The sequence below is a fragment of the Croceicoccus hydrothermalis genome (assembly GCF_022378335.1).
GTDB classification, from domain to species: Bacteria; Pseudomonadota; Alphaproteobacteria; order Sphingomonadales; family Sphingomonadaceae; genus Croceicoccus; species Croceicoccus hydrothermalis.
This window is the reverse complement of record NZ_JAIQCI010000004.1, coordinates 221811-276517: the sequence shown is the minus strand read 5'-3', so window position 1 is coordinate 276517 and position 54707 is coordinate 221811. Positions and strand designations below refer to the sequence as shown.

59 protein-coding genes and 1 pseudogene (2 of these 60 cut by a window edge) are annotated in these 54707 nt (G+C 65.4%); 28 read left to right on the top strand and 32 right to left on the bottom strand.

Going from position 1 to position 54707, the window contains the following annotated elements; all coding sequences use genetic code 11:
* On the top strand, window positions 1-834 hold the 3' portion of the coding sequence (locus K4G67_RS05455) for a TetR/AcrR family transcriptional regulator (protein ID WP_239805362.1). 396 nt of this gene lie to the left of the window's left edge; the window shows 834 of its 1230 coding nt (coding positions 397-1230); its start codon lies beyond the left edge, outside the window; it ends in the stop codon at window positions 832-834.
* Here K4G67_RS05455 and K4G67_RS05450 read toward each other — a convergent pair.
* The 4 genes and pseudogenes from K4G67_RS05450 to K4G67_RS05435 all read right to left on the bottom strand — a co-directional run bounded on the left by K4G67_RS05450 (window position 716) and on the right by K4G67_RS05435 (window position 6107).
* Window positions 716-2281: pseudogene (locus tag K4G67_RS05450) on the bottom strand (MFS transporter). The gene K4G67_RS05455 and the pseudogene K4G67_RS05450 overlap by 119 nt on opposite strands.
* A 270-nt stretch (window positions 2282-2551) precedes the next feature.
* On the bottom strand, window positions 2552-3727 hold the full coding sequence (locus K4G67_RS05445; protein WP_239805361.1) for an acyl-CoA dehydrogenase: 1176 nt from the start codon (window positions 3725-3727) through the stop codon (window positions 2552-2554).
* A complete protein-coding gene (locus tag K4G67_RS05440) occupies window positions 3724-5031 on the bottom strand; it encodes a spinster family MFS transporter (RefSeq protein ID WP_239805360.1) in 1308 nt (435 codons plus the stop codon). Before K4G67_RS05440 ends, K4G67_RS05445 begins: the two co-directional genes overlap by 4 nt.
* A gap of 134 nt (window positions 5032-5165) precedes the next feature.
* Window positions 5166-6107 (bottom strand): energy transducer TonB, encoded by a 942-nt coding sequence (locus tag K4G67_RS05435; protein ID WP_239805359.1) that lies wholly within the window; start codon window positions 6105-6107, stop codon window positions 5166-5168.
* A gap of 157 nt (window positions 6108-6264) precedes the next feature.
* Here K4G67_RS05435 and K4G67_RS05430 point away from each other — a divergent pair, with 157 nt between their 5' ends.
* The 6 genes from K4G67_RS05430 (at window position 6265) to K4G67_RS05405 (ending at window position 11182) form a co-directional block, all read left to right on the top strand.
* Window positions 6265-7158, top strand: coding sequence for an STAS domain-containing protein (locus tag K4G67_RS05430; RefSeq protein ID WP_239805358.1), 894 nt, complete (start codon window positions 6265-6267; stop codon window positions 7156-7158).
* Complete coding sequence (locus tag K4G67_RS05425) at window positions 7155-7529, top strand: STAS domain-containing protein (RefSeq protein WP_239805357.1); 375 nt, start codon at window positions 7155-7157, stop codon at window positions 7527-7529. The genes K4G67_RS05430 and K4G67_RS05425 overlap by 4 nt, the downstream gene beginning before the upstream one ends.
* On the top strand, window positions 7526-7942 hold the full coding sequence (locus K4G67_RS05420) for an ATP-binding protein (RefSeq protein WP_239805356.1): 417 nt from the start codon (window positions 7526-7528) through the stop codon (window positions 7940-7942). The genes K4G67_RS05425 and K4G67_RS05420 overlap by 4 nt, the downstream gene beginning before the upstream one ends.
* The gene (locus K4G67_RS05415; protein ID WP_239805355.1) at window positions 7939-8946 is read left to right on the top strand and encodes an ATP-binding protein; all 1008 of its coding nucleotides are present in this window, start codon (window positions 7939-7941) and stop codon (window positions 8944-8946) included. Before K4G67_RS05420 ends, K4G67_RS05415 begins: the two co-directional genes overlap by 4 nt.
* Window positions 8943-10127, top strand: coding sequence for a sensor histidine kinase (locus tag K4G67_RS05410; RefSeq protein WP_239805354.1), 1185 nt, complete (start codon window positions 8943-8945; stop codon window positions 10125-10127). Before K4G67_RS05415 ends, K4G67_RS05410 begins: the two co-directional genes overlap by 4 nt.
* An 80-nt stretch (window positions 10128-10207) precedes the next feature.
* Window positions 10208-11182 carry an NAD(P)H-dependent flavin oxidoreductase gene (locus tag K4G67_RS05405; protein ID WP_239805353.1) on the top strand — a complete coding sequence of 325 codons (975 nt, stop codon included), beginning with the start codon at window positions 10208-10210 and terminating at the stop codon, window positions 11180-11182.
* On the opposite strand, the gene K4G67_RS05400 is transcribed toward K4G67_RS05405, so the two are convergent.
* A complete protein-coding gene (locus K4G67_RS05400; RefSeq protein ID WP_239805352.1) occupies window positions 11161-11853 on the bottom strand; it encodes a M15 family metallopeptidase in 693 nt (230 codons plus the stop codon). The two genes, K4G67_RS05405 and K4G67_RS05400, sit on opposite strands and share 22 nt — an antisense overlap.
* Window positions 11854-11991: 138 nt before the next feature.
* On the opposite strand from K4G67_RS05400, the gene asd reads away from it, so the two are divergent.
* Window positions 11992-12855, top strand: coding sequence for an archaetidylserine decarboxylase (gene asd / locus K4G67_RS05395; protein WP_239805351.1), 864 nt, complete (start codon window positions 11992-11994; stop codon window positions 12853-12855).
* A gap of 133 nt (window positions 12856-12988) precedes the next feature.
* Here asd and K4G67_RS05390 read toward each other — a convergent pair whose 3' ends face one another.
* From K4G67_RS05390 to K4G67_RS05380, 3 genes are all read right to left on the bottom strand, one after another.
* Window positions 12989-13828 carry an undecaprenyl-diphosphate phosphatase gene (locus K4G67_RS05390; RefSeq protein WP_239805350.1) on the bottom strand — a complete coding sequence of 280 codons (840 nt, stop codon included), beginning with the start codon at window positions 13826-13828 and terminating at the stop codon, window positions 12989-12991.
* Between the two features lie 124 nt (window positions 13829-13952).
* Window positions 13953-15437 carry an ABC transporter permease gene (locus K4G67_RS05385; protein ID WP_239805349.1) on the bottom strand — a complete coding sequence of 495 codons (1485 nt, stop codon included), beginning with the start codon at window positions 15435-15437 and terminating at the stop codon, window positions 13953-13955.
* A complete protein-coding gene (locus tag K4G67_RS05380; protein WP_239805348.1) occupies window positions 15434-16372 on the bottom strand; it encodes an ABC transporter ATP-binding protein in 939 nt (312 codons plus the stop codon). Before K4G67_RS05380 ends, K4G67_RS05385 begins: the two co-directional genes overlap by 4 nt.
* A 164-nt stretch (window positions 16373-16536) precedes the next feature.
* On the opposite strand from K4G67_RS05380, the gene K4G67_RS05375 reads away from it, so the two are divergent.
* Entirely contained in the window at window positions 16537-16704 is a 168-nt protein-coding gene (locus tag K4G67_RS05375; protein WP_239805347.1) for a hypothetical protein, read from the top strand.
* Between the two features lie 55 nt (window positions 16705-16759).
* Here the strand turns inward: K4G67_RS05375 and K4G67_RS05370 are convergent, their stop codons facing one another.
* Together K4G67_RS05370 and K4G67_RS05365 are read right to left on the bottom strand one after the other, a co-directional pair.
* The gene (locus K4G67_RS05370; protein WP_239805346.1) at window positions 16760-17839 is read right to left on the bottom strand and encodes an AI-2E family transporter; all 1080 of its coding nucleotides are present in this window, start codon (window positions 17837-17839) and stop codon (window positions 16760-16762) included.
* 134 nt (window positions 17840-17973) lie between these two features.
* Window positions 17974-19767 (bottom strand): glycoside hydrolase family 15 protein, encoded by a 1794-nt coding sequence (locus tag K4G67_RS05365; RefSeq protein WP_239805345.1) that lies wholly within the window; start codon window positions 19765-19767, stop codon window positions 17974-17976.
* Between the two features lie 303 nt (window positions 19768-20070).
* Between K4G67_RS05365 and rplM the strand changes: the two genes are divergently transcribed.
* Window positions 20071-20550 carry a 50S ribosomal protein L13 gene (rplM, locus tag K4G67_RS05360; protein WP_239805344.1) on the top strand — a complete coding sequence of 160 codons (480 nt, stop codon included), beginning with the start codon at window positions 20071-20073 and terminating at the stop codon, window positions 20548-20550.
* Complete coding sequence (gene rpsI, locus K4G67_RS05355) at window positions 20550-21074, top strand: 30S ribosomal protein S9 (protein WP_239805343.1); 525 nt, start codon at window positions 20550-20552, stop codon at window positions 21072-21074. The genes rplM and rpsI overlap by 1 nt, the downstream gene beginning before the upstream one ends.
* A 93-nt stretch (window positions 21075-21167) precedes the next feature.
* Here rpsI and K4G67_RS05350 read toward each other — a convergent pair whose 3' ends face one another.
* The 3 genes from K4G67_RS05350 to K4G67_RS05340 all read right to left on the bottom strand — a co-directional run bounded on the left by K4G67_RS05350 (window position 21168) and on the right by K4G67_RS05340 (window position 23224).
* Window positions 21168-22013: a metallophosphoesterase family protein gene (locus K4G67_RS05350; protein ID WP_239805342.1), complete on the bottom strand. Its 846-nt coding sequence runs from the start codon at window positions 22011-22013 to the stop codon at window positions 21168-21170.
* Window positions 22014-22035: 22 nt separating this feature from the next.
* Window positions 22036-22884: a diacylglycerol/lipid kinase family protein gene (locus K4G67_RS05345; RefSeq protein WP_239805341.1), complete on the bottom strand. Its 849-nt coding sequence runs from the start codon at window positions 22882-22884 to the stop codon at window positions 22036-22038.
* A gap of 73 nt (window positions 22885-22957) precedes the next feature.
* Window positions 22958-23224 carry a hypothetical protein gene (locus K4G67_RS05340; RefSeq protein WP_239805340.1) on the bottom strand — a complete coding sequence of 89 codons (267 nt, stop codon included), beginning with the start codon at window positions 23222-23224 and terminating at the stop codon, window positions 22958-22960.
* A gap of 270 nt (window positions 23225-23494) precedes the next feature.
* Here K4G67_RS05340 and K4G67_RS05335 point away from each other — a divergent pair, with 270 nt between their 5' ends.
* Window positions 23495-23839: a UrcA family protein gene (locus tag K4G67_RS05335; protein WP_239805339.1), complete on the top strand. Its 345-nt coding sequence runs from the start codon at window positions 23495-23497 to the stop codon at window positions 23837-23839.
* Between the two features lie 124 nt (window positions 23840-23963).
* On the opposite strand, the gene K4G67_RS05330 is transcribed toward K4G67_RS05335, so the two are convergent.
* From K4G67_RS05330 to K4G67_RS05320, 3 genes are all read right to left on the bottom strand, one after another.
* A complete protein-coding gene (locus K4G67_RS05330) occupies window positions 23964-24788 on the bottom strand; it encodes a LytR/AlgR family response regulator transcription factor (RefSeq protein ID WP_239805338.1) in 825 nt (274 codons plus the stop codon).
* Window positions 24785-26116, bottom strand: a complete 1332-nt coding sequence (locus K4G67_RS05325; protein WP_239805337.1) for a sensor histidine kinase — start codon at window positions 26114-26116, stop codon at window positions 24785-24787. The genes K4G67_RS05330 and K4G67_RS05325 overlap by 4 nt, the downstream gene beginning before the upstream one ends.
* Window positions 26117-26221: 105 nt before the next feature.
* A complete protein-coding gene (locus K4G67_RS05320; protein ID WP_420829993.1) occupies window positions 26222-27739 on the bottom strand; it encodes a fumarate hydratase in 1518 nt (505 codons plus the stop codon).
* Window positions 27740-27990: 251 nt separating this feature from the next.
* On the opposite strand from K4G67_RS05320, the gene K4G67_RS05315 reads away from it, so the two are divergent.
* Genes K4G67_RS05315 through K4G67_RS05300 form a run of 4 tightly spaced genes read left to right on the top strand, consistent with a single transcriptional unit; the run spans window position 27991 to window position 31128 of the window.
* Complete coding sequence (locus tag K4G67_RS05315) at window positions 27991-28656, top strand: protein-L-isoaspartate O-methyltransferase family protein (protein WP_239805335.1); 666 nt, start codon at window positions 27991-27993, stop codon at window positions 28654-28656.
* Between the two features lie 2 nt (window positions 28657-28658).
* A complete protein-coding gene (locus tag K4G67_RS05310; protein WP_239805334.1) occupies window positions 28659-30152 on the top strand; it encodes a TolC family outer membrane protein in 1494 nt (497 codons plus the stop codon).
* 47 nt (window positions 30153-30199) lie between these two features.
* Window positions 30200-30703: a DUF2497 domain-containing protein gene (locus K4G67_RS05305; protein ID WP_239805333.1), complete on the top strand. Its 504-nt coding sequence runs from the start codon at window positions 30200-30202 to the stop codon at window positions 30701-30703.
* Window positions 30703-31128 (top strand): (2Fe-2S) ferredoxin domain-containing protein, encoded by a 426-nt coding sequence (locus K4G67_RS05300; protein ID WP_239805332.1) that lies wholly within the window; start codon window positions 30703-30705, stop codon window positions 31126-31128. The genes K4G67_RS05305 and K4G67_RS05300 overlap by 1 nt, the downstream gene beginning before the upstream one ends.
* An 18-nt stretch (window positions 31129-31146) precedes the next feature.
* On the opposite strand, the gene K4G67_RS05295 is transcribed toward K4G67_RS05300, so the two are convergent.
* Window positions 31147-31446, bottom strand: a complete 300-nt coding sequence (locus K4G67_RS05295) for a hypothetical protein (protein ID WP_239805331.1) — start codon at window positions 31444-31446, stop codon at window positions 31147-31149.
* 78 nt (window positions 31447-31524) lie between these two features.
* Here K4G67_RS05295 and K4G67_RS05290 point away from each other — a divergent pair, with 78 nt between their 5' ends.
* The 3 genes from K4G67_RS05290 (at window position 31525) to xth (ending at window position 33137) form a co-directional block, all read left to right on the top strand.
* Complete coding sequence (locus K4G67_RS05290; RefSeq protein ID WP_239805330.1) at window positions 31525-31956, top strand: CBS domain-containing protein; 432 nt, start codon at window positions 31525-31527, stop codon at window positions 31954-31956.
* A 61-nt stretch (window positions 31957-32017) separates the two neighbouring features.
* The gene (gene erpA, locus K4G67_RS05285) at window positions 32018-32350 is read left to right on the top strand and encodes an iron-sulfur cluster insertion protein ErpA (protein ID WP_239805329.1); all 333 of its coding nucleotides are present in this window, start codon (window positions 32018-32020) and stop codon (window positions 32348-32350) included.
* A 10-nt stretch (window positions 32351-32360) separates the two neighbouring features.
* Window positions 32361-33137, top strand: a complete 777-nt coding sequence (gene xth, locus K4G67_RS05280) for an exodeoxyribonuclease III (RefSeq protein WP_239805328.1) — start codon at window positions 32361-32363, stop codon at window positions 33135-33137.
* Window positions 33138-33219: 82 nt separating this feature from the next.
* Here the strand turns inward: xth and K4G67_RS05275 are convergent, their stop codons facing one another.
* The 7 genes from K4G67_RS05275 to K4G67_RS05245 all read right to left on the bottom strand — a co-directional run bounded on the left by K4G67_RS05275 (window position 33220) and on the right by K4G67_RS05245 (window position 37610).
* A complete protein-coding gene (locus K4G67_RS05275) occupies window positions 33220-33921 on the bottom strand; it encodes a cell wall hydrolase (RefSeq protein WP_239805327.1) in 702 nt (233 codons plus the stop codon).
* Between the two features lie 204 nt (window positions 33922-34125).
* Complete coding sequence (locus tag K4G67_RS05270) at window positions 34126-34467, bottom strand: DUF1491 family protein (protein WP_239805326.1); 342 nt, start codon at window positions 34465-34467, stop codon at window positions 34126-34128.
* A gap of 4 nt (window positions 34468-34471) precedes the next feature.
* The gene (locus K4G67_RS05265; RefSeq protein WP_239805325.1) at window positions 34472-34987 is read right to left on the bottom strand and encodes a PaaI family thioesterase; all 516 of its coding nucleotides are present in this window, start codon (window positions 34985-34987) and stop codon (window positions 34472-34474) included.
* Between the two features lies 1 nt (window position 34988).
* Window positions 34989-35450, bottom strand: a complete 462-nt coding sequence (locus K4G67_RS05260) for a PTS sugar transporter subunit IIA (RefSeq protein ID WP_239805324.1) — start codon at window positions 35448-35450, stop codon at window positions 34989-34991.
* Between the two features lie 196 nt (window positions 35451-35646).
* Window positions 35647-36162, bottom strand: a complete 516-nt coding sequence (gene hpf / locus K4G67_RS05255) for a ribosome hibernation-promoting factor, HPF/YfiA family (RefSeq protein WP_420829992.1) — start codon at window positions 36160-36162, stop codon at window positions 35647-35649.
* Between the two features lie 144 nt (window positions 36163-36306).
* Window positions 36307-36999: a DNA polymerase III subunit epsilon gene (dnaQ, locus tag K4G67_RS05250; protein ID WP_239805322.1), complete on the bottom strand. Its 693-nt coding sequence runs from the start codon at window positions 36997-36999 to the stop codon at window positions 36307-36309.
* A 59-nt stretch (window positions 37000-37058) separates the two neighbouring features.
* On the bottom strand, window positions 37059-37610 hold the full coding sequence (locus tag K4G67_RS05245) for an EF-hand domain-containing protein (RefSeq protein WP_239805321.1): 552 nt from the start codon (window positions 37608-37610) through the stop codon (window positions 37059-37061).
* Window positions 37611-37783: 173 nt separating this feature from the next.
* On the opposite strand from K4G67_RS05245, the gene K4G67_RS05240 reads away from it, so the two are divergent.
* Both K4G67_RS05240 and K4G67_RS05235 read left to right on the top strand, forming a co-directional pair.
* On the top strand, window positions 37784-38839 hold the full coding sequence (locus K4G67_RS05240) for a ligase-associated DNA damage response exonuclease (RefSeq protein ID WP_239805320.1): 1056 nt from the start codon (window positions 37784-37786) through the stop codon (window positions 38837-38839).
* Window positions 38840-38857: 18 nt separating this feature from the next.
* The gene (locus K4G67_RS05235; RefSeq protein ID WP_239805319.1) at window positions 38858-40459 is read left to right on the top strand and encodes a cisplatin damage response ATP-dependent DNA ligase; all 1602 of its coding nucleotides are present in this window, start codon (window positions 38858-38860) and stop codon (window positions 40457-40459) included.
* A gap of 16 nt (window positions 40460-40475) precedes the next feature.
* Here the strand turns inward: K4G67_RS05235 and wecB are convergent, their stop codons facing one another.
* The 7 genes from wecB to K4G67_RS05200 all read right to left on the bottom strand — a co-directional run bounded on the left by wecB (window position 40476) and on the right by K4G67_RS05200 (window position 47946).
* A complete protein-coding gene (gene wecB / locus K4G67_RS05230; protein ID WP_239805318.1) occupies window positions 40476-41579 on the bottom strand; it encodes a non-hydrolyzing UDP-N-acetylglucosamine 2-epimerase in 1104 nt (367 codons plus the stop codon).
* On the bottom strand, window positions 41572-41853 hold the full coding sequence (locus tag K4G67_RS05225) for a DUF167 domain-containing protein (RefSeq protein ID WP_239805317.1): 282 nt from the start codon (window positions 41851-41853) through the stop codon (window positions 41572-41574). The genes wecB and K4G67_RS05225 overlap by 8 nt, the downstream gene beginning before the upstream one ends.
* Window positions 41846-42475 carry a gamma carbonic anhydrase family protein gene (locus K4G67_RS05220; RefSeq protein ID WP_239805316.1) on the bottom strand — a complete coding sequence of 210 codons (630 nt, stop codon included), beginning with the start codon at window positions 42473-42475 and terminating at the stop codon, window positions 41846-41848. The genes K4G67_RS05225 and K4G67_RS05220 overlap by 8 nt, the downstream gene beginning before the upstream one ends.
* A 28-nt stretch (window positions 42476-42503) precedes the next feature.
* On the bottom strand, window positions 42504-44714 hold the full coding sequence (locus K4G67_RS05215; protein WP_239805315.1) for a fused MFS/spermidine synthase: 2211 nt from the start codon (window positions 44712-44714) through the stop codon (window positions 42504-42506).
* Window positions 44711-45304, bottom strand: a complete 594-nt coding sequence (locus K4G67_RS05210) for a GNAT family N-acetyltransferase (protein ID WP_239805314.1) — start codon at window positions 45302-45304, stop codon at window positions 44711-44713. The genes K4G67_RS05215 and K4G67_RS05210 overlap by 4 nt, the downstream gene beginning before the upstream one ends.
* The gene (gene hemB, locus K4G67_RS05205) at window positions 45297-46340 is read right to left on the bottom strand and encodes a porphobilinogen synthase (RefSeq protein ID WP_275588747.1); all 1044 of its coding nucleotides are present in this window, start codon (window positions 46338-46340) and stop codon (window positions 45297-45299) included. The genes K4G67_RS05210 and hemB overlap by 8 nt, the downstream gene beginning before the upstream one ends.
* Window positions 46341-46413: 73 nt before the next feature.
* Window positions 46414-47946 carry a M23 family metallopeptidase gene (locus K4G67_RS05200; protein ID WP_239805313.1) on the bottom strand — a complete coding sequence of 511 codons (1533 nt, stop codon included), beginning with the start codon at window positions 47944-47946 and terminating at the stop codon, window positions 46414-46416.
* A 228-nt stretch (window positions 47947-48174) separates the two neighbouring features.
* Here K4G67_RS05200 and K4G67_RS05195 point away from each other — a divergent pair, with 228 nt between their 5' ends.
* The 6 genes from K4G67_RS05195 (at window position 48175) to K4G67_RS05170 (ending at window position 53661) form a co-directional block, all read left to right on the top strand.
* Window positions 48175-50760, top strand: coding sequence for a helicase-related protein (locus tag K4G67_RS05195; RefSeq protein ID WP_239805312.1), 2586 nt, complete (start codon window positions 48175-48177; stop codon window positions 50758-50760).
* Window positions 50741-51082: an RNA-binding S4 domain-containing protein gene (locus K4G67_RS05190; RefSeq protein ID WP_338026393.1), complete on the top strand. Its 342-nt coding sequence runs from the start codon at window positions 50741-50743 to the stop codon at window positions 51080-51082. The genes K4G67_RS05195 and K4G67_RS05190 overlap by 20 nt, the downstream gene beginning before the upstream one ends.
* Before the next feature lie 74 nt (window positions 51083-51156).
* On the top strand, window positions 51157-51495 hold the full coding sequence (fdxA, locus tag K4G67_RS05185; protein WP_239805311.1) for a ferredoxin FdxA: 339 nt from the start codon (window positions 51157-51159) through the stop codon (window positions 51493-51495).
* Between the two features lie 297 nt (window positions 51496-51792).
* On the top strand, window positions 51793-52323 hold the full coding sequence (locus K4G67_RS05180) for a CarD family transcriptional regulator (RefSeq protein ID WP_202086966.1): 531 nt from the start codon (window positions 51793-51795) through the stop codon (window positions 52321-52323).
* 220 nt (window positions 52324-52543) lie between these two features.
* Window positions 52544-53260 carry a GIN domain-containing protein gene (locus tag K4G67_RS05175; protein WP_239805310.1) on the top strand — a complete coding sequence of 239 codons (717 nt, stop codon included), beginning with the start codon at window positions 52544-52546 and terminating at the stop codon, window positions 53258-53260.
* Between the two features lie 83 nt (window positions 53261-53343).
* Window positions 53344-53661, top strand: coding sequence for a hypothetical protein (locus K4G67_RS05170; protein WP_239805309.1), 318 nt, complete (start codon window positions 53344-53346; stop codon window positions 53659-53661).
* Window positions 53662-53682: 21 nt separating this feature from the next.
* On the opposite strand, the gene K4G67_RS05165 is transcribed toward K4G67_RS05170, so the two are convergent.
* Window positions 53683-54636, bottom strand: a complete 954-nt coding sequence (locus K4G67_RS05165) for an L-threonylcarbamoyladenylate synthase (protein WP_239805308.1) — start codon at window positions 54634-54636, stop codon at window positions 53683-53685.
* Between the two features lie 50 nt (window positions 54637-54686).
* Here K4G67_RS05165 and K4G67_RS05160 point away from each other — a divergent pair, with 50 nt between their 5' ends.
* Window positions 54687-54707 carry the start of an ATP-binding protein gene (locus K4G67_RS05160; RefSeq protein WP_420829991.1) on the top strand. Its footprint extends 834 nt past the window's final position, so 21 of the gene's 855 nt are visible here — the first part of the coding sequence; its start codon is at window positions 54687-54689; the stop codon falls past the right edge of the window.

The window sequence follows — 54707 nt, the reverse complement described above, 5'->3', positions numbered from 1 at the left end:
GTGCGCAACACGGTGCGCGATTTCTTCGGACCGGTCGACGATCGCGAGATGAAGCTGTTGAATACGGCACGCGCGCACACCTTGCTGGAGGCTGTGTTCTGGTGGCCGGTTTGGTCGACGCGCTATTCCACCCGCGATTTCGATCGGGTGGAGGAACGCTGGTTCGATATTCTGGAGCATGGGCTTGCCGGTAGAGGCAGCGAATGGGCGCCCCGCCCGCTCGGCACACAATGGCGCTCCGCCGCGAACGAGGATCCGCAAACGCTCGACGAGTTTCTGCGCGCGGCAACCACGCTCATCAATCAGCGCGGCTATCGCGGGGCGTCGGTCAACCGCATCGCGCAATCGCTGAACGTGACGAAGGGCAGTTTCTACCACCATCACAACGCGAAGGACGATCTGGTGTCGAGCTGCTTTGCCCGCAGCTACGACCGCATGTCGGCGGTGCAGATGGCGGGTATCCGCAGCGACGGCGATTACTGGGTCCGGCTGTGCAACACGCTGGCCGAACTGATCGACCTGCAATTCTTCGACGACATGCCGCTTTTGCGCACCACCGCCTTGTCCAGCCTGCCGGAGGCCGAGCGGGAGGATGTCGTGCTGCGTTCCAACCGGCTCGCGCGGCGGTTTGCGGGCATGTTGATCGACGGGATTACGGATGGTTCGGTGCGGGCGATCGACCCGCTCATCGCGAGCCAGCTTATCATGTCCACGCTCAATTCCGCGTATGAGGCGCGGGTATGGGCCGCGCGTTTCGACGAACCGGCAGAGGCGGTGAAATATTACGCGTGGAGCCTGTATGCAGGCATGTTCGCCGATCCGCCGTCGGGTTGAGCCGCGCGGCGGCAGCCGTCGCGCGCAGCCGGGCGACGTTCCGCAAATGGCGTTCCTCCGTAATGGGATAGAACAGCAGGAACAGGCAGCCCACGACCCACAGGCTGAGCGAGGTCGGGATGTAATGGATGAGCAGGCTCTGCTCCATCGCGCGGGTGACGTCGCCGAGCATGACCTTCTCCGGAAAGCCCGACGCGTTGAGCACCAGCCCGGCGACGAAAATGCCCAGCCCGGTCGAACATTGCTGCATGAAGCTGGACGCGGAAAAGAAGACGCCGGCGGCATGTTTTCCGGTGCGCACGGCATGATCCTCCACCACGTCGGCAAGCATGGAGCTCGTATTGATGAGTGAGATCGCGATCATCGCGCCATAGACTGCGCCGATGGCGAACAGCGTGGGCAAAAGAAGCGGATCCCCCGGTGGCAAGAACAGCCCCAGATAGGTCAGCGCCAGCGGTGAAATTCCGCGGCTTATCCCGGCAATCGCCATGATCATCGACGTGTTGCGCTTGCCCCACCAGCGCGAGAACCGGGGCGCGAGCGGCGCCGCCAATGTCGCCGATACGAGCGATTCCAGCGTCAGCAACGCAATCTGCGGAGCGGTCAGGTCGAAGACATAGGTGCTGAAATACAAGGTGGACGCGCTATACAGCCCGATCGCGGTATATTTGCACACGCCGAACCCGAAAATGGCGAGAAAGGCGCAATGTCCGAACGCGGATGCCATTTCCCGCACGTGATCCTTCGCTGTGGCCTTGTGCTGCGGCGTGTCGGCCTGCCGCATGTGGCGCACCTGCCCCTTCGTGCCGAACCCACAGATCAGTATCGCGGCGAAGATCAGCACCCCGCCGCTGATCGCGAAACGAACATAGCCTGCGGGATTGAGCTGCCCCGTCGGAAATTGCGGCGTCGCGACGAAGAACACGGCGAGGCTGAAGCCCGCGAAACCGAACGTACCGACATATCCGAATCAGTAGCGGAGTGAGAACAATCGCGTGCGTTCCGCATATTCGTCGGTCAATTCGGGGTTCATCGCGGTGGCCGGTATCTCGAACGCGCTGATCGAAATGCGGGTCAATGCGGCGAGGGCGAAGATCCACACGCCCATCTGCATGTCGGTCAGGCCATCGGGCGGAAACCATGCCACGACGAAGAAAAACGCCGTCGGCAAGGCGGAGCCGAAGATGAACGGATGGCGCCGACCGATCCGCGACTGCGTCACGTCGGACCAGCGCCCGATGAACGGATCCGCCACCGCATCGAGCAACAGGGTGAGCGCGATCGCGGTCGATACGACGAGGGCGGGCACGCCGACGACCTGATTGTAGAACAGGAGGAGATAGGTGGAGAAGGCCGCGTTCTTCACCCCGGTCGCCACGGCGCCGAAGCCGTAGCACAGGCGGCGGCCGGGCGGGATCGTACGGGTTTCGATTCCGGCGCCGCTCATACCACGCGCCCGCCCCATACCGTATATTCAGCAACGCAATATGGACATGGACCGCACCCGATCCCCCGCACAACCACACCATGGCCGCCCGATCGCCCATCACCGCGGCGATCATCGCGAAAAGCGGAATGATCCGCACGCTCCAAAACGTGGTGAATATGCATCGGCTTCTCCGCCAGCCTGTATGTTCAGGCGTTTGGAGGAACATACCCGATATAGCAATGAGGACAAGCCCCTCCGCCGTGCGAAGGACGCCGCCCCACAAACGGTTCAGAACGCGGACAACCCCGTGATCGCATGGCCGAGGATCAGCGCGTGCACGTCGTGCGCCCCTTCATAGGTGTTCACCGTCTCCAGGTTCATCATGTGACGGATGACCTGATACTCCTCCGAAATGCCGTTGCCGCCGTGCATGTCGCGGGCCATGCGCGCGATATCGAGCGCCTTGCCGACATTGTTGCGCTTCACCATCGACACCATTTCGGGGGCGAAACGATGTTCGTCCATCAACCTGCCGACGCGCAGGCTGGCCTGCAACCCGAAGGCGATGTCGCTCATCATCTCGGCGAGCTTCTTCTGGTAGAGCTGCGTCGCGGCGAGCGGCCTGCCGAACTGCTTGCGATCGAGGCCATATTGCCGCGCGGCATGAAAACAGAATTCCGCCGCGCCCATCGCGCCCCAGCTGATCCCGTATCGCGCGCGGTTGAGACAGCCCAGCGGCCCCTTCATCCCCTGCACCTCGGGCAGCAGCGCATCGGCGCCGACCCGCACGCCCTCCATCACGATCTGTCCGGTGGTGGATGCGCGCAGGCTCATCTTTCCACAGATCTTCGGCGCGGAAAGCCCCTTCATCCCCTTTTCAAGGATGAAGCCGCGGACCTTGCCGTCATGCGCCTCCGACTTTGCCCACACCACGAACACGTCGGCGAACGGGGCGTTGGAAATCCACGTTTTCGTCCCGTCGAGGATAAAGCCGTCGCCATCGCGCCGCGCGAACGTCCGCATCGAGGACGGGTCCGATCCGGCATCGGGCTCGGTCAGGCCGAAACAGCCGATCGCCTGCCCCGAGGCGAGCGCGGGCAGATATTTGCGGCGCTGCTCCTCCGAACCATAGGCGTGGATCGGGTAGATCACGAGGCTGGATTGCACCGACGCCATGGAACGATAGCCCGAATCGACCCGCTCGATCTCCCGCGCGACGAGACCGTAGGCGACATAGCTTGCGCCCACCCCGCCATATTCCTCCGGCAGCGTTACGCCGAGCAGGCCCGCCTCGCCCATCAGGGGAAACAGTTCGGGGGCATCGCGCTCCTCGCGATAGGCGGCGATCACGCGCGGCTGCAATTCACCTTGCGCGAACCCGCGGGCGGCATCGGCGATCATGCGCTCGTCCTCGCGCAATTGGCCGGCAAGGTCGAACGGGTCGTCCCAGTTGAAACCGATCATGCTGTCTTCTCCATGTCGGGCTCGACCTCGGCCACCCAGTCGCCGGGCAGCCGCCGCGCCGCCAGCACCATCAATAACGCCGCGATGACATAGAGCAATTGCGAGCCGAGCATCGACCAGCGCAGCGCCTCCGTCCCGAAATGTGGGGTCAACAGGTCGGACACCGCGCCCAGGGCATAGATTCCGCCGCCCAGGCCCAGCAAATTGTTGATGAGCAGGAACAGCGCCGATGCCGTCGAACGCTGCGCCGGGATGACGAGATGCTGCACCGCGGTCAGCACGGGACCGAGCCAGATATAGGCCAGCGCCTGCGGAATGAGGAACAGGAAGAACGCGAGTGTGACATTGTCGGTCAGCACCGCGGCCGAAAACAGCGGCACCGCGACAATATAGGCGAGCGCGGGCAGGCGCGCATACCATGCCTTGTTCGCCTGCCCCAGCCGATCGGCAAGGAACCCGCCCGCCAGCACGCCGGAAATCCCCCCGATCAGCATCAGCGCGCCGAGGAAATAGGAGGTTTCGAGCAGGGACAGCCCGAAACTGCGCTGCAGCAGGCTGGGTTTCCAGAACAATATGCCATAGCCCAGCATCGACCCGCTCGCCGCGCCGAATGCCAGGAACCAGAACGACGGTTTCTTCGCCAATATGCGCGCGACATGGCCGATGGAGGCATTGTCCGATGCCGTCTGCCTGGCCGCCGCGTCCACCGGGTTGGCGCGCGGGAAATCCTTCACCACATATTTGAACAGCGGCGCCAGCACGACGCCCGCCATGCCCACGACGAAAAACGCGAGCCGCCAATCCACCGTCGCGGCGATATATCCGCCGACCAGAACGCCCGCCGCCGAGCCGAGCGGGATCCCCATGGAATAGATGGCAAGCGCGAAGGCACGTTTGTTCGACGGGAAATAATCGCCGATGATCGCATAGGACGGCGCGACGCCGCCCGCCTCCCCCACCCCGACGCCGAGCCGGGCGAGAAAAATATGCCAGAACCCCTGCGCCAATCCGCACAGGGCGGTGAACCCGCTCCATATCACGAGGCTTATGGTGATGACCCAGCTGCGGCTGGTCCGATCGGCGACGGACGCCAGCGGCACCGCCAGCGTGGAATACAGAAGCGCGAAGGCGAACCCGCCGAGCAATCCCATCTGTCCATCCGACAGGCCGAGATCGGCCTGAATCGGGGGAGCAAGGATGGCGAGGATCTGCCGGTCGAGGAAATTGAAGATATAGACGAGGAGCAGCATGGACAGCACCAGCCCGCGTGGCCGCGGAGTTTCACGCGCAGCGGTCATCGACATACCCAATCTCCAAATCCCTATCGCTCTGTTTGCGCCGGTTGTGTCCCTTTCCCGCGTAAATGGCAAGAGTCATCGGGTCGAAGCATCGTGCGTGGTACGATACCCCGCTTGTAAAACGCTCGGTCTGGCGCGTTTCAGCGCCGCGTTCGCAAGCGGAAATTCACGAGCCGTGTGAAGAAGCTGGGGACCGGACGCCCCTCGGCATCGATCGCAGGCTCGAAATCGGCTTCTTGCGTGATGCGTTCGCATACCGCCTCACTGAAGCTGTCATCCGGCCCGGTCGCGAACTGAACATGACAGGCGGACGGCTTGCCCTGCTCGTCGACGATCAGGCGAAAGGCGACTTGCCCCTCAAGCGCATGCAGGACCGCCTGCTCCGGATAATCGCGCGGGGTGAGCCAGCCGGAAACCGGGCTGCGCGGCACGGGCCCGTGGCGAAGCGTACGCTGCGTTTCGAGGTCGAGGCCCCAATGCGTGACCAGGTCCGCCATGCAGGCATTCATCGCCTTTGCCGCACCCCCCATCGGCCCGGTTCCAAAGATCAGATTGCGCCCCTCGGCGGGATCGAATTCGATGCGATCCAGTGCGGCGAATGTTTCGACCGAAAGTTCCGGCATGCGATAGGGCGCGGTCTCGTCCTCCCCGGTGTCGGACCGCTCCGCCAGTGCCAGCCGCATGGCCGACAGCATGGTGACGAAACGCCCGTCGTCGAGTTCGGCCGACTTGAATTCCGGGGTGAAGAACGTGCCTTTCCGACCGAACCGCACGCGAAGTCGGGGCACCTGATTGCCGTTCGACGCGGCCCGGTCGATCGGATAGGCGGGATAGCCCATCCCGCCCATCCCGGCATGTTCGCCGATGAGCGTCATCCGCACATATTCGGATGGCCCGAACTGTTCGAGCATCAGAGCGGTTTCATCCTCGCCCTCCCCGAATATCCGGACAAGCTGGCAACTGTCCTCGCCATAATTCATCGTCCACGGTTCGGTGGGGCGAAGCACGAGAGGGTCGCGCGCGGCGGCCGGTTGCGCCGTTACGGCCATGGCCACGGCGGTGATGGCGAGTGATCTTTTCATGACGGGTGCCCTTCCCTTCCTTCGGCCGCCTATCACGGCGCATCTGTTTCGTGCCAGAGGGTATTAGTCCGCAAACGATGACATTGACGCTTGCCATGCTCCTGGTTTTTCACGATCAAAGAGGCAGATATTCCCCAAGGACATTCGAAAGCGCTTCATGCCCGAAACCAATCTGAAAACCGTGCTGGACATATTGAAGGACGATGAGACGGGCGTCCTGACCGACTGGATCGAACAGGCCGACGAGGACGGCGCCAAGCGCAGCGACCTGTTCTCCGAACGGGAGGAACGCGACCAGGCCGCGAGCCTGCTGCGTGCGTTCCGCACGGGCGTGCGCGACGGTTACCGTGACGGCGATTTCGATCTGGAGGACGATTACTGGGCCGATCTGCGCGGTATTCTGTCGGAAATCACGTATGAACGCGTCGAACGCGGCGTCCTGCCGAGCGAAATGGCCGCTCTCGTGCTCAGCCTCAAGGCGACGCTGTTCGAGCGGCTCAAGGAACGGCTGAAAGAGGAGCCGGACCGGCTGGTCAATGAAATCCTGCTCGTGACGACGGCCATCGATGCCTTTGCCATCTACACGACCGAGGTGTTCATCCGCGAGCGCGAGCAGGTCATCGAACGCCAGCGCGACGAGATGCTCGAACTGTCCACGCCGGTCGTCGAATTGTGGGACAAGGTGCTGACCCTCCCGCTCATCGGCACGCTCGACAGCCTGCGCGCGCAGGAGGTGATGGAAAACCTGCTCGAGGCGATCGTGGCCAAGCAGGCGGAGGTGGTCATCGTCGACATCACCGGCGTCAAGACCGTGGATACGCAGGTCGCGCAGCATCTCCTGCGCACCGCGGCGGCCGTCCGGCTCATGGGCGCGCAATGCATCGTGAGCGGGATCAGCCCCAAGATCGCGCAGACCATGGTGCAGCTCGGCGTCGACGTGGGCGAGGTGAAGACGCGTTCGTCGATCCGCAACGCGCTTACCGATGCGCTGACGGCGGTGGGCGTCGCCATTCGCCCTGTCGAGCGGCTCGACCGCGTCACGGCCAAATGAACGCCGCCTCCATCTATTCGGTCGAGGGGATATTGCTGGTCTCGATCCGGGCCGACATCGCCGACAGCGACATCATCGACCTGCAGGATGTCCTGTCGCAGCGCATCGCCGATACAGGCGCGCGCGGTGTGGTGATCGACATTGCCGAACTCGACATCGTGGATACGTTCGTGGGCCGCGTGCTGGCGCAGGTGACGTCCATATCGAAATTGCTCGATGCGGAAACCTATGTCGTGGGCATGCGCCCCGCGGTCGCCATGACGCTGGTGGAACTCGGCATGTATCTCCGCGGCAATCGCACCGCCCTCACGCTGAGCCACGCGCTGGCCCGCATGCGGGAGGACGGGCTGACGGACGATAGCGCCGGATGATACTCAGGGGCGGTCGCAGGATCGCGCTGCTGGATCTCGACACCGATCGCGACGTCGCCATCGCCCGCCGACGGGTGGGCGATGCCATGGCAAAGCGCGGATGCCGCGAATTGATGCAGACGCGCTTCGTCACGGCGGTGAGCGAGATCGCCCGCAATGCGATCGTGCACGGCGGGGGCGGGCGGCTCGCGATTTACGAATTTCCGGGCAATCGCAAGATCGGCATCGAATGCATCGACGAGGGGCCGGGCATTGCCGATGTAAAGCAGGCGATGACCGACGGTTTTTCGACGCGCGACAGCCTCGGTCGCGGATTGGGTGGAGCCAAAAGGCTGTCTCATGAGTTCGAGATCGAAACCCATGGCGAAACAGGCACGATTGTCCGCATGACCGGATTACAGAACACACGATGAGCGAATGGCTCAAGATCGCGGAACCCAGCACGGTCGCGGAGGCGCGCCGCCGGGCGCGCCGCCATGCGAGCGCGGCGGGGCTCGGCTCGATCGCAACCGAACATGTCGCCATCGTCGCCACCGAAATCGCGCAGAACATCCTGCGCCACGGCGGCGGTGGGCGGATGCTGACCTGCATTACCGGCGCGGCGGGGCATGTGCGGCTGCACGTGATCGGCATCGACGACGGGCCGGGCATCGAAAAGCTTGGCCGGATGATGAAGGACGGGGTATCCACCCGCGATTCCGCCGGAACCGGACTTGGCGCCATAGCGCGATTGTCCGACCGTTTCGACATCATGACCAGCAGGGGCAAGGGTACCGCCATCATGAGCGAGTTCGTGCCCAAGACCGCCGCGATGAGCGATCTGTGCGACGAAGCCGGCATGCGCACCCCCTTTCCCGGCGAACGGGAATGCGGCGACCAGATCGCGATGAAGCAGGCCGGCTCGATCAGCATCTACATGCTGTGCGACGGATTGGGCCATGGGGCGAAGGCCGCCATCGCCGCGGATACCGCGCGCCGCGTGTTTCTCGACACGCCGGGGGAGGATCCGGCCGCGCTGCTCGCCGCGATGGGTCGAGGGCTCGTCGGCACGCGCGGGGCCGTGGCCGCGATCGTCACGCTGAACCGGGCGCAGGGCACGCTGTATTATGCAGGCATCGGCAATATCTCGACGATGATCGTGCAAGGCGGCGCGATCAAGCGGCTCCCGGTGCGCGACGGCCTGCTCGGCGGGCGGGCGGCATCCCCGCATACCGAGCAATGCGCGATGGCGGCCGATGCGACCGTGCTGATGCATTCGGACGGGGTGAGCACGCTGCGCGGGTTGGAGCGGCGCGGGCCGCTGTTCTATCGCAGCGCGCCGATCATCGCCGCGACCCTGCTCGACGAAAACACGCGCGGCCGCGACGATGCCAGCATCATCGCGGCCCGCATGACCCCGGCGAGGGTCGGCGAATGATCGACATCATCACCGTCCGCATCGCCGCGGAGGCCGATATCGCCCGCGTCCGGCAGGTCGCCGACAAGGTCGCGCAATCCTTCGACCTCGAAAGCTTTGCACGGACCCGCATGGTGACCGCCGTGCTCGAAATCTCGCGCAATGCGCTGCAATACGGGGGCGGCGGGCAGGTGCGTTTTTCCGCGACGCCCAAGCCGGGCGGTTCCGAAATCGGCGTGCGCGTCACCGATCAGGGCACCGGCATCGACAACCCCGCCGCGTTCGAGCGCGAACGGCGCCCCTATCTCGACACGAAGGCCGCGACCCGCGGGCTGGGACTGGGGTTGAGCGGGGTGAAGCGGCTCGCCGACAATTTCGACATCGCCTCCTCGCCGCAGGGGACACGCGTGGCGATGACATTTTTCGTGCCCGTCCCCGCAAACGAAATCGCCCGGCGCGCCGCGGCGGCGGCAGAGGCCGTGCTCGGTCTCGGCAGCGCGGACCCCATCGCGGAACTGTCGCGTCAGAACCGCGAGCTCGCCGCCGCGATGGCGGAGCGCGAGCTGCTCATCGACGAGGTGCACCACCGTACCGGCAATAATCTCGCCCTCATCGTCAGCTTCATCCAGATGAGCAAGCGCAAGGCCGCCTCCCCCGAAACGCAGCAGGCCATGGCGGAACTGGAGGCGCGGGTGCATTCGGTCGCGCGCGTACATCAGGAATTGCAGCGTGCGCAGCAGAGCGACCGCATCGAATTGCTCCCCCTGCTCGAAAACGTGGCGAAACATGCGAGCGACGCTTTTTCCAGTGTGAATCTTTCCGTCGCCATCGACGTCGCAGGCGAACCGGTGGAGGTGGTGAGCAGCACGGCCATCGATTTCGGCCTGATCGTCGGCGAATTGATCACCAACGCGTTCAAACACGCGTTCGAGGGACGCAAGAAAGGCCGCATCGCCATCCGCTTCGATCGCACGGAGGGGTCCGATCCGGGCTGGATCCTGACCGTGCGGGACGATGGGGTCGGCACGCCGGAGGATGCACGCCCCGACCGCCCGCACTCGCTGGGCTGGCGCATGATCCGGGCGATGGCCGCGCGCCACGCCGCCAATATCGAAACCGATGGCAGCGACGGGTTCTGCTGTTCCATCACCTTTCCCCAATCGGTCGTGCGCGCGCCGCAAACCGCCGATCCGGACGAATGATGCCGTTTTTTGCCGCCCGCGGGGCTGGCATGGGGGCACCCTCTCCTATAGACCGGTCGGCAAACAGTTGGAGAGATGATTTGGCCCGACCTGCGCTATTCGATCCCTTGCGCCTTCCGCTCATCTGCGCGCCGCTTTTCATCATCTCCAACCCGCGGACCGTGATCGCGCAATGTACGGCGGGCGTGGTGGGCTCCTTCCCCGCGCTCAATGCCCGGCCGGCCGGCATGCTCGACGAATGGCTGCATGAAATTACCGAGTCGCTGGCCGCGTGGGACCGCGACAATCCGGAACGCCCCGCCGCGCCCTTTGCCGTCAATCAAATCGTCCACCGCTCCAACGACAGGCTGGAGACGGACATGGCGGTCTGTGAAAAATACAAGGTGCCGATGCTCATCACCTCGCTCGGTGCGCGCGAAGAGGTGAACGAGGCCGTCCATGGCTGGGGCGGGATCGTCATGCATGATGTCATCGACGACCGTTTTGCGCACAAGGCCGTGGAAAAGGGCGCTGACGGCCTTATCGCGGTGGCGGCGGGTGCCGGCGGGCACGCGGGCGCGCTTTCCCCCTTTGCGCTGATGCAGGAAATTCGCGACTGGTTCGATGGGCCGCTGGCGCTCTCGGGCGCGATTTCGACGGGCCGCTCCATCCTCGCAGCCCAAGCGATGGGCGCCGATTTCGCCTATTCCGGGTCGATGTTCATCGCGACGGGGGAGGCGAACGCGGATGATCGATACAAGCAGATGGTCGTTGACAGCGCTGCCTCCGACATCGTGTATTCCAATCTTTTCACCGGGGTGCACGGCAATTACCTGCGCGGCTCGATCGAAAATGCCGGCATGAACCCCGACGATCTTCCGACAAGCGATGCATCCAAGATGGATTTCGGCGAATCGAAGGCAAAGGCGTGGAAGGACGTGTGGGGATGCGGACAGGGCATCGGCACGGTCAAGGCGGTCGAACCGGTCGCGGCCAAGATCGCGCGACTGGCGCGTGAATATCACGCCGCGAAGGCAGAGCTGAACCGCAACGCCTATCCCGAGGACGCCGCCTGATCCCGCGGCAGATAGCGCCACGCGGGCGGCAATCGGCTATCCGATACCGGCGCATATCGTTCGTAATGCGAGCGCGGCAGGCGGTAATCCCACCATTCGGAGGGAAGCCCGGTGAGCGGCAGACCGGTTTCGCCCGCCGCCGCCCGCACCGCAGCATCGAGAGCGCGCCGATTGTCGCGGATCACCGCGCGCCGGTCCGGATCGACATCGGCAAAATCATAGGCACGATCCGATTGCCGCTGGCCTCTTTCGGTGAAATCGTCGAACGGCGTGCCGAGATCCAGATCGCCTGCATCGCCGAACGGTTGAATGTCGATCGCCATGCCGCGCGGATGCGCGCCGGTGCCCGGCACGGCGAGCAGATGGCCCGGCAGATCGGGGCGTAGCGCCGCCATCGCCCGCTGCGCCTCGACCGGGCGGAAACAATCGAGCACGCGAATGCGATGGCCCGTGGCATCGTAATAGATCCGCCCGGCGACATCGAACGCGGCGAGGAAATCCGCCTCTCCCAACATGGTTACGTCCGGCCGATAAAGCGCGCCAAAACCGTTCACCGGGCACGCAGGATCGGCATAGGCGGGAACGATTGCGAAAACCCGTGGGTTCAATATTCGGGCGCAGGGCACGAGCACGAGACCATCGGACATCTCGAACCGGTCCGTCATCCTCATGCCGCGCGCCTTCGTGATCGGGGGAAGAGGTTCGATCTACACGCCCCGCGCGCCTCGACGCAAGGGTGCGATGGGCTTACATCAACGGGACAACAGGGCCGCAGCATCCCCGCCGCGCCCGCCGCACGGGGAACGCGAATGGCCGACCGACTGAAAATCTGGGCGCAGCATCTGATGCCGAAACGGCGCATGACGCAGCTCGCCGGGCGGGTCGCGGGGGCGCGGGGCGGCGCCTGGACGCAGCGGCTCATCCGCTGGTTCGTGAAGCGATACGATGTCGACATGACAGAGGCGCAGGATCCCGATCTCGCCACCTATGACAGTTTCAACGCGTTCTTCACCCGCCCCTTACGCGCAGGGGTGCGCCCGATCGCCGATGCCGCCTTCGTCAGCCCGGTTGATGGCGCGGTGAGCCAGTTCGGCGCGATCGACGACCATCGCATGGTACAGGCGAAGGGGCACAGCTTCACCACCACGGAGCTGCTCGCCGGCGACACCGATCTCGCCGCGCGCTTCCGCCATGGCAGCTTCGCCAACGTGTATCTCTCGCCGCGCGATTATCACCGCATTCACATGCCCTGTGACGGCCGGCTGATCCGCATGATCTACGTCCCCGGCGCCTTGTTCAGTGTGAACCCCGCGACCGCGCGCGGGGTGCGCGGCCTTTTCGCACGCAACGAACGTATCGTCTGCGTCTTCGAATCGGCGGAGCACGGGCCGTTCGTCATGGTGCTCGTCGGGGCGACCATCGTGGGAAGCATGGCGACGGTGTGGCATGGCGTGGTCAACCCCCGCCGCACCGGGCGCATGGCGGAGTGGGCCTACGGCAAGCATGACATCGTCCTCGCCAAGGGGGAGGAAATGGGGCGGTTCCTGCTGGGATCGACGGTGATCATGCTGTTCGGGCCGGACACCATCGCCTTTACCGAGGATTGGGCCCCGGAACATCCTGTCCGTCTTGGCGAAAGGATGGGCGATGCCCGGTCCGCCGGTCATGGGTGAGGATATTGCCCCGCTTTGATGAAACAGGCCCCGCCCCGGTCAAACGGAGCGAGGCCTTTTTCGTGAAGCCGCCGGGCCACCTTATCCCGTGGCCGGAATGACGAAGGCGTTTTCGCCGGTTGCAGACCCGCAATTATTGCGCGGGCACGATCCCTGTCCACAGCAGCGCGAGCAGGCCGAGCCCCGCCGCCACGCGATAGACCACGAAGAGGTTGAAGCTTCGCGTGGAGATATAGCGCAGGAACATCACGATCACCGCATAGCCCACGACAAAGGCCACCAGCGTCGCGAGCGCGGTTTCCCCGACGCCCAGCCGCCCGAATTCGCCCCAGCTGTCGAACAGCTTGTAAAAGCCCGACGCCAGCACGGCGGGAATGGCGAGCAGGAAGGAGTAACGCGCCGCCGCCTCCCGCGTGTAGCCCATGGCGCGGCCCGCGCTGATGGTGCCGCCGGACCGCGACACGCCGGGGATGAGCGCCATCGCCTGCGCAAACCCGTAAAGGATGCCGTCGCGCCAGCTCAGCCGGTCGAGCTTCTTGACCCGCGGGCCGAACCGGTCGGCAAGGCCCAGCACGATACCGAACCCGATCAGCATCGACGCCGTGATGTAGAGATTGCGCAGCGACGTCTCAATCGCGTCCTGAAACAGCAGGCCGAGAATCGCGATGGGCAGCGTGCCGATGATCACCAGCCATCCCATGCGCGCCGCGTTCTCATCACGCGCCTCGTCCCCGCCGATCCCGGTCAGCGAATGCAGCCACGACATGGCGATATGCCAGATATCCTTCCAGAAATAGATGATGACCGCCGCCTCGGTCCCGATCTGGCTGATCGCGGTGAAGGCGGCGCCCGGATCCTCGCCCGAGGGGAGCAGCGCGCCCGCGATGCGCAGATGCGCGCTCGACGATATGGGCAGGAACTCGGTCAGCCCCTGGATCAGGCCAAGGATGGCGGCCTCTAACCAGCTGTTCATGATCGTCGGTTGCTTTCTGTGTCGAGGGCGAAAATGGGGGCGCGTCGGCTGCGTAGCGTCCTAGGCCGCGCCCCGCGGGGTGTCGAGGCAGCTTTTGCGCCGCCCCGCTGCACCGCCCCGCGGTTCATGCCTTGCGCTTCATCCGCGCGATCAGCTCGGCAAAACCGGCCTTCTGCCCTTGGGAGAGCAGGCTCGCGCGGAACAACCGGCCCAGCAGCACGAATTCGGCCACGAGAAACAGGGCCAGCACGATGCCCGTGCCCACGATCTGCCAGGTCTCTATTCCGGTGCCCAGCCGCGCCAGCACGGTGAACGGCGCCCAGAGCGGAACCCATGTGAACAGCTGCACGACAAACCCGTCATTCCCGCTGATCACGGCCTGAAGCGTGAAGAACACGGGCAGCATGATGCCCAGCATCACCGGCATGAGATAGCCCTGCGCCTCGCTCATCGAATTGGCGAGCGAGCCGATGGCGAGGAACAGCATCGACACGAGGATATATCCGGCGACAAAGAAATACACGATGGCGAGCACGATCCCCGGCGAGGCCAGCGGTTCGAGCGCCGGTCCGACGAATTGCGACACCACCCCCTGCGCCGCGAAGATGGCGATGGCCGCGCACACCACCCAGAACGCAATCATCGCCAACCCGACCGCGACCGTGCCGGCGAGCTTCCCATACATCAGATCTTCCGGCCGGATGCAGGCGAGCAGCGATTCGATCAGCTTGTTGGTGCGCTCCTCGATCGAGCTTTGCAGCATCCAGCTCCCCGAAAGCAGCAGCGCCATCAACAAGACGTAGGACAGGGCCAGCGGCACGATGGAGCGTACCAGCATCGTTTCGGTCGCCCCGCCGCCCGGCGCGGGAGTGACGATGGCGATGGCGGGCGCTGTATCCTGCACCGCGTCGGCGGCATCGGCGTTCATGCCGGCGTCCGTCATCGCGCGCGACCGCAAATCGCGGGTCAGCACGTCCTGCACCATGGTGACGAAGCTGCCGCGCGGTCGGTCGTCCGATATGATGCGCACCACCGGCTCGCGCGGCCAGCCGCTGCCGATCTCGGCGATGAGTTCGGGGCCGGTGTCGTCGTCCGTATCCTCCAGATAGGCCTGCGCCCGGTCGGCGAAATCCGCCTCCTGCACCTGCGCCAGCACGGGCGGCAATGGCACGATTGCGTAATCGGCGGCGGGCGGTTCGTATTCCGGTGTGGCGGGGGGCTTGGCCGCCCGCAACCGTGCCATGGCCGCGTCCATGCCGCCCGCCGTCTCGAAACGGGTCACGTCATCCTTCGTGAACCAGCGTTCGCCCATCGCCCAGGGCGCCTGCGGATCGGCGGATTGCAGATCGTAGCGGGCGACATGGCGGGACAGATCGGCAAGTGCGGCGCGGCCCTCTTCGAGCGTGACGCGTTCGCGGATCGCCTGTCCACCTTCGCCACCGGCGCGGTCGACGATGGCGATGCGGGTGGGCTCGTCATCCTGCAAATATTGCGCGACGATCGGGCCCAGCGCCAATGCCGCCGGAAGCAGCAGCAGCGTGAGCCAGAAGCTGCGCATGGCAACGATCTGCCGAAACTCGCGCCCCGCGACGAGCAGGATATCCTTCATTTCTCGATCTCCGCATCGCCCACGAGCTGCACGAACACCTCGTGCAGGCTGGCCTGCCGTTCCTGAAACCGGCGCAGGGGCACGCCTTGTGCGGTGCAGGTCTCCAGCACGTCGCCCGCATCCATGCCGGGTTCCAGCTCCAGCATGTAGCGGCGCCATGGTCCGTCCCCGCCGGGCCCGTCCACGCTCGCCTCGTCCTGCGCCACCGCCGCGCGAACGCCGGGAAGCGCCGCGATGCGGTCGTGGGCAACCGCCTCGATCCGGGCGGGCAGCATCGCGCGCGCCTCGGTAAGCGTGCCCTCGAAACGCTTCTCCCCTTTTTTCAGCAGGAGCAGCGTATCGCACAGCCGTTCGGCATGCTGCATCACATGGGTGGAGAACAGGACCGCCGCGCCACCGGCCGCGGCATTGAGGATCTCGCGTTCCAGCAGCCCCTGATTCACCGGATCCAGCCCCGAAAACGGTTCGTCGAGCAGCAGGAGCCGTGGCCGGTTCACCAGCGCGGTGGCAAGCTGCACCTTTTGCGCCATGCCCTTCGACATCGCCGAAAGCTTCGTCTTCGCCCGGTCGGCAAGGTCGAACCGGTCGAGCAGTTCCATTCCGTGGGTCCGCGCATCGTGCCGGTCCATCCCCTTCAGCCGCCCGAAGTAGACGATGGCGTCGATCGCGGTCATGTTGTCGTAAAGGCCGCGCTCTTCGGGAAGGAAGCCGATCGCGGCGCTGTCGCGCTTGTCCGGCGCGCATCCGGCGATCTCGATCTGCCCTTCGGTCGGGCGGATGATGTCGAGCACCATGCGCAGCGTCGTCGTCTTGCCCGCGCCATTGCCGCCCAGAAAGCCGAAGATGCGCCCCGGTTGTAACGCGAAGCTGAGATCGTTGACCGCACGGACGTCGCCGAACCGCTTGGTCAGATGCGTGACTTTGAGAATATCCATGTTTCCCCCGACATGTGCCCTTCGCGATAGCAGCGTGTGCCGCCCCGGTTCAATGCGCATCTTTTCCTCCGATGGTGGGACGTGATGCCCGCCCTGCCGCATGCGCCGGACCCATGCGGGCGCCCGCCGGTTGAACGGGTAACGACACGAATGGAGAGAGAACGATGAGCAAGGACGGCAACGAACCGAAGAACACCGTGGACAAGAGTCCCGCGCATCAGACCGGCGAGCAGAACGGCTCGGTCCAGCGCAGCGGCGATTTTCCCAAGGGTACCGACACCTCGCGCGGCGCCGAGGGCGACAACCGCCGGGGGAGCAACGGGGCGCGTTGAACGCTTGAGTTAACCGCAGTCCCGACGATGTAAGTCCGTGAAAGGCGGGTGCCGCTCAATCGAGCGCCATCCGCCTTTCGCGCATGATCGCCCAGCCGGACAGGAACAACCCGGCCAGAAGCGGACCAATGACGATCCCCGACAGGCCCATCGTCGCGATCCCGCCCAGCGTGCTGACGAGAACGAGCCAGTCGGGAATGCCCGTATCGCGGCCCACCAGGATCGGACGCAGCACATTGTCGGCAAGCCCGATGACCAGCACGCCCGATGCGATCACCACGAGCCCCTGCCAGATCGCACCGGTCGCCAGCAGCCAGATCGCCACCGGCACCCACACGATCGCCGGACCCAGCGCCGGCAGCAGCGAGAACAGCGCCATCAACAATCCGAACAGCAGCGCCGACGGCACCCCCACGATCCAGAAGGTAACGGCGCCCAGCGCCCCCTGAACCAGGCCGACGACGACGGACCCCTTGATCGTGGCGCGCACGATGGTGGTGAAACTGTCCATCAGGCGGCGCGCGATGGTGATGTCCATCGGCAGGGAATCACGGATGATCGGCACCATGTGCCGCCCGTCGCGCAGCAGGAAATAGGTGACGTAGAACCCGACCGCGAAAGTCAGCGCAAAGGAGAACGCGCTGCCCCCGATGCTGACGGCCTGGCTGGCGATGACACCGGCGCTTTGCCGCAGGAAATCGAGTACCTGATCCTGTATCGCCGCGAAATCGCCGTAGCCCGACTGGTCAATCATGGTCTGGACGCGGATGGGCAGGCTGTCGTGCAGGATGACGTAATAGTCCGAAATATCGACCGGATTTTCCAGCAGCGAGAAGTAAATCGCCGTCGCCTGCTCCACCACGATGGTGCCGATGGCGATGGCGGGCACCACGATCGCAAAGGTGATGACGAGCAGCGTCAGGATCGCGGCGCGGTTCTCCTTGCCCCCCAGATTGACGAGAATGCGGCGATAGAGCGGCTGAAACATGATGGCGGCCAGCATCGCCCACAGCACCGCCGACACGAACGGCCACGATACCCACACCATGGCAATGGTAACGAGCGCGAGAAAGACGATGAACCCGCCCCGTTCCACCCCGCGCCGATACGGACGTTTGGCATTGTCGTTGTTCATGTCGTGCAGCCTTCTTGCCGGCAGAATGTCCACCGGGACGCAATTCGCGGTCTTTCACCGGACCGCACCGCGCGTCAATGGCCTGCGTTGTGGAGGCCGCGGACGGGGCTGCCGCCAGCCTGCCAGACCAAGGCCTATCGCCCGTCCGTATGCCGGTCGAGCCCGCGGGCGGAATCGATCCGCGCCGCCAGCCCGAGCAGCGCGAGATGCGAGAGCGCCTGCGGAAAATTGCCGAGCTGGCGGTCGCCGCCGGTCTCCAGCTGTTCGGCAAGGAGGCCGAGATCGTTGGACCGCGCGCACAGCCGGTCGAGCATCGCACGCGCGTCATCCTCGCGCCCCTGAAGATAGAGCACGTCGCCGAGCCAGCAGCAGACCGCGACGAACGCACCCTCGCCGCAGGTCAGGCCGTCATCGGTATCGTCGGGATCGTAACGGCGCACGAGCCCGTTTTCGCAAAGCTCCGCCTCGATCCTGGCAACGGTCGCGATCATCTTGTCATCGCAGGCGTCGATGAACCCGACCGTCGGCAGGCGCAGCACCGCCGCGTCCAGTTCTGGCCGGTCGAACGCGCCGACAAAGCTGCCGCGCTCCGCGTTCCAGCCTTTCTCCATCACCAGCGCCTTCACCCTGTCGGCAAGGTCGCAATAATGCGCGGACAGTTCGGGATCGTCCTCGCGGAACCAGCATGCGGCACGGTCGAACGCGACCCAGCACATGACCTTGGAATAGGTGTGATGACGCAGTGGTCCCCGGCTTTCCCAGATGCCGGCGTCGGGCTCCTCCCACAAATCCTCGACCCGTGCGGTGAGCAGGCGCATGAGCTGGTCGCTCGTCTCGCCATCGGCGATGCCTTCCTGCTTCGCCTGATATAGCGCGTCGATCACCTCGCCATAGATGTCGAGCTGCAACTGCTCCACCGCGCCATTGCCGAAACGCACGGGCGTCGATTCCTCGAACCCGGGAAGCCAGGGCGCCTCCCATTCCAGCGTGCGGTGATCGCCGGTGACGGTATAGAACGGCTGCACGTCGATCGGGTCGCCGCCGACCGCACGGCGCAACCATTCGATCCACGCGCGTGCCTCCTTTCCGAACCCCATGCGGGTGAGCGCGAGCAGCGAAAGCGTCGCATCGCGCAGCCAGCAGAAGCGATAGTCCCAGTTCCGCTCCCCGCCGAGCCGTTCGGGAAGCGACGCGGTCGGCGCGGCGACGATACCGCCGGTGCGCCTGTGGATCATCGCCTTCAACGTGATGAGCGAGCGCACGACGATGTCGCGATGCCCGCCTTCGTAATCGAGATCGCCGATCCATTCGGCCCAGAACGCCTCGGTGTCGCGCAGGGCCTGGTCCGGGTCGACGCGGCAGGGCGCCTCCGCATGGCTTGGATACCAGCTCAGCACGAAGCGGCTTTTATCGCCCTTCTTCAACCGCCGATTGGTGCAGAAACGCCGGTCGGCAAATTCGATCGGATCGTCGAAGTCGAGTGCGACGCCGTCCGGCCCGCTGATCGCCAATGCGCGCGCGCCATCCTCCTGCCGCACGAGCGGATGGACCCGCCCGTAATCGAAACGCAGGGCCAGTTCGCTCTTCAGCTCGACCTCGCCATCGATGCATTCGACGATGCGGACGACATCGGGGGTGTCACCCCGCTCCGACATGAAATCGACGATGCGGATCGTGCCGGTGTCGCAGGTGAGATCGGTTTCAAGGATCAGGCTTTCGCCGCGATAGCGCCGGTCGGTGGCGGTGATCGGACCGTCGGGCATCATGCGCCAGCACCCGTTTTCATGATTCCCCAGAAGCGCGGTCAGGCACGCCTCCCCGTCGAAACGGGGGAAGCACAGCCATTCGATGGCCCCGTCGCGCCCGACCAGCGCCGCCGTCTCACCATCGCCGATCATCGCGTAATCGGCGATCCTGCGCTGGCTCATCGCGGTTTCCCGTCCGCCCGCCGCCGAGGATCGGGATGGCGGCGGGACACGGCGGATGGGCGCAAAGCAAGGATCATGCGAAGATAAAACCCCGGCACGCGCTTCGTTCCTCGGCGCCGGGGGCGAGGGCCGGTAGAGACGACCCGCGACAGGGCTGGCGATCACGGCGGTATTATTTTACCTCTCCGCAAACCCCCGCGTTCGCTTGACTTGCGACGGGGAAACCGCGAAAGCGCCCCCACTTCGCGCTCGGACTCGTTCCGGCGCGATTCTCGTATTATTCCAAACGAAGGAACTGAAGCCATGAAGGCGCTCAGCACCCAGACCCGGTCGATCAAGCCGGCCGAGGTCGAAAAGAAATGGCACATCATCGATGCGGACGGCCTCGTCGCCGGTCGCGTGGCGGTGATCATCGCCAATATCCTGCGCGGCAAGCACAAGCCGAGCTTTACCCCGCATGTCGATTGCGGCGACCACGTCATCGTGCTGAACGCGGGCAAGGTCCGCTTCACCGGCAAGAAGATGAACGACAAGGTCTACTACAAGCACACCGGCTATGCCGGCGGCATCAAGGAAACCACCCCGGCCAAGATCCTGGAAGGGCGTTTCCCCGAGCGCGTGCTCGAAAAGGCCGTGGAACGCATGATCCCGCGCGGCCCGCTCGGCCGTCAGCAGATGAAGGCGCTGCATCTCTACAACGGCACCGAACATCCCCACGATGGTCAGCAGCCCGAGGTGATCGACGTCGCCGCCCGCAATCGCAAGAACAAGGTTAGTGCGTAATGGCTGACAATGAAGTGAAAGACCTGTCCGATCTCAAGGATCTGACCCAAGGCACCGAGATCGCGGAAAACGAAACCGCCGCGCCGACCGCACCCGCCGCCCCGACCGCGCCGCTGCGCGAGCAGGAAATCGACGCGCAGGGCCGCGCCTACGCCACCGGCCGCCGCAAGGATGCGACCGCGCGCGTCTGGCTCAAGCCCGGCAGCGGCAAGATCACGGTCAACGGCCGCGATCAGGAAGTGTATTTCGCACGTCCCACCTTGCGTCTCGTCCTCAATCAGCCGTTCGGCGTGACCGAGCGTGAAGGTCAGTACGACGTCGTCGCCACGGTGAAGGGCGGCGGTCTTTCGGGTCAGGCCGGCGCGGTCAAGCACGGCATCGCGCAGGCCCTGTCGAAGTTCGAGCCCGCGCTGCGCAGCGCGGTCAAGGCCGAGGGTTTCCTCACCCGCGACAGCCGCGTCGTAGAACGCAAGAAGTACGGCCGCGCGAAGGCACGCCGCAGCTTCCAGTTCTCGAAGCGCTGATCGCTCGCGAGCCATCGCAAAAGAAAAGGGCCTGCCATTGCGGCGGGCCCTTTTTTCATGCGCGAACGACGCGCGTGGCGGATCGGCCGGGCATCAATGCACGGGCGGATCGACCTCGGGCACCGCATTGGCCGGGGCGACGGGTTCGCCCGGATCGCGCGGGGGCTTTGCATTTTCGGGAACGTCGCGGATCTGCATGTCGGGCGTGGCGATCCGCTCCAGATTGCGGACATTGACGGTGAGTTCGCCCCCTTCGTAGCGCAATTCGTTGAAGCTGGGCGGTGTCGAGCGCAGCCGCTGCGACAGCGTGCCCGCGCCGATCATGCGCACCGGCCCGGCGTCCGTATCCTGCACCAGATCGAACGCATCGTGCACATGGCCCGACAATACGGCGAGCACCCCGCGCTTCGCCAGTTCGCGCAGCGCATTGTCACCCCCATGGGTCAGCGCGGTGCCGCGCGTCCCCACCTCCACCAGCGGGTGGTGACAGGTGACAAGCGCGCGGGTACCCGCAGGCAGGCGGTCCAGCGCGGCGAGCGTTTCCTTCAATGCCGAATCGGTCACCCACCCCTTCGACCAGTTGAACCGCCATTGCGCCCGCGCAGCGGTCTTGAGCGGCACGATCGCCAGCCCCGCCAGATCGAGCTCCTTTTCCAGCAGGTTCTCGATCGCCCGAAACCGCCTGTAAGGGGTAAGGAACCGTTCGATCGGGTTGAAATAGGGCATGTCGTGGTTGCCGACCTCGACCGTGACGGGCACGTTGAGCGCGCTGATCCATTTGCACGCCGCGTCGAATTCGCGGTGTCGCGCCCGCATCGTCAGATCGCCGGTGATGGCGACCGCATCGGGGCGCTGGCTCTCGATCTCGTCGGCGACCCATCGCAGCGCGGCCACGTCCTCCAGCCCGAAATGAATATCGCTCAGATGAAATAGAAGCATGGTGTTCCCTGTCGGTGGCGTGTCACGCGCGCTCGCCCAATATGTCGAGTTCGAGCTGCCGATGCCAGAGCGTGACCGGGCTGTCCGCTTCGCAACGTTCGCCGTCCATCATCATCGCGATCGGCTCGCCGCCCTCGGTTTCGCAATCCAGCCTGTCGACGCAGGCGAGCGTTTCATGCGGTCCCTCGCGGAAATTGCGCGCGATGACGGCGGCCCCCTGCGCCAGGAAATCGGCCAGCGTTTCGGGACCGTACCCCTCCACCGCGAAATCGTCGGAGCGCGGGACCAGCCGCACACCCGAATAGCCCGCCGCCTTGCCCAGCGCCGGGCGTACCAGCCGGACCATCGGCCCGTTCACGCTCTGCCCCGCGGCGTCGAGCGTGTCCTCCACGAACTTGCCAATAGCGTGGCCGCGCATGTCCTCGCGCACATCGGCCCATTTCGCACCGGGGCCGAGCAGCATTTCCGAAAGCGCCAGCCCCGCGTCGCAGCACACGCAACCGATGCGGCGGCGGGACAGGTTGCCGGCGGTGAATTGCGCGACGATCCGTTCCAGATCCACGTTGCTATACAGCCTGTGGCACAGAAGATTGGCCGTTCCGCCCGGCAGGGGAAACAATTGCCCGTCCCACCCCTCGACATTGATGACCGCGCCGTTGATCGTGCCGTCGCCGCCATGCACCGCCAGCGTGCCGACGCCCGCTTCTTCGAGCGTGGCGCGATCGGGCATGCCGTCTGTCTGACAATCGAGAATCCGGTCCGGCCCCCGGCCGGAGAGGGAGAGCCGCTCGCGCAGCATTTCGATACGGTCCTGCTGATGGCTGCCACTGGTTCCGTTGACCAGAAGCCACAAAGGCATGTGCGAACTCATGCCTTCACAGCGCGGCATGGGCGGGCCGGTTCCCCCCTCGCCCGAATATATTGCGCGAGCGTGGCCGGATTGTTCACACCCGGCGCGTCACGATCAGCCAGACCGCCACCGCATTCACCGCGGTATAACCGGCATAGACCCATCCCGCCCAGGTCGCGCCCGTCCCCACCATCAGCATCGCGGCGAGCAGGACCGCAAACTCGCTGCCGAGCGCGATCCGCCCGCCCAGCTTGTGAACGAACCATGGCATCCGGCCCAATGCCGGATGCCCGCTTTCGAGCGCGGCCCGCTGCATGGCGAAATTGATCATGCCGAGGAGGAAGGGGAGGATAAGCGCCATCGCGGCCACAGCCTACGCCCATTAGGGCGATTCGCCCACCGCCGACACGCGCGGCCCGGCACCGCGCCGACCCCGCCCCAACCCCCGACATGTCGTTTGCCGATGCCGGTCGGTCGTTCGTCGGCCACGCTCGACGCCGGACGACGCGAATGCGCCGCTGGGCGAAGGCGGCGTGCGGCGCGGCGGGCGGCGGCATAGACCGGTCTTCGTCAACAGGCACTCGCTTCTTCCGACACCTTCGCGAGGCCGTAACGAGAAGGAACCGAAACCATGTTCGCACGCACTTTCAACAAGAAGATTGCCCCCGCCCTCGCCGCCGCCGTCCTGGCCGCGCCGATGATCGCAGCGCCCGCCCATGCCGAACCCTGGGTGCAGCGCGGCCCGGATGAGGGGGCCACGACCACGGTGCAGGTGAACGATCTCGACCTGTCGACCGAGGAGGGGCAGCGCACGCTCAAGAAGCGCGTGAAGGCCGCCGCCTATGACGTCTGCCTCTACACGGTGAGCGGCATGATCGCCACGCCGGATGAACAGTCGGCCTGTGTCCGCATCGCGCTTCAGCGCAGCGAGGGACAGATGGCCACCGCAATCAACAACGCCCGTTACGGCGGCTGAATGCCCCAAGCGTCAGTCGTCGGCTAGCGCCCGGACCGGACCAGTCCCCCGGTTCGGGCGCTTTCCCGTATCGAGGGGGCGGCGTCACCGTCCCTTCCGTGCTGCGCAGGGCGCCGAGCGGCTTTCAGCGGCCCGCCATCGCCTTGACCGCCTTCAAGTAGGTACGCCCGATCCGCACCGCGCTGTCGTCGGCGAGCTCTGCACACCATACGCCCAGCCCTTCGTGCCTCAGCCCGGTGATGAAATCGCGGCGCAACATGGTCGACCGATGCACCCGGATGAAATCGGAAGGCGAAAGCCTCTCCTCCAGCCCGGAAATGGTTTCGAGCAGGAGATAGCTCACCTCTCCCACATGCAGGCGGACATAATCGCGCTCCGCATCGATGCGCTGCACGTCGCTTGCGGCAATGCGCAGCAATTCGGAGCGATGCGGCACCCAGAATTCATCGATATGGGCCTCTCCCCCAACGGATCCGCCGCGGGCGCCGCCGCCCGGTTTGCCCGGCCTGTCGTCATTCTGACCGTCCCGACCCCGATCGGCCCCGCCGTCCCGGCGCGACAGGGCGCGCGTCACCGCCCGTTCCAGCCTGTCCGCCGCCACGGGTTTCAAAACGTAATCCACGGCGTCGAGGTCGAAAGCCTCCACCGCAAAGCTGTCGTGCGCGGTGACGAAGATCACCGCGGGTTGTGGCGCATCCAGGGTCGCGTCGCGGGTCGCACGGGCGATGTGGCGTGCCACCGAAAGCCCGTCGAGTTCGGGCATCGTCATGTCGAGCAGGACGAGATCGGGGCGCAACGCCTCGATCATGCGCAGGGCGGCGGCTCCGTCGGCGGCCGTTCCCACGATCCGCAGCGTTTCGATACGTGCGCAGATAACCTGCAACCGTTCGATGGCCAGCGGTTCGTCATCCACGATCAACGTCTGCAACATGCCTGCCTCTCCGCTCATCCCTCGGTCCGCCTGCTGCGTGCCGGGCCGACCCGTTCGAGCGGCATGCGGATCACCGTGCGCCAGCCTGCGCCGGTGCTCCCGCTGACGACGGTGGCGTTTTCACCGTAACGGATGCGCAGGCGATTGCGCACGTTGGACACGCCGATGCCGCACCCTTCGGCCTTTGCCCCGGTCAGCGCGTCACCCGGGCCATCGTCCGCGATGGTGAGGACGAGCCGGCCATATTCTTCCTCCGCCGATACGCGGATCGTGACCGGGCGGGTAAGCGGGGCAACCGCATATTTCACGCTGTTCTCGATTAACGGTTGCAGGATCATGCCCGGCACGCGCGCATCGCCAAGCGCGTCGGGCACATCGAATGCGGTGTGCAGCCGTTCGGGAAACCGCACCGATTCGATGCGGAGATAGGCGCGCTGCAATTCGATCTCCTCGGCCAGCGGGACGTCGCCCGACGGATCGCCCGACAGGCTCCGGCGGTAAAACGTGCTGATCGACTGGATCATGGTTTCGGCCTGTTGCGCGCGGCCCGTCATGACCAGCGCGGACAGCGAATTCAATGTGTTGAACAGGAAATGCGGGTTGACCTGATACCGGAGCGAGCGCAACTCCGCCGCCTTCGCCGCGCGGCGATATTCCCCCTCGCGCCGTTCGGCGGTGCGCGCGTTCTGCGCCTGCGTCAGCGCGATATAGAGCGCCGCCCACGCGATCAGGAGGAAATAACGGCCGAGCGCAATATCGGTAAGCTGCCGCCACATCATCTCCTCACGCGAAAGGCTGTCGATGGTGATGGTGCCGGAGTTCGCGCCATCGGGCACTGGCACCGCGGGCGGGGGCGGCGGGCTTTCGGGCGGGACGCTGGTATCGCCATCGGGCGGGGGTGGCGCCTCGGGAGGAGCGATGCCGGGTGGCGCGCGCAGGCCTGGCAGATCGACGAGCAGATTGCCCGCCTCGTCCCGGTGCATGCGCAGGCCCTGCTTTTCCGCCATGCGCGCATTCACCCGCATCTCGACATCGGCAAAAACGCGCTGATTGATGACGGCGAGGAGCAGTGCGGCCGGCAATGCCGCGAACAATGCGATGAACACGCGCAGCCCGATCCGCCGGTCATCGAACCCGCGCAGCACGAGCCAGAGCAGCATCGTCACCGCAATACTCGCCAGCGACACCGCCCCGCGCAGCGCCAGCAACTCACCCTGATACTCCAGTTCGAGCAGCCAGCCCCGCGCCGTGACGAGCGCGAAATAACACGCCCAGAGCCCCGCCATCGACAGAAGGACGGTGGAAAGCGGTACGCGGGAGGGCCCTATGGGTGCATCGTCATTCATACTGCGCAAGTGCTATCGTGCCCGCGCGCAATAGGCCAGCGCGCGCATGTCGTCCGTCGATGCCAGTGTGTCGCCCGTCGAACGGCGTCGCGGCGCCGCTCCGGCTCAACCCGCGGTGAGCAGCCCTTCCTTCGCGATTTTCTCCCGCCAGACCAGCGGGGCGAGCGTATGCACGTTCTTGCCCTCCGCATCGACGGCGACGGTGACCGGCATGTCCTCGACCCGGAATTCGTAGATCGCCTCCATGCCAAGATCCTCGAACCCGACGACCTTCGCATCCTTGATCGCCCGCGACACGAGATAGGCCGCACCGCCTGTCGCCATCAGATAGGCGACCTTGTGCTTGGCGATGACATCGACCGCGCCCTGACCGCGTTCGGCCTTGCCGATCATGGCGAGCAGGCCAAGGTCCAGCATCATGTCGGTGAACTTGTCCATGCGCGTCGCCGTGGTCGGGCCGGCGGGACCGACGACCTCGCCCATGACGGGATCGACCGGGCCAACATAATAGATCGCGCGGCCCTTGAACTCGACCGGCAGCTCCTCGCCGCGTTCCAGCATGTCATGGATGCGCTTGTGCGCCGCGTCGCGCCCGGTCAGCATGTGGCCCGACAAAAGCAGCCGGTCGCCATGCTTCCAGCTTTGCACCTCCTCGGCGGTCAGCGTGTCGAGATCGACACGGCGGGCCGAATCGTCCGGCTTCCAGCCAACCTTGGGCCATTCGTCGAGCCTGGGCGGGTCGATGAAGCTCGGCCCGCTGCCGTCGAGGGTGAAATGGGCGTGGCGCGTGGCGGCGCAATTGGGGATCATCGCGACCGGCTTGCCCGCGGCATGGCACGGCCAGTCGAGGATTTTCACGTCGAGCACGGTGGACAGCCCGCCCAGCCCCTGCGCCCCGATGCCGAGCGCGTTGACCTTGTCGAAAATCTCGATGCGCAGCTTCTCGATATCGTTCTGCGGACCCCGCTGTTTCAGCTGCCCCATGTCGATCGGATCCATCAACGATTGCTTCGCCAGCTTCACGCAATGTTCCGCCGTGCCGCCGATCCCGATGCCCAGCATGCCGGGCGGGCACCAGCCGGCGCCCATCTGCGGTATCATTTCGAGCACCCAGTCGACGATATTGTCGGACGGGTTCATCATCTTGAACTTCGACTTGTTCTCGCTGCCGCCGCCCTTTGCCGCGACATCGACCGACACCGTGTCGCCCGGCACCATTTCGACCGACAGCACGCACGGGGTGTTGTCCTTCGTATTGCGGCGGGTAAAGGCCGGATCGGCGAGGATCGAGGCGCGCAGCTTGTTTTCGGCATGGGTATAGGCGCGGCGAACGCCCTCATCCACGACCTCCTGCATGCTGCGGTCCGATGCCAGGCGGCAGTTCTGCCCCCATTTCACGAACACGTTGACGATGCCCGTATCCTGGCAGATCGGGCGGTGCCCTTCGGCGCACATGCGGCTGTTGGTGAGGATCTGCGCGATGGCGTCCTTGGCCGCGGGGTTCGCCTCTGCATCATGCGCCTCGCCGAGCGCCTTGATGTAATCCATCGGGTGATAGAAGCTGATGTATTGCAGCGCGTCGGCCACGCTCTCGATCAGGTCGGCTTCCTCGATTGTCACCATTTGCGCCATCGTCTTGTCCCCGTGATGCGGCGGCCTGCGCCCTTTGTCCGTGGCCGTTGCCCGCGTGCGTTGCCCGTGTTCTGGCGCCTCTACCCGCCCGTCCCGCGATTGCCAAGATGGCGCGCCATATCGGGTCTTTTACCCGCGCCCGCGATCGGGTAACGCCCGCGCCAATCGGGCGATTGCATGACTGTATTATTGTGCTAAGACAGTGCCCGAACCGGATCCTTTTGCGAAAGAAGAGAATCACCATGGCGACCGCCCCCGCCGACACCGTCACTCCCCAGGATTTCGCTCGCGCCCGCCGCGCCATGATCGACAGCCAGCTTCGCCCCAGCGGCATCACCGCCGACTGGCTGCTCGACGCGATGGGCACCATCCCGCGCGAGGATTACGTCACCGCCGACCTGCGCGCCGTCGCCTATATGGACCGGTCGCTGCCGCTGGGCGAAGGGCGCGCGATGTCGTCGCCGTTCGCACAGGCGCGATTGTTGCAGGAAGCCCGCCCGCGCGACGACGACCGCACGCTTCTGATCGCGGGGGGGACAGGATATCTCGCCGCGCTGCTCGGCCCGCGTGTCGCAACGCTCGACGTCGTGGAACCCGACGGCCGCCTGTCCGGCGCCTGTCCGCACAACGGGCGCGGAAACTGGCACAATGCTCCGCTCGAAAACGGGCTGCCGGATGGCGCGCCCTACGATCTCATCGTGATCGACGGCGCGGTGGAGGAGCTTCCCACAAGTTTCGCGAATCAGCTGGCCGACGAGGGGCGCATCGTCATGGGCACCGTGACCCGCGGCGTGACCCGTGTCGCGATCGGCCGCAAATCGGGCGGTGCCATCGCGATACAGCCGCTCGCCGAAATGGGCTTTCCGGTTCTCTCCGCCTTCGCGAAACCGAAAAGCTGGAGCTTCTAATCATGCATCGTGGCGCGATGGATTCGCCTCACCGGCCAGGCGCACGCCTGCTCGTCCGCGTCGCGGCATGCTCGGCCCTCACATTCGGCACGGCGGCACATGCCGATACGTTGCAGGAAGCGCTGGCGCAGGCTTATCGCTCGAACCCGACGGTCCAGGCCGCGCGGGCCGATTTGCGCGCCGTGGATGCCAATGTCGCGATCAACGAAGCGGACGAGCGTCCGAACGTCGCCCTTACCGGCACCTATATCGAGTATCTGCGGCAAAGCTCGAACCAGTTCACCGCACCCGATCGCCTGTTCAATGGCGGATTGGAACTGTCCGTCCCGATCTATCAGGGGGGCGCGGTGCGCAATGCGGTGCGCGCGGCGGAGGAACGGGTTTCGGCCGGGCGCGCCGATCTGCGCGGCACCGAAAGCGCGATCTTCAATCAGGTCGTCGGCGCCTATATGGACGTGATCCGGGATTCGGCCATCGTGCGGTTGAACCGGCAGAATGTCGATGCGCTGGGCGTGAACCTGCAATCGACCAGCGACCGGTTCGAAATCGGCATTTTGACGCGCACCGATGTCGCGCAATCAGGATCGCGGCTGGCCTTGGCGCAAAGCGATCTGCTGACCGCGCAATCGAACCTCATCGCGAGCCGCGAACGCTATATTCAGCTTGTCGGAGAGGCGCCAACCGATTTGCAACCGCCGCCGCCGCTTCCCAATCTTCCCGACAGCCCGCAGGCCGCGGTCGAGGTCGCCTTGCGCGAGAATCCCGACCTGCTCGCCGCGCGCGAACGCAGCCAGGCCGCGCAATACGATATCCGCGCGACCGGGGCGAGCCGCCTGCCCACGTTGGAAGTGTATACGAGCGGCGGGTATCAGAATTTCTTCGGAACGCTGGGCGGGGTGAATGACGGGGTCATCAGCCAGGCCGAAACCACGGCGCAGGCCGGTGCGCGCGTACGCGTTCCGATCTTTCAGGGCGGACGCCCCGCCGCGCTCGAACGTCAGGCGCAGGCCCGCGCCTCCTCTCAGCTTGAAAACGAGATCGCGATCGAACGGGACGTGATCGCGCAGGTGCGTGCCTCCTATGCCTCCTGGATCGCGGCGCGGCAGGTAATCGATGCGTCCCTCACCGCCGTCGATGCCGCGCAGCTCAGCCTTGAAGGGGTGCGCGCGGAAAACACCGTCGGCAACCGCACCGTGCTCGATATTCTTGATGCGGAGCGCGAGTTCCTCAATGCTCAGGTGCAGCTCGTGACCGCGCGGCGCAACGCCTATGTCGCGGGGTTCTCGCTGCTCGCCGCGATGGGGAAGGCGGAGGCGGAGGATCTCGCGCTCGACGTGGGTCCGCTCAACGATCCGATCGCGGGATACGATCGCGTCACCGGCAACTGGTGGGACTGGGCCCGCGATGACGATCCGGTCGCGCAATCGACCCGCACCGTTGACACGCCGGCACAAGACGCCAGAATCCCGGAACAGCCGGTACTCGGCCCGCAATAGCGGCCGCGTCACGGAGCCCGTGACCGGGCACAGCGAAAGGGACTGCATTGCCACAGGACGGCGAACAATCGGTCGACGAGATTCTCCGTTCGATCAAGAAGGTCATCATCCGCGACGATCGTCACCCGTCCGGCGGCGATGCGCCGATGCCGCGCCAGACCGAACCGGCCCGCCATGATGTTGGCGCGCAGGACGCTGAATGGCACAAGCGCGATAGGGCCGATGCCCGCGGGGACGATCGCGCCATGGCGGAGTTTGCGTCGGAGGAACCGGCGCGGAGGAACGACTTCGCACGAGACGGGCGCGAGGCCGAGGGCGATGCCCCCCTGATCGAGAGTGCGGCCCGCGACGCCATCGGCGAATCGCTGGCGGCGCTGTCCGGTCTGTCGGCCACGCCGCCGTCGACGAACGGGTCTGCGAACAATGCGCTGGAGGACATGATTCGCGAGATGCTGCGCCCGATGCTCAAGCAATGGCTCGACAGCAACCTGCCCGAAATCGTCGAACGCATCGTGCAACGCGAAGTGCGCCGCATCACGGGCCGCTCGTAATGGGAAAGCAGCCCAAGACGATGGAAGAAACCTTTGCACGGGCGCAGGAAAAACTGCCGAAGGCGCGGGCCTGCCTGCGTTCGGTCGGGGGTGACGCGATGCAGCGGCACATTTTCCTCTGTGCGGATCAGACGAAGGCCAAATGCTGCTCCATGGAGGTCGGTCTCGAAAGCTGGAACTATCTTAAAAAGCGGCTGTCGAAGCTTGGTCTGGATCGCAAGGGGGGCGTGATGCGCACGAAGGCGAATTGCCTGCGCGTGTGTCAGTCGGGGCCGCTGGCCGTCGTCTATCCCGACAATGTCTGGTACTGGGGCTGCACGCCGGAAGTGCTGGAGGAAATCATCCAGAAGCACCTCATCGGCGGCGAGCCGGTGGAGGCCTTTCGCCTGCGCACACCGGACGACGACGCGCCCGCGAAGGGGTGATCGGGGCGGCGTCCCCGCCTACCACAGATCCTTCGCATCCTCGCCGAGCCGGTCGTCGACCGCTTCGTCATGCCCGGTCCCGCTGGACAGGAAAACAAGCCCCATCAATCCCGCCATCAACATCATGGCAAAGCCGATACCCAGCCCCGTCGCGATATAGAAATGGATCGAGACAAGCCCGTTGCGCCAGTACAGCAGGCCGAGCGATACGGCGACCACGATGACGGTCACCACGACCATGAAACGCATCAGACGTTTGTACCGCCCCCACGCGAAGGAGGAGTTGTCCGGATCGTCGAGGGGGGACCGAGGTGTCATGCCCGCCAAGATGGGCGTATTGCGCGATACTGGCAAGGGGCCGCGTTTGATGGCATGATACGCATGGGGAGAACGACCATGACCATTCGTACAATCACCGATGCCCGCAATGTCGACATCGTCACATGCCGGCCCGACATGACCGTTGCCGATGCCATTGCACTTTTGTCCGCGAAACGCATCGGCGCGATGCCGGTGATCGACGAGACCGGCGGCGTGGCGGGTATATTTTCCGAGCGCGACGTCATCCGCTGTATCGAGGTGCACGGCGCGGCGGCCCTGGACCATCGGGTGTCGAACGCGATGACCGCGCCCGCCGTCACCGTGTCGCCCGACACGACCGAGGATGAGGCGCTCTCGCTCATGACACAGCGGCGCTTTCGCCATTTGCCGGTGATGGACGGGGACACGATGATCGATTTCGTATCGATCGGCGACCTGGTAAAGGCGAAGACCGACGCGATCGAGGCCGAGGCCAGGGCGATGCGCAGCTACATCCACAACGCCTGATACCCTTCGCGCCGGAACGCGCATCTTGCCGCGCAGGCCCGCGCGCCCTATCTTGAAGCCCATGGAACAAGCGCCCATCAGCCTCAGCCCCGCCGCCGCGCAACGTGTGGCGGCCATCGCCCGGCGACAGGAGCAGCCCGCGATGCTGCGCCTTTCGGTGGAAGGGGGCGGATGTTCGGGGTTTCAATACCGGTTCGGCCTTGCCGACACGCGCGAGGATGACGACATCGCGGTCGAGGAAGACGGCGTGACCCTGCTCGTCGATCCGATGAGCCTCGATCTCGTGCGCGGCAGCACGGTGGATTTCGTCGAATCGCTGGGCGGGTCGGCATTCCGGGTGGAAAACCCGATGGCCGCCGCCGGATGCGGTTGCGGTTCCAGCTTCGCGGTGTGATGCCGCATCCATGAAAATCGCGAGCTTCAATATCAACGGGGTGAAGGCGCGCCTGCCCCGCCTGCTCGAATGGCTGGACGAAACGAAGCCGGATATCGCCTGTCTGCAGGAGATAAAGTCGTCGGATGAAACCTTCCCCGGCGATGCGTTTCCCGATCTCGGATATCAGGCGATCTGGCACGGGCAGAAAGGTTTCAACGGCGTCGCCATACTGACCCGCGGGGACGAACCCGCGCGTGAAATCATGCGCGGCCTGCCCGGCGATGACGAGGATGTGCAGTCCCGCTATCTCGAGGCGGAGGTGCGCGGCGTGCGGATCGCGTGCATCTACCTGCCCAATGGCAACCCGCACCCCGGCCCGAAATTCGATTACAAGCTACGCTGGTTCGAGCGGCTGCGCCTCCGCATGGCGGATCTGCGTGCGCAGGAAATCCCCACCGTGGTGTTCGGCGATTACAACGTCATCCCGCAGGACAAGGACGTCTGGTCCCCAAAGGCGATGGCGGACGATGCGCTGATGCAGCCGGAATCGCGCGACGCGTATTTCCGGCTGCTGCACGACGGGTGGACCGACGCCATCGACACGCACCATCCACAGGGCGGCATCTGGACCTTCTGGGACTATCAGGCCGGCGCATGGCAGCGTGACCACGGCTTTCGCATCGACCATGCGCTGCTGTCCCCCGAACTGGCCGACCGGCTGGTGGCAAGCGGGGTCGACCGCGAATATCGCGGCCGGGAAAAGAGCAGCGACCACACCCCGGTCTGGATCGAGCTGGCCGACTGAACGCATACGGATGCGATGCGATCAAAAGGCCGCCGGGACTGCCCCGGCGGCCTTTTTGCCGTCGCGATGCGCCGATGCGCGTTCAGCGATAGAAGATGTGGTTGTCGATCTGCGCCAGCTTCGTCATGCGGTTGCGCCAGCCGGGCGCGACATAGCGGGCATGGAAATAAAGCGCGCCGTCGATTTCCGATTCCCACGCATCCTGATGCGCGATGAGAGCGAGCTTCTTCGCCTTTTCCCAAGCGCGGCTCGCGGTGTTGATGCGGGGCATGCGGCCACCACGCACGAAGCTGAATTGCGAACGCTGATAGACGACGCCGCAATAGCTGTCGGGAAACTTGCCGCTTTCGGCGCGGGCGATCACGACGCGGCCCACGGCCAGCTGTCCGGCGAGCGATTCGCCCTTCGATTCGAAATAGATTGCCCCGGCGAGGCATTTCAGCTGCTCGTCCAGCGTGGCGGGCGCGTCTACTGAGGAGACGAGCTCGCCCAGCGTGTTGGCGCCATGGGCGGCCAGGGCGGTTTCCTCGGCCGGTTCCGGCTGCGGCGGCACGGTCTGCACCATCGGTTCGGACACGAAGACGGTCCGGGTTTCGCTCTCGTCCTCGGTCGGGGTCGGAGCGGGGGCGACCATGTCGATCGCCTCTGCGGTCTGGGCCGCGACGGCCTCCGGCGCGTAATTCACGACTTCCGCATTGGCACGGGAACTCTCCGCGCCGAACATCATTACACTCAATGTTGCGACCAGCGACATCACGCTGGCACCCTTAAGCTTACGGCTCATCGACTATCGATCTTGAGCGGTGAACGTCCTGCGCAATGCGTTTCGGGACAAGAGCAGCCGATCCCGCAGCTACTCGCTTGTAACTTCCCGAAATGACACTGCCGGCCATTCCCCGTCTGCGCGCTCATCAGACAGGCGGAATTGCCTGCACGACTGCCTACGCGTTTCGTCCGGGTCGCTCTTTGGGAATATGGCGCAAATGTGTCAAGCTTTGGGCGGCGATAGGCCGATGAACCGTTCAGCCCGTGCGATATCCAGCTCTATTAACCATAAATCGCGGTCCTGCGCGGACCTTCGGTTCAGATAATCCTGAAATTCCTGTTCGTTTTCAATATCTTCCGACTTCGTCAGGGTCCATGCCCGATTCCCGTCCAATTGCGGCATCCGTTCGTAGAGACGCGAAGTTTCACCGGGCCCGCGCATCACGACCATAATCGTGCCCGCATCGCGTTCCCCCCTTTGCAGGATCGTCGCAAAGCCGCCCTCCCCGTTCACGGCGCGCAGGAGGCCGGAAATTTCCAGATGCGCGGGGACACGGCCTTCCATTGCCCTAATCGCCGCGAATCGATTCGCCCGAATCAGGGTCGCCGCCATTCGCAATGCGATAGCCCGGCAACCCGGACAGCGCGATCTGCGAGCGCATGAACGTGCCGGTTCCGCGCCCGACCTCCACCCCGTTCTCATCGACGAGCCGCGATTCCGCCACGAGGACACGTCGCCGCCCGCTGATCCACTTGCCCTCCGCGACGATGCGCCCGGCATGAACCGGACGGCTGAAATGCAGGTTGAACGCGGTGGTCAGCAGGAAACGGTCCGACACGATCGTGTTCGCGGCATAGAAGGCCGCGTCGTCCAGCATCTTGAAATAAAGCGTGCCGTGCGCGGCGCCCGCGGCGTGAAAATGCCGGTCGTCGACATCAAACACGATCCTGGCCGCGCCCTCGTCCGCAATCGTCAGCCGCGAGGGGAAGGTCGAATTGATCGGCGCGGACCGATAGAGCGATTCCAGCGCACGCCAATGGGCCGCCGCACCGGCGCCAGCATTTCCGTCGCCATGCTCAGCCATCTCAGGCCGCATCCTGCGCACTGCCATCCGACAAGAGCGCATAGGCCGCATCGTCGTTCGGCGCGTCGATCAGCCGTTCGCGCACACGGTCGTCGCGCATCAGGCGCGAAATCGCGGCCAGCGCGTGAAGATGCTCCGCCCCCGCCCGCATCGGCGACAGCAACCCGAAAGCAAGATCCACCGGCAGCGTATCGGCCGCATCGAAATCGACCGGGGCGGCCATTCGCACAAGCGCGCACACCGGTTCCGAGATGCCAGCGATCCGCGCATGGGGCATGGCGACGCCGCGGCCGAAACCCGTGCTGCCGAGCTTTTCCCGCTCCTGCAGCCCGGCCAGCACCTCCGCGCTGTCCAGCCGGTAGGCATGGGCAAAGCGATCGGCCAGGTCCAGAAGCAGTTGCGCCTTGGTCTGCGCGGTGCTGCGGCCGATGGCGGCGGGGGCGATTGTATAGGTCGGGATCATCTTTTCTTGTCGAACAGCGTTTTACTCGATGGCCGGGCGAAGAGACCCGTGATGAGCAGGCGGCGCCAACTGGCACCTTCCAGTCGAGAACGGTCGCCGGACGGGAGACTATAGCCCCGCCGGGACGGGGACCGGGCAGATCGCCCGGCCCCGCGCGCTTCGCCGTCTCAAGCCCCGGAAAGGCGGCACGCGGCAGTCAGGACGGGGAAACCCATCCGATCGAACCATCCGCGCGGCGGTAGACCATATTATGCCGCCCGGTGCCAGAATTTTTGAAGAACAGCGCCGGCGTATCCTGAAGATCGAGCATCATCACCGCGGTCGCGACGGATGTTTCGGGAATGTCGACGCGCGTTTCGGCCACGATGGCAGGCGCATCGGAGGTGACTTCCTCCTCCTGCTCTTCCTCGAACACGGTATAGGCCGCTTCCTCACGCTTCTGCGCTTCGCCGGCATGTTGGTGATGGTCGTTCAACCGGCGCTTGTACCGGCGCAGCTGCTTCTCGATCTTGTCGGCGGCCTTGTCCACGGCCTGATGCGCGTCCTGTGCATCGGCGTGGCCCTTCAGGATGAGCCCCTGCGTCACATGGGTGATGATATCGGCGGTAAAGCTGTCGTGCGGCCCCTTGCCGATGGTCACGTTGGAGGAGATCGCTCGCTTGAAATATTTATCGACAATATCGCTCAAACGCTGGCTGGCGTGATCCTGCAAGGCGGCGCCCGTTTCGACCTGATGACCGGAAACGCGAATATCCATCGATAACTCCTTTATCTTCTAAAATCCCTTTGCGCCGGGACCGGGGCGCCGCCGCATGGCGCGGCGATTCGGTAATGAACGATCGCGCCGGACCGGAACTCAGGCCGTTTTCCAGAGCGGATCGTTCAATGTCGCAACAAAGGCCGCGTGACGGGATAGTTCCCCCGCATTCGCCGCATGGGGGCGAGGCGTTCGGAAAACGCGGTCCACCCGCACCGGCATGGCCGCGCTGTCCTGCGTTTGCGCCGCCTGGTCGAGCGCGGCCAGCTCCAGCCCGATCTGCCGTCCGCCGGTCAGCTCCACGTAAAGCTGCGCGAGCAATTCGGCGTCGAGCAGGGCACCGTGCTTCGACCGGTGGCTGCGGTCGATGCCGTATCGCGTACACAACGCATCGAGCGACAGCTTCGCGCCGGGATGTTTCTTCTTTGCAAGCGCGATGGTGTCGACCATCCGGCTTTCGCAAATGGCCGCGCGTTCGCACAGGTTCAGCTCGGCATTGAGAAAGCCGAAGTCGAAACGGGCGTTATGGGCGACCAGCGGCGCATCCTCGATAAAGGCGAGGAATTCCTCGGCCCGTTCGTGGAACCGTTCCTTTTGCGAGAGAAAGGCGATCGACAGGCCATGCACCGCCTCCGCCTCGGCCGGCATGTCGCGGTCGGGATTGAAATAGGCGTGGAACACGCGCCCCGTCGCCACGCGATTGACCATTTCCACACAGCCGATTTCGACCATGCGATCGCCGCTGTGCGGATCGAGGCCGGTGGTTTCCGTATCGAAGACTATCTCACGCATGAGACAACTATGCGACCTGCGTGCGATGCTGGCAAGTCGGCGCGGCCTCTGGCCCGCGTTCAATCCTGCGGAAGGAGCGTGTCGCCGTCGCCGCTGCCGGAACGGTCCCATTCCTCGCGGCTGATATGGCCGTCACCGTCAAGATCGCGGCGTTGGAAATTCGTGTTGGCCGCACCGACATATTCGGCAAGCGTCAACGTGCCGGTATTGTCCTGATCGGCCAGTTCGATCAACCGTTCGGAGGACAAGGCGCTCAACCGCCCGATCGCGGTGCGCGCGGCGTCCAGCTCCTCCACGGTGAGCGTTCCGTCGCCGTCGCTGTCCATCGCCTCGAACGTGCGGGACCATCCTTGCGCATATTCGGCGGACGAGATGAAGCCATTGCCATCAGCATCGAGCCCGTCGAACGAGAACATGCGGCGCGTGCCATCGGGGTTTTCGGTGGCCGCGGGCACCGGGCTGGCGATATCGGGGGCGGTGGTGTCGTCCACCTCGGTCTGCGGGCCGGTGTTCTTCTCGCCGCACGCGGAAAGCGCGCCCGCCAACATCAGGGACAGCAGCATGGCCGGCACGATCCGTTTCCCCGTCGGGCTCTCATTTCGCCTGCGCATTCCTTCGATCCCTTCTTTTGCCGGCCCTGCCGCCGCTATCGCGCCCATGCCGCTGCGGCGCAAGATAGGACCTTCGCCCGTCGGTGCAATGGCGCGATGACGGACATTGCGGCGCCAATCTTAACGCAGCGTGGCCGGAACGATTTGCCCGGCCGGTCCATTTCCATCGGACCATGTCCGCCGCTTCGTCCACATGCCTGTCCCGCGCGGACCCCGCCCGCCCGTTCGGGTGGATACGCGCCGAACCGTGGGGCATTCATGTCGTCCCCTGCGATGCATGGGTCGATCCCGCGCGCGAGGTGGCGACCGCTCTTGTCACCCACGGTCATGCCGATCATGCACGCGGGGGGCACGGGCGCGTATTCGCAACGCCCGAAACGCTGGCGATCATGCAATTGCGCTATGGCGTGGGCGCGGACGGGGGCAGCGAAGGCGTGCCGGTTCCCTTGCGCGAACCGGTCGATCTGGGCTGCGGCGTCACGGCGACCTATTTTCCGGCGGGGCACGTGCTCGGCTCGGCGCAGATCCTGCTCGAACACAGGGGCGAGCGGGTCGTCGTCACCGGCGATTACAAGCGGCGGCCCGACCCGACCTGCGAATTGTTCGAAATCGTGCCCTGCGACATCTTCATTACCGAGGCGACGTTCGGACTGCCCGTGTTCACCCATCCGCCCATCGGCGGCGAGATCGCGAAATTGCGCGATGCGCTCGCCGCCAATCCGGAACGCTGCGTGGCGGTGGGCGCCTATGCGCTGGGCAAGGCGCAGCGCGTGATCGCCGAATTGCGCGCGGCGGGCCACGACGATCCGATCTATCTTCACGGCGCGCTCGAAAAAATGTGCGCGCTTTATGAGGATCACGGCGTGAATCTTGGCGAATTGCGGCCCGCGACCGGCGCGAAAAAGGACGCGATGCGCGGGCATATCGTCGTGTGCCCGCCCGCCGCGCTGAACGACAGGTGGAGCCGCCGCCTGCCCGATCCGATCACCGCGATGGCGTCGGGATGGATGCGGGTGCGGCAACGCGCGCGGCAGCGCAACGTGGAATTGCCGCTCATCATTTCCGATCATGCCGACTGGAACGAGCTGACCGCGACGATTACGGAGGTGAACCCGCGCGAAAGCTGGATCACCCACGGGCGGGAGGAAGCACTGCTGCGCTGGTGCCAGCTGCATCAGCGGCGCGCACGGGCACTCGCCATGGTGGGGTACGAGGATGAGGATGACTGAACGCGGGGCGATACGCTGATGCGCGCGTTTTCCATCCTCATGGACCGGCTGACCTATACCAACGGCCGCAATATGAAGCTGTCGCTGATCGCGGATTACCTGCGCAATACGCCGCACCCGGATCGCGGCTGGGCGTTGGCGGCGCTGACCGATGCACTTGATTTTCCGGCGGTGAAAAGCAGCACGGTGCGAAAACTGCTGACCGAGCGGGTGGACCCTGTGCTCTATGCGCTGAGCCGGGATTACGTCGGGGATACGGCCGAAACGGCTAGCCTGCTGTGGCCCGCGCCGGATACGCAGGACATGGCGCCGGACGCGCTTTCGGTGGCCGATACCGTCGCCATGCTGCGCAGCATGACGCGCGCCAGCGTCATGACGGAACTGCCCGTGCTGCTCGACCGGCTGGACGCGAACGAACGCTATGCGCTGATCAAGCTGGCGACGGGGGCCATGCGCATCGGCATATCGGCGCGGCTGGCCAAGGTCGCTTTTGCGCAGGCGTTCGACGTATCCGTCGATGCGGTGGAGGAATACTGGCACGGGCAGGAGCCGCCCTATACCGAATTGTTCGCATGGGCCGCCGATGGCGCGGATCCGCCACGCACCGACCTGCTACCATTGTTCCGGCCCTTCATGCTGGCCCATCCGCTGGAGGAGGCGGAGGTCGACATGGGCGAATATGTCGCCGAATGGAAATGGGACAGCATTCGCGTGCAGATCGTGCATGTGAATGGCGAGACGCGGGTCTACTCCCGATCCGGCGACGATATTTCCGCGACCTTCCCCGAAATTGCGGACGCCCTCCCCTTCCCTGCCGTGCTCGACGGCGAATTGCTCGTGCGCGGGACGCATCAGGGGGGCGAGGAGGGCGGCGCGGCCAGTTTCAACGCGTTGCAGCAAAGGCTGGGCCGCAAGACGGTGTCGAAGAAAATGCTGCGCGAGGCGCCCGCCTTCGTGCGGCTTTACGATGTGCTTCTGCTCGACGGCGAAGATTTGCGCGAACGCGCGTGGGAGGATCGCCGCGCGCAGCTCGAGGCGATCATGGACCGCCTCGATCCCGAACGGTTCGACCTGTCGCAGATCATTCCGGCGGACGATTTCGCAAGCCTCACCGCCATTCGCGAGAAGGCGCGCGACGACGCGATCGAGGGCGTGATGCTGAAACACCGGACATCGCCCTATGTCGCGGGACGGCGGACCGGGCTTTGGTACAAGTGGAAGCGCGATCCGCTGCTCATCGATTGCGTGTTGATGTATGCGCAGCGCGGATCGGGCAAACGGTCCAGCTTCTTTTCCGATTTCACCTTCGGCTGCTGGTCCGGCGATCCGGATGGGGACGGCGAACTGCTCCCCGTCGGCAAAGCCTATTTCGGGTTCACGGACGAGGAACTCAAGATGCTCGACCGTCACGTGCGCGCCCATACGGTCAATCGCTTTGGTCCGGTGCGCGAAACGGACAAGTCGCTCGTCCTCGAAATCGCGTTCGATTCGGTGCATGAAAGCAAGCGCCACAAATCGGGGCTGGCCATGCGCTTTCCCCGCATTCACCGCATCCGTACGGACAAACCCGCGCACGAGGCCGACCGGATCGAAGCATTGCGCGACATGGTTCGCGACTGACCCCGCCTTTCGCGGCTCAACTCGACTCCCTGATCAAGACTGCGACGATCCTTCGGGCGGCATGGCCGTCGCCGAACACCGGGTCGGGGGCGGGCATCGAGGCCGCCAACATCGCGCGTGCCGCGCCTAGAATCGCGGTTTCGTCATGTCCCACCAAGCTCGCCTGGCCGTGGTGCAGGATCTCGCCCCGTTCCGTCACATCGCGCAGAACGACGACGCCCCGGCCGAGCGCGACCGCCTCCTCCTGTATCCCCCCGCTATCGGTGAGCACGATGCGGCAGGCGTCCAGCAGCCGCAGAAACGCGAAATAGTCGAACGGCGGCACCACCGCCACATCGCTGCAATCCGCGAGCCGTTCGGTGAGGATGTGGCTCTGCGGTCGCGGATGGGCGGGCAGGACAATGGCGATCTCGCGCGACAAGGTGCAAAGCGCATCCGCAATCGCGCGCAAGGCCGCCGCGTCATGTTCGCGCCGATGCACCGTGGCCAGCGCGAAGGGACGCCCGGCAAATCGCGCGAGCACCCCATCCGCCGCCGTGCCGAGCGCGGAATCGCGGCGCAGCATTTCCCGCGCCATACGCTGTGCATCGATGACCGTGTTGCCGGTCATGTACACACGGGCGGCAGGCGTGTTTTCAGCCAGGAGATTGGCGCGCGCCGCCGGCGTCGGCGCGAAGTGCCACCGCGCAAGCTGTGTAATGATCCGGCGGTAGCCTTCCTCTGGCCAGGGTTGCGACAGATCGCCGCTGCGAAGTCCCGCCTCCACATGGGCGACGGGTATGCCGCGGTGAAACGCGCACAGTGCCGCCGCCGCGGCGCTGGCCGTGTCCCCCTGCACGATGATGCAGTCGGGCCGCATCCGGTCCATCACCCCGCCAATGCCGGTCAGCAGCGAAGCGAACAGGCCCGACAGCCCGCCCGCGGGAGAGCGGTGCAGCGTGTCGTCGGCGCGAAGGCCGAACGCATCGAGCAGCCCGAAGCCGAGATCGCGATGCTGCCCCGTGTGGCAAAGGCGGCTGTCGACGCCCGCATCGTCGCGCAGCGCGCACAGCACCGGCACCAGCTTCACGATTTCCGGACGCGTGCCCAGCACGGTCAGAATGCGCAAACCGTCAGCCATGCGCGATGCGGAAACGTTTCAGCCGCGATGTCTGTCCGTCGATCAACACGACCCGCCCCTTGGCCACGCCCATCGCGCGGGCAATCAGCGCGGCGACCGCCGCATTGGCGCGGCCATCCTCCGGCACGGCGCGCACGCGGGCGGACACGGCGCCATCCGCGATCCGCAATGCATCCCGATCGGCACGCGGCGTGACCCGCACGGCCAGCATGTCGCCTGTCATTGCCGCCCGGATGGCATCGGCATCGGGCAGTTCCGGTGCGGGTCTAGCCAATGGCCTTTTCGATCTCTGCCTTGTGGCGGCGCGCGTTTTCCACGTAATGGGCCGTGCCCGTCGCCATTTCGGCGAGCGCCCCGTCGGACAATTCGCGCATGTGTTTGGCCGGGCTTCCGGTCCACAATTCGCGGGCGCCGATGGTCTTTCCCGCGGTCAGCATGCCATTGGCGCCGAGCATCCCTTCACGCTCGATCTTCGCGCCGCTCATCACGACGGCGCCCAGCCCCACAAAACCGCGATCCTCGATCTCGCAACCATGCACCATGGCGAGATGGCCGATCAGCACGTCTTCGCCGATGATGGTGGGGTAGCCGTCGGGATGCCCGGCATCGGGGCTGTCGCAATGGATGACGGAGCCATCCTGCACATTGGTGCGCGCGCCGATGCGGATATGGTTCACGTCGGCGCGGATGACGCAATTGTACCAGATGCTGACGTCGGGGCCGATCTCGACATCGCCGATGATGCGGCAGCCGGGCGCGATAAAGGCGCTATCGTGGATGCGTGGACGCTTCCCGCCGAAGGGCAGGATCGTCGCGCCCGGACGGGGATTATGGCTGCGCCGGGACCGTCCGCGCAGGCGGTTGCGGGTACGGCGGGGAAGGCTTGGTCGGGCCATGAAATGTCCTTTCGTTCGCGGCTTCGTTCTACCAGCGGATCAGCGGCAGGATCGATGCATTGTCGTCGGTCCATGCGCGGCGGGCGGGCGGCGGCAAGGCCTCCCATTCGGTCTGGCTCTCCTGCTCCAGCGCATTGAGCACAGCTTCGTTCCGGGCCAGCGCGATCCAGATCGACGGCGTGATCGCCTTGCCGAGCCCGGTCAGGTCGCGCCGCACCCGCCCGTGCCACCCATCCGCACGCGCCAGCGCGGCGATCATCGGCGACAGATCGATGTAACGGTTGGAGACATGCACGAGCAGCACGCCATCGTCCGCGAGCGCCTCGCCATAGGTGGCGAAGGCCTCTTGCGTCATGAGATGCATCGGGATGGAATCGGAGGAAAACGCGTCGATCGCCAGAAGGTCGAACCGCCCGCGCGCCTGCTCTGTCAGCTTGAGCCGGGCATCGCCGATTACAATTTCCGCATTGGGCGCACAATCGCGCAGGAAGGTGAACGTGCCGTCACGCGAATAGGCAAGGACAGTGGGGTCGATCTCGAAAAAGGTCCAGTCCTGCCCCGGTCGGCGGTAGCAGGCGAGCGTGCCGGTCCCCAGCCCCACCACGCCGATATTCGCCTCCGGACCCAGCAGCGCATCCGCATGGTCGAGCGCGAGACCGATGCCGGAGGAATGACCGTAATAGCTGGTCGGTTCGTGCGCACGGGCGGGGTCGGTCCATTGCTGCCCATGCAGGGTGGTGCCGTGGGTCAGCTGCCGCAGCGCGCCATCCTTCGCCAGCGTGACCTCGTAAATCCCGAAATAGCTGCGCGTGCGGGCGCCATCGAGGCTTTTGCCGATGGTCGCCCAGCCGCCATTCCCGATCATCAACGCGGCAAAGATCGCCGCAAAGGACCAGCGTACACCAAGCGCGATTACCCCCAACGCCGCCATCACGAACACCAGCATCAGCACGAAATCCGCCTGTGTCAACGGATCGAGCGAGGCGATCCCCCAAGCGATCAGCACGGCGGCCACGACCAGCCCGGCCATGATGCGCCGGCGCGGCAACCCGTCCCAGAACCCCTCCGCCATGGGCAGGATCTGCCGGTCGCCGACGAGCCACGCCGCCATCAGCAGCAGGATCGCATGTTCAAAGACCCAGTCGAACAGCACCGGCGCGACGAGCGCGGTAAACACACCGCCCAGCGCCCCGCCCGCCGCCACGACGAGATAGAAGAACGTCAGCCGCGACGGATCCGGCCGCAGCAGATAGAGCCGGTTGTGAAGCGCGACCGCCAGGATGAAGAGCAGCGCCACCATCGCCAGCGCCACCGCCGGATTGGACTGCCCGCCCGATCCCATGGCAAGGCTCCCGACGAGCAGCAGCATGAGCGGCGCATAGCGCGACAGGATCGCGGCCCAGTCGCCGCCTTGGGAAAACGCCACCGAAAAGCTCAGGAGATAAAGCCCGAGCGGAATGACCCAAAGCAGCGGCATCGCCATGATGTCGGTCGTCAGCAAGGTCGTCGTCGACAGCATCAGCCCCGACGGCACCGCCGCCAGCACGACCCACATCGCGATGCGGCACGGCGAAACCGGTTCGGCGAACGGCACGTCGTCCGCCCCCACGGCGGTATCCACCGGCGCCTGCGTTCCTTCCCGCCAACGCGACGCGGCGGCCAGCGCGACGAGCACGAACAGAAACCCGTATCCCGCCGTCCAGATCCAGCTTTGCAGCCCCAGCGAAAAACGCGGTTCGAGCCAGAGCGGATAGGTCAGCAATCCTGCAAAACTGCCCAGATTGGACGCGGCATAGAGGGCGTAGGGATCGCCCGCCGCGCGCGACGCCGCGAACCAGCGTTGCATCAACGATGCCTGCGCCGAAACCAGCAGGAATACCGGCCCGATCGTGACCGCGAAGAGCGCCGGCACCCAGAGCACCTCCCACCCCGGCGCGGGCGGCGGCAGGTCGGCAAGCGCGATCGGCAGCGTCAACCCCGCCAGCGCCATCAGCCCGAGATGCCACACCGCCTGCCGCCGCACCGGCATCCGCGACAGCGCATGGGCATAGGCATAGCCGCCGAGCAGCAGCGCCTGAAACACGAGCATCGCACTGTTCCAGACATTGGGCGCACCGCCGAGCAGCGGCAGCGCAAATCGCGCGACGAGCGGCTGCACCAGGAAAAGCAGGAAGCTCCCCGTCAGGATGACGAGCACGAACAGGGCGCGTCGCGGCGGGGTGGAAGCGATGGCGGTCACTGTGCGGCCCAATCCTCGCGGGTGATGTCGTATACGATGATGTTTTCCGCCCATGCGGCGTCGCCCTCGGCGGTAAAATCGCGATCCGCCCGGCGTGTCATGCCGAGCCGTTCCATCAAGCGCCGGCTCGCCGTGTTTTCAAGGACGGTGAGTGCGATCACATGGTCAGCGCCAAACCGTTCGAACGCGAGGGTGAGCGATTGCCGCGCGGCTTCGCCGGCGTAGCCGTGGCCCCACGCATCTTCGCGCAGGCGCCAGCCGATTTCCATCTCGCCAATGGGTCCGGGTTCGAGATTGGACCGCTTCAACCCGCAAAAGCCAAGCAATTCGCCAGCCAGATGACCGCCATCATCCTTGCGCTCCACCGCCCAGAAGGTGAACCCGTGATCCGCGCGATAGGACAGCAGCCGGTCCATGACCGCCCGCTCCTTCTCCGCATCGAGCACGCCGCCGAGCCAGCGCATGACGGCGGGCGTGTTGGTGTGCCGGAAAAACGGCGCCCAGTCCGCCGCCGTCCAGTCGCGCAGCACCAGCCGCGATGTTTCCACGTGAAACGCTCCGCCCGGATCGGCGGCGTGGCGCTCAACCATTCAGCAGCTTTGCGACGAGAGGCGCGTGATAGGTCAGGACACCGGTGGCGCCCGCGCGCTTGAATGCGGTCATGACCTCCATCACCATGGCGTCGCGGTTCCCTGCGCCGACCTTGGCCGCGGCCTCGATCATCGCGAATTCGCCGCTGGTATGGTAGGCGAATACCGGCACGTCGAAACTTTCGTACACGCGGCGCACGATGTCGAGATAGCAGGCGCCGGGCTTGACCATGACGCTATCGGCGCCTTCCTCGATATCGGCGGCGACTTCGCGCAGCGCCTCGTCCCCGTTGGCGGGGTCCATCTGATACGTCTTCTTGTCGCCTTGCAGCAATCCCGACGACCCGACGGCATCGCGGAACGGGCCGTAGAACGCGCTGGCGAATTTGGCGGCATAGGCCATGATCTGAACGTTATGGTGCCCACCATGTTCGAGCGCGTCGCGGATCGCGCCCACGCGCCCATCCATCATGTCGGATGGCGCGACGATATCGGCACCGGCGTCGGCCTGTACCAACGCCTGCGCCACGAGCCGGTCCACCGTCACGTCATTGGTGACATAGCCCGACGAATCGAGAATGCCGTCCTGCCCATGGCTGGTATAGGGGTCGAGCGCGACATCGGTGAGGATGCCGATATCGGTGCCCGTCGCGTCGCGGATCGCGCGAATGGCACGGCACATCAGATTGTCGGGGTTCAAAGCCTCGCGCCCCGTCTCATCGCGCAGATCGCCCGGCGTGTTGGGGAACAGTGCAACGCACGGGATGCCCATCGCCGCTGCCTCCTTCGCCCGGCCGGCGATGACGTCGACGGATCCCCGCGACACGCCGGGGAGCGCAGGCACAGGCTCCTCCACCCCCTGCCCCTCGCATATGAAGAGCGGCCAGATCAGATCGGCGGGCCTGAACCGGGTTTCGCGCTGCATCGCGCGGCTCCACCCGTGGCGGCGGGACCGGCGCAGGCGTTTGCGCCCGCGTGGGTCGGAACGGAACTCGGGGTGGATTGCGCCGGTATCGGCCTTCGGGCTGTCGGTCATGGCGCGGGGTGATGCCTCAAGGGCGCGTGCGATGGAAGGGGCGAGTTGGTCCGATACGCGAATTCGGTCGCCCTCAATCCGGCGCGTTCGACAGGCGGTCGATCTCTCGCACCGGTTCCGCCTCCCGCGCCGCCTCGGGGACGAGCGGGCGCAGCGCGGCCCCCGGCTCGACCGCACGCAATTGGGACAGGCGAGCGCGGAACTGCTTCAGCTCCGCCCCGGACAGCAGGGCACGGGTCACGAACTTGACCGAGAGCGGGTCGATATTGCGGCCCCCGCGATACAGCTCGTAATGAAGATGCGGCCCCGTCGACAGTCCGGTGGAGCCGACATAGCCAATCACCTGCCCGCGGCGGACCGACGCGCCGTTCGACACCGCGATCCGGCTCATGTGGCTATACCCGCTCGCCAGACCGCCGCCATGATCGATGCGCACGTAATTGCCGTGCCCGCCATTGCGGCCCGCGCGGATGACGCGCCCATCGGTCACGGCATAGATCGGCGTGCCGGTCCGCCCGCGGAAATCGACGCCATTGTGCATGCGCTTGTATTTCAGGATCGGATGGCGACGCATGCCAAAACGCGACGAGATCGCCCCGTTGACCGGCGCGATCATCCCGCTGCGCAATTCGCCGGTGCCGTTGGCGTCGAAAAAACGCCCCTCCTTGCCCCAGCGCAGCAATTGCGCCTTCGCCTTGCCGCCACCCGAAAGCCCGGCATAGAGAAGATCGCCAACCTCGACCTCGCCCGTGGCGGCGCGGCGATAGGCGACGATCATGTCGAATTCATCATCGGCGCCGACCACGCGATCAAGGTCGATCGCCTCATCCAGCGCGGCGAGATATTGCTGCACCGAACGCGCCGGGGCACCCGCGGCACGCGCCGCGCGATAAAGCCCCGCGCCCACCTTGCCGCGAATGCGCAGCGGCGTATCGTCCACACGGATCGGCTTGCGGATGAGCGCGAGCGGCCCGCCATCGCGCGCCACGCCAAGCTCCAGATCGAAACGCGCCCGGAAATCGAGCCGTTCGAGCGGGCGCGGCATCTCGGGCGACGGGCGCCGCCCAAGCCGCAGATCGAAAGCCGTGCCGTCCGCGATCGCATTTTCCGGCATCGCCCCGCCGATGAGCGCGGCGGCGCGCTCCGCATCGCCCTCGCTAACCCCTGCACGGCGCAGCATCGCCATCAGGCTGTCGCCGGCGCCCAGCGTGCTGGTCAATTCCACCACCGGGCGTTCCGGCGCCGCGGCCAGCGGCACGACCAGCCGCGATGGCCCCATGCGCCGCCCGCTATCGGCGCCAAGGGCAAGAGGCGTGATCATCTGACTGCGATATTCGTCGCGTTCCGACCGGGTGAGATTCGTGGTCGGCGCGGCACTCACAGTGGAAAAATCGGGCCAGAACGCCAGCGCCGCCGCAATCAGCGCAAGCATGATGCCGAGCGAACGGAACCAGCGCAGCGTGCCGATCCCGCTGGCAAGATCGCTCACCAACCGGGCCGGGGGCCGCGCCATTGCGGCGGCGGCGCCCCTGCCCCGCCGTCCAAATCCGCGTCGGCCAAATCCGCGCCGTTCCGCGTTCCGCCTGCCTTCGATGTCCCCCGTCATGATCATCCTAATTTCGCAGCGGGTTTCGCCATTTGCGCCCGCCCGCGTTTTCGATCCGCCTTCGTCTGACGCAAATCCGTGGCGTTCAAAAGTTAATATCGCCTTGATCACACGAAGCCGTCGGCAGGCCGGGGCATAGGTGAGACGAATGGTATGCACCGGCGCGTTCATGGGCGATATGCGGCTCCACTTGCGATGCGGCGGTGGCGGTGCCACATTGGAACGATCATGCATGACGGGGTCATCAAGGCGGTCCTGGGGCCGACCAACACGGGCAAGACCCATCTCGCGGTGGAACGGCTCTGCGCACATTCGAGCGGGGCCATCGGCTTTCCCCTCCGCCTGCTCGCACGGGAGGTGTACGAGCGGGTCGTCGCGATCAAGGGGGCGGACAAGGTCGCGCTGGTCACGGGTGAGGAACGGATCGAACCGCCCGGCGCACGGTGGAAACTGTGCACGGCGGAGGCGATGGACCGCGATGCCGATCTCGCCTTCATGGCCATTGACGAGGCGCAGCTCGGCGCGGATCGTGAACGCGGGCATGTGTTCACCGACCGCTTGCTGAACATGCGCGGGCGGGAGGAGACGATGATCCTCGGCTCATCCGCCTTGGCGCCGGTGATCGACACGCTCATCCCCGAGGCGGAAATCGTCACCCGGCCGCGCTTTTCCACATTGTCGCATGCGGGCCCGGTAAAGCTGAGCCGGGTTCCACCGCGCAGCGCCATCGTCGCCTTTTCGGCCGAGCAGGTCTATGTCGTGGCGGAAATGCTGCGCCGGTTTCGCGGCGGCGCGGCGGTGGTCATGGGCGCACTGAGCCCGCAGACCCGCAATGCCCAGGTCGAACTGTTTCAGTCGGGCGAGGTCGATTACCTCGTCGCGACCGACGCCATCGGCATGGGGCTGAACCTCGATGTCGCGCATGTGGCCTTTGCCGGGCTTACCAAGTTCGACGGAGTGCGCAGGCGTCGGCTCACCATTCCCGAAATGGCGCAGATCGCCGGGCGCGCAGGACGGCATCAGAAGGACGGCACGTTCGGCACGCTCGCAGGCGAAGGCGCGGAGTTTACAGAGGACGAGATCTTCGCGATCGAGGAGCATCGTTTCGCCCCGCTCAACCGGTTGTTCTGGCGCGATGCGCGGCCCCGCACCGACAATCTCGGCCATTTGATAAGTGATCTGGAGGCCGCGCCGCATGACGATGCGCTGGCCGCCGCACCGGAGGCGATTGACCTTTCCGTGCTCAAGATCCTGTCCTCCGACCCGGCGATTGCCGACACGGTGCGCGGGCGCGCGATGGTCAAGCGGTTCTGGGACGTGTGCTCGCTTCCCGATTTCCGGTCGCTGGGCGCGGACAATCATGCACGGTTCGTGGCGCGCCTGTGGCAGGATCTGTCGAAAGGAACCGGTCGGCTGGGGCATGATTTCGTCGCAGGAAAGATCGCCGAGCTGGACCAGACGAGCGGCGATATCGACACGCTGCAGGGCCGCATCGCCGCCATCCGCAGCTGGGCCTATATTGCGCAGCGTCCCGACTGGGTGCTCAACCGCGAAGAAATGGCGGAGCGGGCGCGCGCCGTTGAAACCCGGCTATCCGATGCGCTTCACGCAAGGCTGACGGAACGCTTCGTCAATCGCCGCACCACCGTCTTGCTGCGCAAGCTCGGCGCGGATGCAGGGTTGTTGCCGGTCACGATCGACGATGAAAACGCCGTCCTCGTCGATGGCGAGGAAATCGGCAGGCTCGACGGTTTCCGGTTCGAGGTCGATCCGCAGGCCCGACTGGAAACGCGGCGCCTGCTGCTCGCGGCGGCGGAGCGGCATTTGCCCGGCCTGCTGCAACGCCGGGCCGAGGCGTTGGTCGCGGATTGCGCCGCCGATGCGTCGGGTGACGCGGCCCCCGTGTGGCGGGACGCGGACATCGTGTGGCACGGCACCGCCATCGCGAAGATCGAGGGCGGGCGCCGGCTGTTCGGTCCGCAGGTCCGGCTCGATCCCGGGCTCGGCCTGCTTCCGGCGCCGACCCGCACGCGCATTGCCGAGGCGCTGACCGAATGGCTGCACCGTGCCATATCGCGCGATCTCAAACCGCTGCGCCGACTTGCCGATGCGGCACAGGAGAAGGACGCCGGGCCGGAACTGCGCGCGCTGCTTATTGCCATGGTCGATGCGGGCGGCGTGCTCGCGCGGGATGTGTCTGGGCTCGACGCGCTCGACGATGCGCAGAAACACCGCATGCGAAAACTGGGTGTGAAGATCGGCGCGCTCGATCTCTTCGTGCCGGCGATGCTGCGCCCTGCGCCATTGCAACGCTGGACCGTGCTCAGCGCGCTATGCGGCGGCATGAAATCCACCGTCGCGAGCCCTTTTTCACCCGCGCGCGATGCGGACGGCCCACCGCCTGTCGGATACCGCCGCGCCGGACCGCAGCATGTCCGCGTCGACATGGCGGAGCGGCTTCTCGCCGCCGCGCATGAGCGCCGGGCCCGCTGGGCCGGGCCGCCCCGCCGCCCACGATCGAACCGGGCGGCCCCGCGCACCCCGCGTTTCACCCTCGACCCGACGCAGGCACTGTCCATGGGCCTGACGACGCAAAGCTATGCTCATCTGTTGCGAGAGGCCGGCTTTGTCGCCGACGTTCCCCCCGCTCTCCCCGACCGGATGTTCGGACCGCCCGCCCCGCCGCGCTGGCACTGGAAACCGCGGCGTCGTCCCGATGCGCGGCGCCCGCGTGCGGGGCCCGGCAAGCCCGGTGCCCGTGCGGTGCCCCGTGCCGGCAATCCGTTTGGCGAACTTGCCCAACTGCTCCCGTAACGGCGGCGGCGGGATGAAGCCCCCTGTCGATCCACCGCGCGAAACCCTGCGGATCGACCGGTTGCTGTGGATGTTGCGCATGACGAAGACGCGAAGCCTGGCGCAGGCGCTGATCGCGAAGGGTCATGTGCGTCTGAACGGGCGGCGCGTGCTGCGCGCCTCGTGCGGCGTGGGCACGGGCGACGTTCTGGTCCTTCCCATGGCGAGCGGGGTGCGCGTCATCGCGATCGACGTCCTGCCCGCCCGGCGCGGCCCGGCCGACGAAGCGCGGCGCCACTATCACGAAATCGAGAGTGTCTCGCAACAAGCCACCGATGCTTGACGTCGGCCCAAAGCCGCCATAACCCGGCCTGAAACACCGATTAAGCGGCCAGCAAAGGGGCCAGGGGAACACTCATGACCTACGTCGTCACCGAAGACTGCATCAAGTGCAAATATATGGATTGCGTCGAGGTTTGCCCCGTCGACTGCTTCTATGAAGGCGAGAACATGCTCGTCATCAATCCGAGCGAATGCATCGATTGCGGTGTCTGCGAACCGGAATGCCCGGCCGAAGCGATCCTTCCCGATACCGAAAACGGGCTGGAAAAATGGCTTGAGCTGAACACGCAATATTCGGCGGAATGGCCGAATATCACGGTGAAGAAGGATTCGCCCGACGATGCCGATGCGCACAAGGGCGAAGAAAACAAGTTCGAGAAATATTTCAGCGCGGACGCCGGCGAGGGCGATTGAGGCGTAGGCGACCGATCCGTCGGATCGGCGGGTTTCGCAATCGTGTGCAGCCCCCGCGCGGCGCGGGGGGGCTGACCCTGGCTGTGCGCAATACGCAAATGCTGGCATTTGCGCTTGCACTGTGGTAATGGGGCGTCAGTGCCGGACGATACCCCCATCGTGCGGCCCCGTCAGTAACGGCGACATCCCGCAGATCTGACCTGCCATCGGGCCGGTGTCATCCGGTCGGGCGGGTTTTCGGTCCTCTCGATGCCATAGGGCATTTGTGGGATACGAACGCCATAGAAAGGACAATGCATGACTGCCAAGGCGAATGCCTTCGACGTCGGAGACTATGTCGTTTACCCCAAGCACGGCGTTGGCCGCGTCATCGAACTGCAAAGCCAGGAAATCGCCGGCATGCAGCTCGAACTTTATGTGCTGCGCTTTGAAAAAGAACGCATGACGTTGCGCGTTCCCACCAACAAGGTCGAATCCATCGGAATGCGCAAGCTGTCCTCGGACAAGACGCTGCGCGAGGCGATGGATGTGCTGAAGAGCAAGCCCAAGGTCAAGCGGACCATGTGGTCGCGCCGCGCTCAGGAATACGAGGCGAAGATCAATTCGGGCGATCTGGTCTCCATCGCGGAGGTGACGCGCGACCTGTTCCGCGCCGACGATCAGCCGGAGCAAAGCTATTCCGAGCGTCAGATTTTCGAAGCGGCATCGAGCCGTCTCGCCCGCGAACTCGCCGCGATGGAAAACACGGACGAGCCGACTGCGCTGGCCAAGATTCTCGAAGTTCTGAACGAGCATGCGCCCAAATATTACGAGCAGCAGCCCGCCTGAACCGGCGCATCTCGATCATGAAAAAGGGGCTGCCGGTCATGTCGGCGGCCCTTTTTTTCGCGGTAATGCCATGGCCGATCGGACGCGTCGTCCATCGGGCCGTAATCGCCTATTGTCGAATCACGCTTCATATTCTCTGGAATGATACGCATGGGTCACAGCACGGAATGACAGACCGCGCCATGCGATGGCGCGCCCACGCCGAAAGAGGAGTATCGCCATGCGTTTTTCGACCGCGCCCCTGATCATGGCTCTGATCGCGACGACTGCGGCATGCGGGGACGATACGAAAACCGTTTCGGGGCGGCAGGGAATACCGCTGAACGAGCTTGAACTCGACGTGCCCGCACCCGAAAGCCTGACCCTGCACGGTCCGGACAGGGTCACCGTGCGCGAAGGTGAAAATCTGAAAATTTCGGTCGACGGTTCGCCCGAATCGACCGACGCCCTGCGTTTCTCGATCGCCGATGGCACGCTCGTCATCGTGCGCAAAGGCACGACCGATACGCCGGCCACCGTTACCGTAACCATGCCGGCGCCGACCAGCGTATCGATGGCGGGAAGCGGCGAAGTTCGCGTTCCCGCCCTTGCTGAAGGGGGCGCCCGGATCACAATTGCCGGATCGGGGACGGTGACGGCACGGGACGTAAAAACTGCGAAGCTCGACGTGCGTATCGGCGGTTCCGGCAGTTTTTCCGGGGCGGGACACGCGCGCGCACTCAATCTCGACATTGCGGGGTCGGGCCTGGCCGACATGGCCGACCTGACCGCCGAAATAGCCAGGATCAGCATCACCGGATCCGGCGCGGGTCAGTTCCGGTCGGATGGACCCGTCACGGCGACGATCGTCGGATCGGGCCGGGTCAGGGTCGATGGAACCCCCACCTGCGACATTAATTCTCTCGGATCAGGGGCGGTTTTATGCGCCGGTTCGTGATCGATTGAACCGCGTTCAGCATTGCGCCATCGGACATGGAACAGCCTTCGCCGGGAATAGTCTCATTTATCAAAGGATGGCCCATGGTTTTTCGGCGCCGCGTGATGCGATGGGCAGTGGTGGCGGCGATGATACCGCTCTTGTCGGCCTGCCTGGCCAAGGCTGCGTTCGACGTGGCGACCGCTCCTGTCCGGGTCGCGGGCAAGGCCATCGACCTTGCCACCACGAGCCAGTCCGAGGCTGATGAGAAACGCGGGCGCGCACTGCGCAAGCAGGAGGAGCGTCTCGGCGAACTCGACCGAAAATACCGCCGCGCCTTGCGCGATTGCGACGACGGCGATCCGCGTGCCTGCGAACGGGCGCGTTTCCTGTTCGAAGAAATGGAGAGCATGCCCCGCTGAAACCCGCGTATGGTGGCGGCTTTAGAATGCGGCGCGGCGCAATCGGTCATTGATTGCGGCCCCGATGCCGCCGCTTGGTATCGGGGCGACGGCGATCCGCTCCTCCGGCGCGTGCGTTGCGCGGTGGAGCGCGTCATAAAGGCGGCTCCCCGCCTCGACCAGATCGCCTTTTTCCGACAGGTCGAAATCCCCCCGCACCGTGCCAAAGCCGATGAGGAATTCCCCCGCCTCGGCGTGAAGGGCGTTGAGCCGGACCGGCTTTCCCGGTGCGTAATGACTGCTGAGCTGCCCCGGCGCTTCGATGCCCGTGCAGCTTTCGTTCCTTTCCGGCCCGAGCAGCGCGGCGATCGCATCGCCGGTCAGGGGCCCGGGACGAAGCATGCTCCACCCCTGATCCCGGATCGCCACGATCGTCGATTCCAGTCCGGCGCGGGTGGGCCCGCCATCGACGACCATTGGCACGTTTTCACCCAGCGAATCGCGGACATGCGCGGCGCAGGTGGGGCTGACCCCGCCGCTGCGATTGGCGGATGGCGCGGCGAGCGGCGCAGCGCAGCGGGCCAGAACCGCCCGCATGACGGGATGCGCCGGACTGCGCACCGCGACTGTAGGGAGCCCGGCCCGCACCGCAGGCGCCAGCGGCGATGCATCGCGTGCCGGCAGGACCAGCGTCAACGGCCCTGGCCAGAACCGCTTCATCAAAAGCGCCGCACGATGTCCGACATGGACGAGGCGCCGCGCCCCCTCCTGGTCCAGCACATGCACGATCAGCGGATTGAACGAGGGCCGGCCCTTCGCGGCGTAGATCCGCGCAACCGCCTCCGCATCGTCGGCGCGCGCGGCAAGGCCGTATACCGTTTCGGTCGGGAGCGCGACGATCTCGCCATTGTCGAGCCGGGCGGCTGCCTCTGCGATCACGGCGTCGGGGATGGCGGGGCCGGCGTCTTGGGGATCAGGGTGTGTGGCGTCCTTCATTGCGCATGTCTATAAGCCGCCCACACGCCGCTGGACAGGAGCAATGCGCGATGGATGGGGAGTTGGGTTCA

What these genes read in the sequence shown, in the direction of transcription:
- K4G67_RS05445 (WP_239805361.1), bottom strand. Translation starts at nt 3,727, where the DNA reads ATGATCGGTTTCAACTGGGACGACCCGTTCGACCTTGCCGGCCAATTG.
- K4G67_RS05440 (WP_239805360.1), bottom strand. Translation starts at nt 5,031, where the DNA reads ATGTCGATGACCGCTGCGCGTGAAACTCCGCGGCCACGCGGGCTGGTG.
- K4G67_RS05435 (WP_239805359.1), bottom strand. Translation starts at nt 6,107, where the DNA reads ATGAAAAGATCACTCGCCATCACCGCCGTGGCCATGGCCGTAACGGCG.
- K4G67_RS05430 (WP_239805358.1), top strand. Translation starts at nt 6,265, where the DNA reads ATGCCCGAAACCAATCTGAAAACCGTGCTGGACATATTGAAGGACGAT.
- K4G67_RS05425 (WP_239805357.1), top strand. Translation starts at nt 7,155, where the DNA reads ATGAACGCCGCCTCCATCTATTCGGTCGAGGGGATATTGCTGGTCTCG.
- K4G67_RS05420 (WP_239805356.1), top strand. Translation starts at nt 7,526, where the DNA reads ATGATACTCAGGGGCGGTCGCAGGATCGCGCTGCTGGATCTCGACACC.
- K4G67_RS05415 (WP_239805355.1), top strand. Translation starts at nt 7,939, where the DNA reads ATGAGCGAATGGCTCAAGATCGCGGAACCCAGCACGGTCGCGGAGGCG.
- K4G67_RS05410 (WP_239805354.1), top strand. Translation starts at nt 8,943, where the DNA reads ATGATCGACATCATCACCGTCCGCATCGCCGCGGAGGCCGATATCGCC.
- K4G67_RS05400 (WP_239805352.1), bottom strand. Translation starts at nt 11,853, where the DNA reads ATGAGGATGACGGACCGGTTCGAGATGTCCGATGGTCTCGTGCTCGTG.
- asd (WP_239805351.1), top strand. Translation starts at nt 11,992, where the DNA reads ATGGCCGACCGACTGAAAATCTGGGCGCAGCATCTGATGCCGAAACGG.
- K4G67_RS05390 (WP_239805350.1), bottom strand. Translation starts at nt 13,828, where the DNA reads ATGAACAGCTGGTTAGAGGCCGCCATCCTTGGCCTGATCCAGGGGCTG.
- K4G67_RS05385 (WP_239805349.1), bottom strand. Translation starts at nt 15,437, where the DNA reads ATGAAGGATATCCTGCTCGTCGCGGGGCGCGAGTTTCGGCAGATCGTT.
- K4G67_RS05380 (WP_239805348.1), bottom strand. Translation starts at nt 16,372, where the DNA reads ATGGATATTCTCAAAGTCACGCATCTGACCAAGCGGTTCGGCGACGTC.
- K4G67_RS05375 (WP_239805347.1), top strand. Translation starts at nt 16,537, where the DNA reads ATGAGCAAGGACGGCAACGAACCGAAGAACACCGTGGACAAGAGTCCC.
- K4G67_RS05370 (WP_239805346.1), bottom strand. Translation starts at nt 17,839, where the DNA reads ATGAACAACGACAATGCCAAACGTCCGTATCGGCGCGGGGTGGAACGG.
- K4G67_RS05365 (WP_239805345.1), bottom strand. Translation starts at nt 19,767, where the DNA reads ATGAGCCAGCGCAGGATCGCCGATTACGCGATGATCGGCGATGGTGAG.
- rplM (WP_239805344.1), top strand. Translation starts at nt 20,071, where the DNA reads ATGAAGGCGCTCAGCACCCAGACCCGGTCGATCAAGCCGGCCGAGGTC.
- rpsI (WP_239805343.1), top strand. Translation starts at nt 20,550, where the DNA reads ATGGCTGACAATGAAGTGAAAGACCTGTCCGATCTCAAGGATCTGACC.
- K4G67_RS05350 (WP_239805342.1), bottom strand. Translation starts at nt 22,013, where the DNA reads ATGCTTCTATTTCATCTGAGCGATATTCATTTCGGGCTGGAGGACGTG.
- K4G67_RS05345 (WP_239805341.1), bottom strand. Translation starts at nt 22,884, where the DNA reads ATGAGTTCGCACATGCCTTTGTGGCTTCTGGTCAACGGAACCAGTGGC.
- K4G67_RS05340 (WP_239805340.1), bottom strand. Translation starts at nt 23,224, where the DNA reads ATGGCGCTTATCCTCCCCTTCCTCCTCGGCATGATCAATTTCGCCATG.
- K4G67_RS05335 (WP_239805339.1), top strand. Translation starts at nt 23,495, where the DNA reads ATGTTCGCACGCACTTTCAACAAGAAGATTGCCCCCGCCCTCGCCGCC.
- K4G67_RS05330 (WP_239805338.1), bottom strand. Translation starts at nt 24,788, where the DNA reads ATGAGCGGAGAGGCAGGCATGTTGCAGACGTTGATCGTGGATGACGAA.
- K4G67_RS05325 (WP_239805337.1), bottom strand. Translation starts at nt 26,116, where the DNA reads ATGAATGACGATGCACCCATAGGGCCCTCCCGCGTACCGCTTTCCACC.
- K4G67_RS05320 (WP_420829993.1), bottom strand. Translation starts at nt 27,739, where the DNA reads ATGGTGACAATCGAGGAAGCCGACCTGATCGAGAGCGTGGCCGACGCG.
- K4G67_RS05315 (WP_239805335.1), top strand. Translation starts at nt 27,991, where the DNA reads ATGGCGACCGCCCCCGCCGACACCGTCACTCCCCAGGATTTCGCTCGC.
- K4G67_RS05310 (WP_239805334.1), top strand. Translation starts at nt 28,659, where the DNA reads ATGCATCGTGGCGCGATGGATTCGCCTCACCGGCCAGGCGCACGCCTG.
- K4G67_RS05300 (WP_239805332.1), top strand. Translation starts at nt 30,703, where the DNA reads ATGGGAAAGCAGCCCAAGACGATGGAAGAAACCTTTGCACGGGCGCAG.
- K4G67_RS05295 (WP_239805331.1), bottom strand. Translation starts at nt 31,446, where the DNA reads ATGACACCTCGGTCCCCCCTCGACGATCCGGACAACTCCTCCTTCGCG.
- K4G67_RS05290 (WP_239805330.1), top strand. Translation starts at nt 31,525, where the DNA reads ATGACCATTCGTACAATCACCGATGCCCGCAATGTCGACATCGTCACA.
- erpA (WP_239805329.1), top strand. Translation starts at nt 32,018, where the DNA reads ATGGAACAAGCGCCCATCAGCCTCAGCCCCGCCGCCGCGCAACGTGTG.
- xth (WP_239805328.1), top strand. Translation starts at nt 32,361, where the DNA reads ATGAAAATCGCGAGCTTCAATATCAACGGGGTGAAGGCGCGCCTGCCC.
- K4G67_RS05275 (WP_239805327.1), bottom strand. Translation starts at nt 33,921, where the DNA reads ATGAGCCGTAAGCTTAAGGGTGCCAGCGTGATGTCGCTGGTCGCAACA.
- K4G67_RS05270 (WP_239805326.1), bottom strand. Translation starts at nt 34,467, where the DNA reads ATGGAAGGCCGTGTCCCCGCGCATCTGGAAATTTCCGGCCTCCTGCGC.
- K4G67_RS05265 (WP_239805325.1), bottom strand. Translation starts at nt 34,987, where the DNA reads ATGGCTGAGCATGGCGACGGAAATGCTGGCGCCGGTGCGGCGGCCCAT.
- K4G67_RS05260 (WP_239805324.1), bottom strand. Translation starts at nt 35,450, where the DNA reads ATGATCCCGACCTATACAATCGCCCCCGCCGCCATCGGCCGCAGCACC.
- dnaQ (WP_239805322.1), bottom strand. Translation starts at nt 36,999, where the DNA reads ATGCGTGAGATAGTCTTCGATACGGAAACCACCGGCCTCGATCCGCAC.
- K4G67_RS05245 (WP_239805321.1), bottom strand. Translation starts at nt 37,610, where the DNA reads ATGCGCAGGCGAAATGAGAGCCCGACGGGGAAACGGATCGTGCCGGCC.
- K4G67_RS05240 (WP_239805320.1), top strand. Translation starts at nt 37,784, where the DNA reads ATGTCCGCCGCTTCGTCCACATGCCTGTCCCGCGCGGACCCCGCCCGC.
- K4G67_RS05235 (WP_239805319.1), top strand. Translation starts at nt 38,858, where the DNA reads ATGCGCGCGTTTTCCATCCTCATGGACCGGCTGACCTATACCAACGGC.
- wecB (WP_239805318.1), bottom strand. Translation starts at nt 41,579, where the DNA reads ATGGCTGACGGTTTGCGCATTCTGACCGTGCTGGGCACGCGTCCGGAA.
- K4G67_RS05220 (WP_239805316.1), bottom strand. Translation starts at nt 42,475, where the DNA reads ATGGCCCGACCAAGCCTTCCCCGCCGTACCCGCAACCGCCTGCGCGGA.
- K4G67_RS05210 (WP_239805314.1), bottom strand. Translation starts at nt 45,304, where the DNA reads ATGGTTGAGCGCCACGCCGCCGATCCGGGCGGAGCGTTTCACGTGGAA.
- hemB (WP_275588747.1), bottom strand. Translation starts at nt 46,340, where the DNA reads ATGACCGACAGCCCGAAGGCCGATACCGGCGCAATCCACCCCGAGTTC.
- K4G67_RS05200 (WP_239805313.1), bottom strand. Translation starts at nt 47,946, where the DNA reads ATGACGGGGGACATCGAAGGCAGGCGGAACGCGGAACGGCGCGGATTT.
- K4G67_RS05195 (WP_239805312.1), top strand. Translation starts at nt 48,175, where the DNA reads ATGCATGACGGGGTCATCAAGGCGGTCCTGGGGCCGACCAACACGGGC.
- fdxA (WP_239805311.1), top strand. Translation starts at nt 51,157, where the DNA reads ATGACCTACGTCGTCACCGAAGACTGCATCAAGTGCAAATATATGGAT.
- K4G67_RS05180 (WP_202086966.1), top strand. Translation starts at nt 51,793, where the DNA reads ATGACTGCCAAGGCGAATGCCTTCGACGTCGGAGACTATGTCGTTTAC.
- K4G67_RS05175 (WP_239805310.1), top strand. Translation starts at nt 52,544, where the DNA reads ATGCGTTTTTCGACCGCGCCCCTGATCATGGCTCTGATCGCGACGACT.
- K4G67_RS05170 (WP_239805309.1), top strand. Translation starts at nt 53,344, where the DNA reads ATGGTTTTTCGGCGCCGCGTGATGCGATGGGCAGTGGTGGCGGCGATG.
- K4G67_RS05165 (WP_239805308.1), bottom strand. Translation starts at nt 54,636, where the DNA reads ATGAAGGACGCCACACACCCTGATCCCCAAGACGCCGGCCCCGCCATC.